The sequence below is a fragment of the Salipiger sp. PrR002 genome (genome assembly GCF_010500775.1).
Taxonomy (GTDB): domain Bacteria; phylum Pseudomonadota; class Alphaproteobacteria; order Rhodobacterales; family Rhodobacteraceae; genus Salipiger.
The window spans coordinates 389,440-446,099 of record NZ_JAAGOU010000001.1 but is presented as its reverse complement, the minus strand read 5'-3'; the positions used below and the strand labels follow the sequence as shown (position 1 = coordinate 446,099).

At 65.5% G+C, this 56,660-nt stretch carries 51 protein-coding genes (2 of these 51 only partly in view); 15 read left to right on the top strand and 36 right to left on the bottom strand.

Annotated features, from left to right (window positions below):
* The 7 genes from G0A00_RS02165 to G0A00_RS02135 all read right to left on the bottom strand — a co-directional run.
* Positions 1–1,171 carry the 5' portion of a sugar ABC transporter substrate-binding protein gene (locus tag G0A00_RS02165; protein WP_164181684.1) on the bottom strand. 146 nt of this gene lie to the left of the window's left edge, so 1,171 of the gene's 1,317 nt are visible here — the first part of the coding sequence; its start codon is at positions 1,169–1,171; its stop codon lies beyond the left edge, outside the window.
* 129 nt (positions 1,172–1,300) lie between these two features.
* The gene (locus tag G0A00_RS02160; RefSeq protein WP_164181682.1) at positions 1,301–2,263 is read right to left on the bottom strand and encodes a sugar-binding transcriptional regulator; all 963 of its coding nucleotides are present in this window, start codon (positions 2,261–2,263) and stop codon (positions 1,301–1,303) included.
* Between the two features lie 2 nt (positions 2,264–2,265).
* Positions 2,266–2,949: an HAD-IA family hydrolase gene (locus G0A00_RS02155; protein ID WP_164181680.1), complete on the bottom strand. Its 684-nt coding sequence runs from the start codon at positions 2,947–2,949 to the stop codon at positions 2,266–2,268.
* 183 nt (positions 2,950–3,132) lie between these two features.
* A complete protein-coding gene (locus G0A00_RS02150) occupies positions 3,133–3,930 on the bottom strand; it encodes an ATP-binding protein (protein WP_164181771.1) in 798 nt (265 codons plus the stop codon).
* A gap of 41 nt (positions 3,931–3,971) precedes the next feature.
* Positions 3,972–4,901, bottom strand: a complete 930-nt coding sequence (locus G0A00_RS02145; RefSeq protein ID WP_164181678.1) for a twin-arginine translocase subunit TatC — start codon at positions 4,899–4,901, stop codon at positions 3,972–3,974.
* Positions 4,898–5,380: a Sec-independent protein translocase protein TatB gene (tatB, locus tag G0A00_RS02140; protein WP_164181675.1), complete on the bottom strand. Its 483-nt coding sequence runs from the start codon at positions 5,378–5,380 to the stop codon at positions 4,898–4,900. The genes G0A00_RS02145 and tatB overlap by 4 nt, the downstream gene beginning before the upstream one ends.
* A gap of 3 nt (positions 5,381–5,383) precedes the next feature.
* Entirely contained in the window at positions 5,384–5,599 is a 216-nt protein-coding gene (locus tag G0A00_RS02135) for a twin-arginine translocase TatA/TatE family subunit (protein ID WP_066100275.1), read from the bottom strand.
* Between the two features lie 260 nt (positions 5,600–5,859).
* Between G0A00_RS02135 and G0A00_RS02130 the strand changes: the two genes are divergently transcribed.
* The 4 genes from G0A00_RS02130 to G0A00_RS02115 all read left to right on the top strand — a co-directional run bounded on the left by G0A00_RS02130 (position 5,860) and on the right by G0A00_RS02115 (position 9,937).
* Positions 5,860–6,522 carry a YafY family protein gene (locus G0A00_RS02130; RefSeq protein ID WP_164181673.1) on the top strand — a complete coding sequence of 221 codons (663 nt, stop codon included), beginning with the start codon at positions 5,860–5,862 and terminating at the stop codon, positions 6,520–6,522.
* Between the two features lie 48 nt (positions 6,523–6,570).
* Entirely contained in the window at positions 6,571–7,728 is a 1,158-nt protein-coding gene (locus tag G0A00_RS02125; protein ID WP_164181671.1) for a Xaa-Pro peptidase family protein, read from the top strand.
* Positions 7,725–8,507 (top strand): aspartate/glutamate racemase family protein, encoded by a 783-nt coding sequence (locus G0A00_RS02120; RefSeq protein ID WP_164181669.1) that lies wholly within the window; start codon positions 7,725–7,727, stop codon positions 8,505–8,507. Before G0A00_RS02125 ends, G0A00_RS02120 begins: the two co-directional genes overlap by 4 nt.
* A 143-nt stretch (positions 8,508–8,650) precedes the next feature.
* On the top strand, positions 8,651–9,937 hold the full coding sequence (locus G0A00_RS02115; protein WP_164181667.1) for an MFS transporter: 1,287 nt from the start codon (positions 8,651–8,653) through the stop codon (positions 9,935–9,937).
* Positions 9,938–10,026: 89 nt separating this feature from the next.
* On the opposite strand, the gene G0A00_RS02110 is transcribed toward G0A00_RS02115, so the two are convergent.
* Entirely contained in the window at positions 10,027–10,575 is a 549-nt protein-coding gene (locus G0A00_RS02110) for a peroxiredoxin (RefSeq protein ID WP_164181665.1), read from the bottom strand.
* 279 nt (positions 10,576–10,854) lie between these two features.
* Here G0A00_RS02110 and lipA point away from each other — a divergent pair, with 279 nt between their 5' ends.
* A complete protein-coding gene (lipA, locus tag G0A00_RS02105) occupies positions 10,855–11,805 on the top strand; it encodes a lipoyl synthase (RefSeq protein WP_066100294.1) in 951 nt (316 codons plus the stop codon).
* Positions 11,806–11,927: 122 nt separating this feature from the next.
* Here the strand turns inward: lipA and G0A00_RS02100 are convergent, their stop codons facing one another.
* Positions 11,928–12,149: a hypothetical protein gene (locus G0A00_RS02100; protein WP_066100297.1), complete on the bottom strand. Its 222-nt coding sequence runs from the start codon at positions 12,147–12,149 to the stop codon at positions 11,928–11,930.
* 318 nt (positions 12,150–12,467) lie between these two features.
* Between G0A00_RS02100 and rpsF the strand changes: the two genes are divergently transcribed.
* Genes rpsF through rplI form a run of 3 tightly spaced genes read left to right on the top strand, consistent with a single transcriptional unit; the run spans position 12,468 to position 13,710 of the window.
* A complete protein-coding gene (gene rpsF, locus G0A00_RS02095) occupies positions 12,468–12,830 on the top strand; it encodes a 30S ribosomal protein S6 (RefSeq protein WP_066100300.1) in 363 nt (120 codons plus the stop codon).
* 22 nt (positions 12,831–12,852) lie between these two features.
* Positions 12,853–13,080, top strand: a complete 228-nt coding sequence (gene rpsR, locus G0A00_RS02090) for a 30S ribosomal protein S18 (protein ID WP_005982441.1) — start codon at positions 12,853–12,855, stop codon at positions 13,078–13,080.
* Positions 13,081–13,092: 12 nt separating this feature from the next.
* A complete protein-coding gene (gene rplI, locus G0A00_RS02085; RefSeq protein WP_164181663.1) occupies positions 13,093–13,710 on the top strand; it encodes a 50S ribosomal protein L9 in 618 nt (205 codons plus the stop codon).
* Positions 13,711–13,790: 80 nt separating this feature from the next.
* Here the strand turns inward: rplI and G0A00_RS02080 are convergent, their stop codons facing one another.
* The 5 genes from G0A00_RS02080 to G0A00_RS02060 all read right to left on the bottom strand — a co-directional run bounded on the left by G0A00_RS02080 (position 13,791) and on the right by G0A00_RS02060 (position 19,963).
* A complete protein-coding gene (locus G0A00_RS02080; RefSeq protein WP_066100304.1) occupies positions 13,791–14,480 on the bottom strand; it encodes a DUF2270 domain-containing protein in 690 nt (229 codons plus the stop codon).
* Positions 14,481–14,623: 143 nt separating this feature from the next.
* Positions 14,624–15,955: a trigger factor gene (gene tig / locus G0A00_RS02075; protein WP_164181661.1), complete on the bottom strand. Its 1,332-nt coding sequence runs from the start codon at positions 15,953–15,955 to the stop codon at positions 14,624–14,626.
* Between the two features lie 395 nt (positions 15,956–16,350).
* Positions 16,351–17,784: an NAD(P)(+) transhydrogenase (Re/Si-specific) subunit beta gene (locus tag G0A00_RS02070; protein WP_164181659.1), complete on the bottom strand. Its 1,434-nt coding sequence runs from the start codon at positions 17,782–17,784 to the stop codon at positions 16,351–16,353.
* A gap of 15 nt (positions 17,785–17,799) precedes the next feature.
* On the bottom strand, positions 17,800–19,374 hold the full coding sequence (locus G0A00_RS02065; protein ID WP_164181657.1) for a Re/Si-specific NAD(P)(+) transhydrogenase subunit alpha: 1,575 nt from the start codon (positions 19,372–19,374) through the stop codon (positions 17,800–17,802).
* A 136-nt stretch (positions 19,375–19,510) separates the two neighbouring features.
* Positions 19,511–19,963, bottom strand: a complete 453-nt coding sequence (locus G0A00_RS02060) for an isoprenylcysteine carboxylmethyltransferase family protein (RefSeq protein WP_164181655.1) — start codon at positions 19,961–19,963, stop codon at positions 19,511–19,513.
* Between the two features lie 184 nt (positions 19,964–20,147).
* Here G0A00_RS02060 and G0A00_RS02055 point away from each other — a divergent pair, with 184 nt between their 5' ends.
* Positions 20,148–20,897 carry an SDR family NAD(P)-dependent oxidoreductase gene (locus tag G0A00_RS02055; RefSeq protein ID WP_164181653.1) on the top strand — a complete coding sequence of 250 codons (750 nt, stop codon included), beginning with the start codon at positions 20,148–20,150 and terminating at the stop codon, positions 20,895–20,897.
* The gene (gene kynU, locus G0A00_RS02050; protein WP_164181651.1) at positions 20,894–22,102 is read left to right on the top strand and encodes a kynureninase; all 1,209 of its coding nucleotides are present in this window, start codon (positions 20,894–20,896) and stop codon (positions 22,100–22,102) included. Before G0A00_RS02055 ends, kynU begins: the two co-directional genes overlap by 4 nt.
* On the opposite strand, the gene G0A00_RS02045 is transcribed toward kynU, so the two are convergent.
* The 5 genes from G0A00_RS02045 to G0A00_RS02025 form a co-directional block, all read right to left on the bottom strand.
* Entirely contained in the window at positions 22,103–22,888 is a 786-nt protein-coding gene (locus G0A00_RS02045) for a gamma-glutamyl-gamma-aminobutyrate hydrolase family protein (protein WP_164181649.1), read from the bottom strand.
* Between the two features lie 65 nt (positions 22,889–22,953).
* A complete protein-coding gene (locus G0A00_RS02040) occupies positions 22,954–23,382 on the bottom strand; it encodes a heme-binding protein (RefSeq protein ID WP_066100327.1) in 429 nt (142 codons plus the stop codon).
* Positions 23,383–23,525: 143 nt separating this feature from the next.
* A complete protein-coding gene (locus G0A00_RS02035; RefSeq protein WP_164181647.1) occupies positions 23,526–25,667 on the bottom strand; it encodes a malate synthase G in 2,142 nt (713 codons plus the stop codon).
* 323 nt (positions 25,668–25,990) lie between these two features.
* On the bottom strand, positions 25,991–27,802 hold the full coding sequence (locus G0A00_RS02030) for an ABC transporter ATP-binding protein/permease (RefSeq protein ID WP_164181645.1): 1,812 nt from the start codon (positions 27,800–27,802) through the stop codon (positions 25,991–25,993).
* Positions 27,803–27,967: 165 nt separating this feature from the next.
* Positions 27,968–29,284 carry a LysM peptidoglycan-binding domain-containing protein gene (locus G0A00_RS02025; RefSeq protein ID WP_164181644.1) on the bottom strand — a complete coding sequence of 439 codons (1,317 nt, stop codon included), beginning with the start codon at positions 29,282–29,284 and terminating at the stop codon, positions 27,968–27,970.
* Positions 29,285–29,397: 113 nt separating this feature from the next.
* On the opposite strand from G0A00_RS02025, the gene G0A00_RS02020 reads away from it, so the two are divergent.
* The gene (locus tag G0A00_RS02020; RefSeq protein WP_164181643.1) at positions 29,398–29,949 is read left to right on the top strand and encodes a TIGR00730 family Rossman fold protein; all 552 of its coding nucleotides are present in this window, start codon (positions 29,398–29,400) and stop codon (positions 29,947–29,949) included.
* Between the two features lie 95 nt (positions 29,950–30,044).
* On the opposite strand, the gene G0A00_RS02015 is transcribed toward G0A00_RS02020, so the two are convergent.
* From G0A00_RS02015 to G0A00_RS01985, 7 genes are all read right to left on the bottom strand, one after another.
* Positions 30,045–30,500, bottom strand: a complete 456-nt coding sequence (locus tag G0A00_RS02015; protein WP_066100345.1) for a host attachment protein — start codon at positions 30,498–30,500, stop codon at positions 30,045–30,047.
* Positions 30,501–30,512: 12 nt separating this feature from the next.
* Entirely contained in the window at positions 30,513–30,740 is a 228-nt protein-coding gene (locus G0A00_RS02010; RefSeq protein ID WP_066100347.1) for a hypothetical protein, read from the bottom strand.
* 177 nt (positions 30,741–30,917) lie between these two features.
* Positions 30,918–31,823: a fructose bisphosphate aldolase gene (locus G0A00_RS02005; RefSeq protein WP_164181642.1), complete on the bottom strand. Its 906-nt coding sequence runs from the start codon at positions 31,821–31,823 to the stop codon at positions 30,918–30,920.
* A 102-nt stretch (positions 31,824–31,925) separates the two neighbouring features.
* On the bottom strand, positions 31,926–33,290 hold the full coding sequence (locus tag G0A00_RS02000; RefSeq protein WP_164181641.1) for a cytochrome P450: 1,365 nt from the start codon (positions 33,288–33,290) through the stop codon (positions 31,926–31,928).
* The gene (locus tag G0A00_RS01995; protein ID WP_164181640.1) at positions 33,287–34,552 is read right to left on the bottom strand and encodes a hypothetical protein; all 1,266 of its coding nucleotides are present in this window, start codon (positions 34,550–34,552) and stop codon (positions 33,287–33,289) included. Before G0A00_RS01995 ends, G0A00_RS02000 begins: the two co-directional genes overlap by 4 nt.
* A 155-nt stretch (positions 34,553–34,707) precedes the next feature.
* The gene (locus G0A00_RS01990) at positions 34,708–35,460 is read right to left on the bottom strand and encodes a cytochrome c biogenesis CcdA family protein (RefSeq protein WP_164181639.1); all 753 of its coding nucleotides are present in this window, start codon (positions 35,458–35,460) and stop codon (positions 34,708–34,710) included.
* Between the two features lie 187 nt (positions 35,461–35,647).
* Positions 35,648–38,539: a ribonuclease E/G gene (locus G0A00_RS01985; RefSeq protein ID WP_164181638.1), complete on the bottom strand. Its 2,892-nt coding sequence runs from the start codon at positions 38,537–38,539 to the stop codon at positions 35,648–35,650.
* Positions 38,540–39,210: 671 nt separating this feature from the next.
* Between G0A00_RS01985 and G0A00_RS01980 the strand changes: the two genes are divergently transcribed.
* Positions 39,211–40,029, top strand: coding sequence for an HpcH/HpaI aldolase/citrate lyase family protein (locus G0A00_RS01980; RefSeq protein ID WP_164181636.1), 819 nt, complete (start codon positions 39,211–39,213; stop codon positions 40,027–40,029).
* Here G0A00_RS01980 and G0A00_RS01975 read toward each other — a convergent pair whose 3' ends face one another.
* Complete coding sequence (locus tag G0A00_RS01975) at positions 40,030–40,902, bottom strand: NAD(P)-dependent oxidoreductase (RefSeq protein ID WP_164181634.1); 873 nt, start codon at positions 40,900–40,902, stop codon at positions 40,030–40,032. It abuts the gene before it with no gap.
* A gap of 115 nt (positions 40,903–41,017) precedes the next feature.
* On the opposite strand from G0A00_RS01975, the gene G0A00_RS01970 reads away from it, so the two are divergent.
* Both G0A00_RS01970 and G0A00_RS01965 read left to right on the top strand, forming a co-directional pair.
* Positions 41,018–43,483: a penicillin acylase family protein gene (locus G0A00_RS01970; RefSeq protein ID WP_164181632.1), complete on the top strand. Its 2,466-nt coding sequence runs from the start codon at positions 41,018–41,020 to the stop codon at positions 43,481–43,483.
* Complete coding sequence (locus G0A00_RS01965) at positions 43,480–44,418, top strand: phosphotransferase family protein (RefSeq protein ID WP_164181630.1); 939 nt, start codon at positions 43,480–43,482, stop codon at positions 44,416–44,418. Before G0A00_RS01970 ends, G0A00_RS01965 begins: the two co-directional genes overlap by 4 nt.
* 51 nt (positions 44,419–44,469) lie before the next feature.
* Here G0A00_RS01965 and hflX read toward each other — a convergent pair whose 3' ends face one another.
* From hflX to dusB, 9 genes are all read right to left on the bottom strand, one after another.
* A complete protein-coding gene (gene hflX / locus G0A00_RS01960) occupies positions 44,470–45,723 on the bottom strand; it encodes a GTPase HflX (RefSeq protein ID WP_164181769.1) in 1,254 nt (417 codons plus the stop codon).
* A gap of 17 nt (positions 45,724–45,740) precedes the next feature.
* A complete protein-coding gene (gene hfq / locus G0A00_RS01955; RefSeq protein ID WP_066100377.1) occupies positions 45,741–45,980 on the bottom strand; it encodes an RNA chaperone Hfq in 240 nt (79 codons plus the stop codon).
* Positions 45,981–46,129: 149 nt separating this feature from the next.
* Complete coding sequence (locus tag G0A00_RS01950) at positions 46,130–47,644, bottom strand: TrkH family potassium uptake protein (RefSeq protein ID WP_066100379.1); 1,515 nt, start codon at positions 47,642–47,644, stop codon at positions 46,130–46,132.
* A 3-nt stretch (positions 47,645–47,647) separates the two neighbouring features.
* On the bottom strand, positions 47,648–49,024 hold the full coding sequence (gene trkA / locus G0A00_RS01945) for a Trk system potassium transporter TrkA (protein WP_164181627.1): 1,377 nt from the start codon (positions 49,022–49,024) through the stop codon (positions 47,648–47,650).
* A 143-nt stretch (positions 49,025–49,167) separates the two neighbouring features.
* Entirely contained in the window at positions 49,168–50,586 is a 1,419-nt protein-coding gene (locus G0A00_RS01940) for a sigma-54 dependent transcriptional regulator (protein WP_164181626.1), read from the bottom strand.
* Positions 50,583–52,751 carry a PAS domain-containing sensor histidine kinase gene (locus tag G0A00_RS01935; RefSeq protein WP_235953049.1) on the bottom strand — a complete coding sequence of 723 codons (2,169 nt, stop codon included), beginning with the start codon at positions 52,749–52,751 and terminating at the stop codon, positions 50,583–50,585. The genes G0A00_RS01940 and G0A00_RS01935 overlap by 4 nt, the downstream gene beginning before the upstream one ends.
* Positions 52,752–52,980: 229 nt before the next feature.
* Complete coding sequence (locus G0A00_RS01930) at positions 52,981–54,354, bottom strand: response regulator (RefSeq protein WP_066100390.1); 1,374 nt, start codon at positions 54,352–54,354, stop codon at positions 52,981–52,983.
* On the bottom strand, positions 54,355–55,446 hold the full coding sequence (locus G0A00_RS01925; RefSeq protein ID WP_203595232.1) for a nitrogen regulation protein NR(II): 1,092 nt from the start codon (positions 55,444–55,446) through the stop codon (positions 54,355–54,357). It abuts the gene before it with no gap.
* The gene (gene dusB, locus G0A00_RS01920; RefSeq protein WP_164181621.1) at positions 55,443–56,426 is read right to left on the bottom strand and encodes a tRNA dihydrouridine synthase DusB; all 984 of its coding nucleotides are present in this window, start codon (positions 56,424–56,426) and stop codon (positions 55,443–55,445) included. The genes G0A00_RS01925 and dusB overlap by 4 nt, the downstream gene beginning before the upstream one ends.
* 175 nt (positions 56,427–56,601) lie before the next feature.
* On the opposite strand from dusB, the gene G0A00_RS01915 reads away from it, so the two are divergent.
* Positions 56,602–56,660: the start of a bifunctional 2-C-methyl-D-erythritol 4-phosphate cytidylyltransferase/2-C-methyl-D-erythritol 2,4-cyclodiphosphate synthase gene (locus tag G0A00_RS01915; RefSeq protein ID WP_164181619.1), read on the top strand. 1,123 nt of this gene lie beyond the right edge of the window; 59 of the gene's 1,182 nt are visible here — the first part of the coding sequence; its start codon is at positions 56,602–56,604; the stop codon falls past the right edge of the window.

Below are 56,660 nucleotides of genomic sequence, written 5' to 3'. Positions count from 1 at the left end.
CGACGAATTGCACGCCCACATAGGGCACTTCGTCGACGGTCGGGTTCTGCGGATCGGCGGCGTTGATCGAGTCCAGCGTCATCTGTGCGAAGGGTGCCGCCTCGAGATACTCGGGGTTCTCATAGAGCGAGGTGCGGGTGCCCGGCGGTACGTTCGCCCAGCCCTCTTTCGAGGCCACGAGCTCGAGGTACTCTTTCGAGGTCGCCCATTCGACGAAGGTCTTGGCCGCGTCTTCCTTCTGGGTGCCTGCGGGGATGCCGAGGTTCCATGCCCAGAGCCAGTTGCCGCGCTTGCCAAGCCCGTTGTCCGGCGCCAGTGCAAAGCCGACCTGATCGGCGACCGAGGATTCCTCGGCATTGGTCACGAAGGACGCCGCCACGGTGGCGTCGATCCACATGCCGCATTTGCCCGACTGGAATAGCGCGAGGTTCTCGTTGAAGCCGTTCGACGACGCGCCCGGCGGGCCGTAGTTGTTCATCAGGTCGAGGTAGTCGGTCAGCGTCGCCTTCCATGCCTCGCTGTCGAACTGCGGCTTCCAGTCCATGTCGAACCAGCGCGCGCCGTAGGAGTTGGACATGGCGGTCAGGAAGGCCATGTTCTCGCCCCAGCCCGCCTTGCCGCGCAGGCAGATGCCGTAGACTTCACCCTCCTTATCGGTCATCGCCGCCGCGGCTTCCTTGATGAAGTCCCAGGTCGGCGCCTCGGGCATTTCCAGACCAGCGGCGTCCATCAGGTCCTTGCGGTACATGACCATCGAGCTTTCGCCGTAGAACGGTGCCGCGTAGAGCGAGCCATCGACGGTCAGACCACCGCGGATCGCCGGCAGCAGATCGTCGGCGTCATAGCTCTCGGGCATGTCGTCGAGGCTGACCAGCCAGCCGCGCTCGCCCCAGATCGGAACCTCATAGGTGCCGATGGTCATCACGTCGAACTGGCCGCCCTTGGTGGCGACGTCCTGCGTCACGCGCTGGCGCAGCACGTTCTCTTCCAGCGTCACCCACTCGACCTTGATGTCGGGGTGCTGCTCGTTGAAGGCGTCCATCAGACCCTGCATGCGGATCATGTCGCCGTTGTTCACCGTGGCAACGGTGATGGTGGTTTCGGCCATGGCCGCGGTGGAAAGCGCACCGAGCGCGCACGCGCCCATCAGCGCGCGGATGGTAACTGACATGAGAAATCCTCCCTGAATTCCGACACTGGCAGACCCGCCGCTCTCCTCGACTGAGCAACTGCCCGTGTGATGGGCAAAAGCTCACCCAGTGAGGCGAGTCGAGTCAAGCTCAATTTGGCGTCAGAAGCTTTAGGAAGTGCTGAGGATTTCGGCGGCAGTCAGTTCGTCGGTAACCAAGCCCTGCACGAGACGCCCTTTAAGAGCGGCACGCAAGGCTTTGATTTTGCTAACGCCTCCAGCGACGCAGATCACCGGGTTCTGGTTCTGCGGCACGCGCACGCCAACCATGAACTCATTTACCGGATGATCGAGGTAGCGGCCCTCGGAATCGAAGACATGGCCACCCAACTCGCCCGCAGCGCCAGCGGAACGCAGGCTACTCAACTCTTCGGCGGTGATGAACCCGTCCACAAACAGCGGCGCGTCATCCGCCATCTGCCCGATTCCGACCACGGTGACATCCGCATCCTTGGCCAAGGCGCGCGAGCTGACCACATGCGGCAGGCTGCGGTAGGTGGCGAACTCTTCGGCGTCGCGCGCCATAACCGGCACCGACATCGGGTAATGCGGCGCGCCTGTCTTGTCGGCGATGCGCATGATGACCTCGTAGAAGGACGCCGACCCGTCCGGCGCGACGTTGCCGATCAGCGAGACCATGCGGTGGTGCCCGGCGTTGATCGTCTGCATCTGCTCGATCATCGCGCGCAGCGTCCGCCCGGTGCCAAGCGCGATCAGCTGCGGCGTGGGATTGGCGAAGATGCGCTCCATCTCGGCGGCGGCAAAGGGCGCGATCGCCCGCAACGCATCCTGCCCGCCGTCGGCGCGAGGCGCCACCCGCGCCCGCACCAGCCCAAAGCGCTGGCGCAATTGCTGTTCAAGCTCGAGACATTCGGCGATCGGGTGGTCGATGCGCACCTTCACCAGTCCCTCGGCCATGGCGCGCGCCACCAGACGCTGCGCGCGCTGGCGCGAAATCCCAAGCTCGTCGGCGATCTGATCCTGCCGCAGCCCGCCCACGTAATAGAGCCATGCGGCCCGGGCCGACAGGTCCTGCGGCGAGGCTTCCCCCTCATCGATGCTGCGCAAGGCCATGATCACTCCCCCCTGATAAAAGCCTGTGGTGCAAGATGCGGAAGTTCCGCGAAACATGCAAATTGTCGGTGCGGCAGCGCGTCCGGATCCGCGGCAACCGCGCCCTCGGCCATATGGCTGCCGCCGGTGAACTGCCAGACCTGCATCCCCGCCGCGAGCCCCGCGGCGATGCCCGCCAGCGAGTCCTCGATCAGCAGGCAGCGCTCTGGCGCGATGCCAAACTTGCCAGCCGCGTGCAGCGGAAGATCCGGCGCGGGCTTGCCGCGTGCCACTTCCGATGCCGTCGTGATGCGGCCCGCAAACGCCTCGGTGAGGCCGGTCATCGCAAGGCTGGAGGCGACCCGCGCCGGGCTGGAACTGGTCGCCAGCCCGTAAGGCACGCGCAACCCGCCCAACACCTCGCGCAGATGCGGCATCACCCGCAGCCCCTCTGCCTCGAAGGCGGCCAAGAGCCGGGCGCGGTAATCGGCCTCGAAGCCCTCGGGCAGCAGAATGCCGAATTCCTTACGGATTTGCGCCAGAACCACCGGATAGCTGCGGCCCAGAAAATGCCGCGAGACATAGGGGATATCGACACTCACCCCATGCTGCGCCAGTTCGTCAACAAGCATCCGCAGCGAGATGATCTCGCTGTCCACCACCACGCCGTCGAAATCGAAAAGCACCAGCTCTATCGGCTGTGTCACGCCCGCCCCCTCGTTATGTCAACATAACGACAGAAGCCGCGCCCGGCGGCAACCCCCGGAAACTGCGTATTTGCGGGAACAATGAAAGGCAGGACGCGGCGCTTGCACGGGCCACCCAACGCGAAAAGGGCCGCGGCAATGCCCGGCCCCTTTCATTGTTCTTCAAATACGCATCGGACCGCCTCAGCCGAGCGCCACGCCCTCGCGCCCGGCCAGATCGAGGAAGAACTGCCAGGCGACCCGGCCTGAGCGCGCGCCGCGCGTGGCCTGCCATTCGATTGCCTCGGCGCGCAGGCGCGCTTCGTCGATGCTCACGCCATGGGCCGCGCAATAGCCGCGGATCATGTCGAGATATTCATCCTGCGAGCACGGATGGAAGCCCAGCCACAGACCGAAACGGTCCGACAGCGAGACCTTCTCTTCGACCGCCTCGGAGGGGTTGATCGAGCTTGACCGCTCGTTCTCGATCATATCGCGCGGCATCAGGTGGCGGCGGTTCGAGGTGGCGTAGAACAGCACATTGTCGGGCCGCCCTTCGATGCCACCATCCAGCACCGCCTTGAGGCTTTTGTAGTGCTGGTCGTCATGGCTGAACGACAGATCGTCGCAGAACAGCACGAACCGATGCGGCGCGCCGCGCAGCACGTTGAGCAGGCGGCTGACCGAGGGCAGATCCTCGCGCTGCAACTCGACCAGCTTCAGCCGCTCGCCCCGCTGCAGCGCCTCGGCGTGCACCGCCTTGACGATGCTCGACTTGCCCATGCCGCGCGCGCCCCAGAGCAGCGCGTTGTTGGCGGGCAGCCCGCGGGCGAATTGCAGCGTGTTCGACAGCAGCGTGTCGCGCGAGCGGTCGATGCCCACCAGAAGATCCAGCGCCACGCGGTTCACCTGCGCCACCGGCTCCAGCCGGTCGGGCTCGGTGTGCCACACGAAAGCGTCCGCCGCGTCCAGATCCGGAGCGGCAAGCGGCGCCGGAGCCATACGCTCCAGCGCCGCTGCGATGCGTTTCAACGCGTTACTCGTCACGGGGTCCGGTCCTCCTGACCTTCGTCTTCATCCTCGTCCTCGAACCACAGGCCCTGCGCCTTCAGCTCTTTCTCGCGCTTCTTCTCGACGATGCGCACGAGGAAGATCGACACCTCATAGAGCCCGTAGACCACCACGAAGAGGATCGCCTGCGTGGTCACATCCGGCGGGGTGACCAGCGCGGCCAGCACGAGGATCGCCACCACGGCGTATTTGCGCACCGAAGCCAGACCACCCGCGGACACCAGCCCGGCCTTGCCCATGAGGGTCAGCAGCACCGGCAGTTGGAAGCACAGGCCAAAGGCGACGATGAACTTGAGCGTGATGTCGAGGCTCTCGTTCACCTTGCCGAAGAAGGTGATCTTCATGCCCTCGGTCGTCTCGGGCACCACCGCGGTGTCGGCAGGCAGGTTCGACGGAATGCCGTCGGTGGCCTGCGCCAGAAGGTTGGCGAAGATCGAGCTGACGTCGGCGAAGCCGAGGAAGAACTGCATCGCCAGCGGCGTCACCACGAAATGGGCAAAGCTGGCGCCGAGCAGGAACATGATCGGCGAGGCGATCATGAACGGCAGGAAGGCGTTCTTTTCGGATTTGTAGAGCCCCGGCGCCACGAAGCGCCAGAGCTGGAACGAGATCACCGGGAAGGCGAGCCCGAAGCCGAACACCATCGAGATGCGGAACAGGGTGAAGAGATATTCCTGCGGCGAGGTGTACTGCATGGTCGGCGACGGATCGCCGAGCGCGCGCAGTGTCTGCTCGATCGGGCCGAGCAGGAACTGCAGGATCGGCTCAGCCACCGTGAAGGCAAGCACGATGCCGACGATGAAGGCCGCGACAGCGCGAATGAGCCGCGTGCGCAGCTCGGCCAGATGCTCGATCAGCGGGGCCGAGCTGTCCTCGATCTCGTCATTGTCGATCTGGCTCATGCCTCACCGTCTTTCTTCATCGCCGCTTCCAGCTCTTCGGCCTTCTTCGCGGCGTCCTCGGCGCGTTTCGCCGCGGCCTCTGCCTCACGCTTCTGGCGGTCGGCGGCGGCGCGGGCGGCACTGGCCTCGATCTTCTGCTTGTTCGCGGCCCGCTCTGCGTCGAGCGCGCCGGGATCTTCTTTCAGCCCTTCGGACTTCTTCGGCGGCGTCGGGTCGGTCATCGACTTGGCCGCGTCGCGCACCCCATCCATGGCCGAGTTCACCGGGTTGGTCGCCGTCTTCAGCGTCTTGGCCACGTCACGCACGCCTGCTTCATCCGCGGCGTCGTTCATCGCCCGGGTGAACTCGCGCGCCATACCGCGCGCCTTGCCCATGAAGCGCCCCATATTGCGGAACAGCACGGGCAGATCCTTCGGACCAACGACGATCAGCGCTACGATGCCGATCACCATCAGTTCCGACCAGCCAAGATCGAACATGGATCAGACCTTGTCTTTCTCGCTCTCGGGCGTGACGTCCTTGGCCTCTTCGGCTTTCTCGTCCTCGAGTTCCTTGCCGCCCTCGCTCACGCCCTTCTTGAACGCGGTGATGCCCTTGCCGACTTCGCCCATGAGGCTGGAAATCTTGCCGCGGCCGAACAGAACCAGCACCACGACCGCGATCAGAAGAAGGCCGGGAAGGCCGATATTGTTGAGCATGTCCTTAGTCTCCAATTCGCCGCCCACTGTCCCAGGCCATCGGCCCCCGGGCGGCACGTCGCACTTGTTCCCCGGTTTCTAGGCGTCTTCCACGCGACACGAAAGCGTCAAAGCCTGTCATCGCCCGCGCCGCTGGGGGTTTTCTTTCGGCTTTGTGACAGTATTCTGTCAGGTGCCAATATTCTGTCAGTTGGGCGGCACGCGGTGAGTCGCGAAGCGCCCGAATCGCCGCCCCATCGCCGTCCCAAGGAGCCCGCGTGATGAAAAAGACCGACCGCCTCTATGCGCTGATGCAGCGGCTGAAGGATGGCGCGTTGCACACCGCCGAGGCGCTGGCCGAAGAACTGGGCGTCTCGGTGCGGACCATCTATCGCGACATGGACACGCTGGCCGCCTCGGGCGTGCCGATCGAGGGCGAGCGCGGGCGCGGCTACACCGCGCGCGCTGCCTTCACCCTGCCGCCGCTGAACCTGAGCGAGCTCGAGCTCGAAGCGCTGCACCTCGGCCTTGCCGCCGTCGGTCAGGGCGGGATGCCGGATCTGGCGCAGGCCGCCGAGAGCCTTTCGGCCCGCATCGACGCGCTGCTGCCCGAGGATGGCGAGACGCAGGGAGCCTTTGGCTTTGCCACCTATCCGTTCCGCGATGCCGCCGAGGGATTTCGCTTCATGCCCGACTTCCGCGCCGCGATCCGCGCCCGGCAAAAGCTGCGCGTGACGCTGAAGGATCGCGCCGAGCCGCAGGAGTTGCGCCCGCTGCACATGGACTATTGGGGCCGGATCTGGACCTGCATCGCGTGGAACGAGACGGCGCGCGGGTTCGAGACCCTCCGCATCGATCAGGTCAGCGACGTGACGCCCCTGCCCGGCCTCTTCGTCGATGAACCGGGCAAGAGCCTCGCCGATTACCGCGCGCAGGCCCGCTGACCGCGCTTCGCGCTTGACCGGAGGGCCTTGCCGCGGCGACGCTGAGGCATGGATCAGAGCGTTGCCACACGGGGCTTTTTCCCCTCCGAATACCACAGCCGGCTGGAGCGGGCGCAGGCGCGTATGGCCATGTCGGGCATCTCTGCGCTGCTGCTGACGACCGAGCCCGAGGTGCGCTATTTCACCGGCTTCCTGACACGGTTCTGGGAAAGCCCGACGCGGCCATGGTTCCTTGTGGTGCCGGCCGAGGGCGATCCGGTGGCGGTGATCCCCTCGATCGGCGCACATCTGATGGCGCAAAGCTGGATCACCGACATCCGCTGCTGGAGTTCCCCCGATTACGAGGACGATGGCATCTCGCTGCTCGCCGAGGCGCTGGCCGAGGCGGTGCCGCCGGGCGAATGGGTCGGCGTGCCGAGCGGCGGCGAAACCCATCTGCGCATGCCGCTGACCGACTGGGAGGCGCTGAAGCACCGGCTGCCCGACCGGCTGTTTGGGCCCGATGCGGGGATCATGCGCAAGTTGCGCATGGTGAAATCCGAGGCCGAGATCGCCTGTATCCGCGCCGCCTGCGACGTCGGCACCCGCGCCTTCGCCCGCCTGCCCGAGATCCTGCGCCCCGGCGTGCCACTGTCGGAGGTGTTCCGACGCTTCCAGATCCTCGCGCTGGAGGAAGGTGCCGATTGGGTGCCCTATCTGGCCGGGGCTGCCGGACCGGACGGCTATGGCGACGTGATCTCTCCGGCCAGCCAGACGCCGCTCTGCGAGGGCGACGTGCTGATGCTCGACACCGGGCTGATGCGCGATGGCTATTTTTGCGATTTTGACCGCAACATCTCGCTCGGCACCGCCGCGCCCGGTGTTCTCGATGCCCACGCGCGACTGCTCGACGCCGTGCAGGCGGGGTTCGCCGCCGCCCGCCCCGGTGCCCGCGCCAACGATCTGTTCCGTGCGATGGCCGCGATCACCGGCGGGTCGGACGTCGGGCGGCTGGGCCATGGGCTGGGCATGCAACTGACCGAGCCGCCTTCGCTGATCGCCGCGGACGACACGCGGCTGGAGCCGGGCATGGTGCTGACGCTGGAGCCGGGGATCGCGCTCTCGCCCAGCCATATGCTGGTGCATGAGGAGGACATCGTGATCACCGAAACCGGCGCCGAATGGCTCACCACCCCCGCCACCAGCCTGCCGGAGGTGCCGGTATGAGCGACGCCCTGAAAGGACTGCACTTCCCGCATGAGCTGGACCCGGTCCGCGCCGCGCAGGTTGGTCTGATCGTGCTGCAGTCGGATGAGACCATCGAGACGGATTTCCGCCAGTTGATCCCGCCGGAACTGGAACTTCTGGTCAGCCGCATCCCCTCTGGCGCCGAGGTCACGCCCGACACGCTGGCGGCGATGGAAGGTTATATGACAGCCTCTGCCGCGCTTTTCCCGCAGGGCGCAGAACTGGCGGCGGTGGGCTATGGCTGCACCTCGGGCACCGCGCAGATCGGTGCCGCGCAGATCGCCGCGCGCATCCGCAAGGCCATCGACGTGCCGCAGGTGACTGAACCCGTCTCGGCCCTCATCGCCGCCTGCCGCAGCCTTGGTGTGCGGCGGCTGGCGATGCTGTCGCCCTATCTGCCCGAGGTCTCGGAGCGGCTGCGCGAGGTGCTGGCGGCTGCGGATATCCACACGCCGGTCTTCGGAAGCTTCGAGATCGAGGAAGAGGCCCGCGTGGTGCGCATCTCGGCAAGCTCGATCGTCGAGGCGGGCACGGCGCTGATCGCGCAGGCCCCCGAGCCGGTGGACGCGCTCTTTTTGTCGTGCACCAACCTGCGCGCCCTGCCCGCCATTGACGCGCTCGAGGCAGCGACGGGGCTGCCGGTACTGGCCAGCAACAGCGTTCTGGCGTGGCATCTGGCGCGGCTCGCCGGTCAGCAGGCGCGGGGGCCGGGGCGACTGCTGCGCGCCAGCCCACCGCCGCTGCGCGCCGCCGAGTAAAAGTCGACCCAAAAAATCGCCCGAAAAGGCCGCTCTGCGCGGCGGATCGGCGATTGACGCAAGGGGCCTCAACAGGCATCGAGCCACTAAGATTCGACCTCAGCGCGCCCCTCACTTCGCCCCATTTCTCCCCGGAGGCCCTCATGTTCCAGCTTGTCACCAGTGTCTGGTCGCTTCTTCTTGGCGTCTTCCTGATCATGATCGGCAACGGCATGCAGGCCACGCTGATGGGCGTGCGCGGCGATCTCGAGGGGTTCTCTACCTTCGAGCTGTCGCTGATCACCTCTGGCTATTTCCTTGGCTTCCTCGTGGGCTCGCGACTGACGCCGAAGATGATCCGCAAGGTCAGCCACGTGCGGGTCTTCGCGGCGCTCGGCTCGATGATGTCGGCGCTGCTGATCGCCTTCCCGCTGCTGTCGGACCCATGGAGCTGGACCGCGCTGCGGGTGCTGCTCGGGTTCTGCCTGTCGGGGCTCTATGTGACCTCGGAAAGCTGGCTCAACGACCGCGCCACCAACCAGACGCGCGGCACGCTGCTGTCGGCCTATATGGTGGCGCAGACGCTGGGCATGGTGGCGGCGCAGGGCCTGCTGAACTTCGGCGATGCGGCGGGGTTCTCGCTGTTTGTCGTCGCCTCGATCCTCGTGTCGGTGGCCTTCACACCGGTGCTGCTGTCGGCGGTGCCGATCCCGGCGGTGGAATCGATCAAGCCGATGAGCCTGCGCCAGCTTTACGACCGCTCGCCGCTGGGCACGATCGGCACGCTGCTGCTGGGCGGGGTGTTCTCGGCGCAGATGGGCATGGCGGCGGTCTATGGCGCCAAGGTCGGGCTGTCGGTGCAGGAGATCTCGGGCTTCGTGGCGGCGCTCTTCATGGGCTCGTTCCTGTTCCAGTTCCCGGTGGGCTGGCTGTCGGACCTGATGGATCGCCGGGTGATGATCCTGACGCTGGCGGCGGTGGGCGCGCTCACCTGCGGCATCGCGTTTTTCTACAGCCAGTCGCTCACCGCGCTGCTGGTGGCCGGTCTGATCATGGGCGGCATGGCAAGCCCGCTCTATTCGCTCTTCATCGCCTACACCAATGACTACCTCGAGCTTGAGGACATGCCCGCCGCGGCAAGCGGCATGGTGTTCATCTATGGCGTCGGCGCCATCGCGGGCCCGCTGGTCACCGGTCAGGCCATGGACATCGCCGGGCCGCAGAGCTTCTGGGCTGTGCTGACCGTGCTTTTCGCGATGATCGCAATCTATACCGCGTGGCGGATGACACGCCGTCAGGCGGCGGATGGCGATCGGTCGGCCTATCTCAACGTTCTGCCCAACTCGTCGACCGTCGCGGTCGGTGCCGCCTATGAGTGGTACGCCGAAGCCGCCGCCGAAGAGGAAGCGGCCGCCGAGGCCGAGGAGAATGCCGGGACGCAGGGCCACTGACGCGCTGCCGCGGATCTACAGACATAAGGCAGACATGAAAAAACGGGCCCGAGGGCCCGTTTTCTTTTGCCTCAAAGACCGCTGCGCGATCAGGCCGCGGCTTCGGCCTTGGCGCTGGCGAGATACTCCAGCAGGTTTTCCGGGCTGGAGACGCCATAGGGGTCTTCGCCGTGGTTGTCGCACAGGCCCGGCTCTTCGAACCATGCCTCGACCACACCGTCGTTGATGATCGCCGCATAGCGCCACGAGCGCATGCCGAAGCCGAGGTTGTCCTTGTTCACCAGCATACCGATGCGGCGGGTGAACTCGCCCGAGCCGTCGGGGATGACCGAGACGTTCTCGAGGTTCTGCGACTTCGCCCATTGGTTCATCACGAAGCTGTCGTTCACCGACATGCAGTAGATCGCGTCGATGCCCTGCTCGCGGAAGGTCTCGGCGTTCTTCTCGAAGCCCGGCAGCTGGTAGGTCGAGCAGGTCGGGGTGAAGGCGCCCGGCAGCGAGAACAGGATGACGCGCTTGCCTTTGAAATAATCGGCAGTGGTCATGTCCTGCCAGCGGAAGGGGTTCGGACCTTCGATGGACTCGTCACGCACGCGGGTGCGGAAGGTGACATTGGGGAGGGCGACACCGGCTTTCATGGCACTGGTCCTTTCGTGTATCTGGCACTTCGAATTCCTCCCTGCCGCTGGGATAATTTCGCTGCTCCAAAGACGCAACCGCCGATCTTGCCCCGGGTGCCGCAGCGATGCACAAGCGGGCCTGCCTGCTCAGCAATTGCGCTTTGTGCCGGATCGGCGTAGGGGAGCGTAACGTATCTGCCGTCCCGCAGCCGGACCGGGCCCGGGCGCAGGGGTGGAACCTGCGCGGACAACGGTCTATCTTGCGGGCAATCTGACCCACATCGCGGGGGAAACGCTTTGCGAGACCTGAAGATCCCGGCGCAGCGCCATCCGGAAAAGGCGCATCGGCCCGACAATGCCCAGCCCAAGAAACCGGACTGGATTCGCGTCAAGGCGCCCGGCGGCGCGGGCTATAACGAGACCCGCCGCATCATGCGCGAGCATGGTCTCGTCACCGTCTGCGAAGAGGCTGGCTGCCCGAACGTGGGCGAGTGCTGGAGCCAGGGCCACGCCACCATGATGATCATGGGCGACATCTGTACCCGTGGCTGCACCTTCTGCAACATCGCCACTGGCCGCCCCGACACGCTCGACGTCTTCGAGCCGGGCCGCGTCGCCGACTCGGTCGCCAAGCTGGGGCTGAATCACGTGGTGATCACCTCGGTGGACCGTGACGACCTCGACGATGGCGGGGCCGAGCATTTCGCCCAGACCATCCGGGCGATCCGTCACCGTGCGCCTGCCACCACCATCGAGATCCTGACGCCCGACTTCCTCAAGTCGAAGCCCGGCGCGCTGGAAACGGTGGTCGCGGCGCGCCCCGACGTGTTCAACCACAACCTCGAGACCGTGCCCGGCCTCTACCCCGAGGTGCGCCCCGGTGCCCGCTACTTCCATTCGCTGCGCCTGCTGCAGCGCGTGAAAGAGATGGACCCGCATATCTTCACCAAGTCGGGCATCATGGTCGGCCTCGGCGAAGAGCGTCAGCAGGTCGTGCAGGTGATGGACGACATGCGCGCCGCCGACATCGACTTCCTGACCATCGGCCAGTATCTGCAGCCGACGCCGAAGCACCACCGCGTCGACCGTTTCGTCACGCCCGACGAGTTCGCCTCGTATGAGAAGACCGCGTTCGGCAAAGGCTTCCTGATGGTCTCGGCCACGCCGCTGACCCGCTCGAGCTATCACGCGGGCGATGATTTCGCGCGGCTGCGCGAGGCCCGCGAGGCCAAGCTCGCCAAGGCCTGAGCGCGGCGCATCTTCGCAAAACGGAAACGCCCTCGCAGTCATCTGCGAGGGCGTTTGTCGTGTAAACCGTCCCTAGGTGGGCCGTCCCCTTGGACCGGTATCGGTCCCCGTCTTCTTGCGCCTTAATCCCTGCGCCCAAGTCCGAAGACCGAGCACAGCCCCACGATCAAAAGCAGCAGCGACGCTCCCAGCCGCCAGAGCGACAAACCTTCGCTTGCCTCAGGCATCAGCCACAGCGCGAAGGCCGAGAGCGCCAGAAGAAATCCCACCATCTGCGTCAGCACGCGCAGCCCCAGCATCACCGGATCATTGGTCTCCGTAAAGCGGGGGTCCCCCATCGACATCGTGCTTCCTCCAACTCGTCACGTTCTTAACGAGGATAGGTTCTGACGCCGAAACGCGTCAGGATTGGGGCACGACCGGGGAAGACACCCGGCGATTTCGCGCCCTGCCCCGAGGTCATGCGCCGCAAGTCCTAACGCAAGGTTTCGCCTCCGCAGAGGCGCGCTCATAAGCCGCCCATCAAGGGTTGAATCCCCCGCCCAAGGGTGTATAGAGCGCCATCCCTCCGCGAGATCACGTGAACCGCGCAGTCTCTCGTGGGCAGGTGCGGAGTGGACTGCCTGCCCTATGAAATGCGCCCGGACAGAAATGGAGCACACATGCCGCTTTATGAGCATGTTTTCATCACGCGTCAGGATCTTTCCAACGCGCAGGCTGAAGGCCTTGTCGAACACTTCGGCACCGTCCTTTCGGACAACGGCGGCAAAGTCGTCGAATCCGAATACTGGGGCGTGAAGACCATGGCCTACAAGATCAACAAGAACCGTAAAGGCCACTACGCCTTCCTGAAGACCGACGCTCCGGCGACCGCGGTTCAGGAAATGGAGCGTCTGATGCGCCTGCATGACGACGTCATGCGCGTTCTGACGATCAAGGTCGAAGAGCACGCCGAGGGCCCCTCGGTGCAGATGCAGAAGCGCGACGAGCGCGAAGGTCGCGGCGAACGCCGTGGTCGTAACTGATCTGAACGAGAGGAGCTAAACAATGGCTGCAAAACCGTTTTTCCGCCGTCGCAAAGTCTGCCCCTTCTCGGGCGACAACGCACCCAAAATCGACTACAAGGACACCCGTCTCCTGCAGCGCTACATCTCTGAGCGCGGCAAGATCGTTCCGTCCCGCATCACCGCAGTGTCGGCAAAGAAGCAGCGTGAACTGGCCCGTGCCATCAAGCGCGCCCGCTTCCTCGCCCTGCTGCCCTACGCCGTGAAATAAGGAGAGAGACCCATGCAAGTCATTCTTCTGGAACGCGTGGCCAAGCTCGGCCAAATGGGCGATGTCGTTGACGTGAAGCCCGGCTTCGCGCGCAACTACCTGCTTCTGCAGGGCAAGGCACTGACCGCGTCGAAAGAGAACATCGCGCAGTTCGAAGAGCAGAAAGCTCAGCTCGAAGCGCGTAACCTCGAGTCCAAAAAAGAAGCCGAAGCGCTCGGCGAAAAGCTCGGCGGCCAGCAGTTCGTCGTGATTCGTCAGGCGTCCGATGGCGGCAACCTCTACGGTTCGGTCACCACCCGTGACGCCGCAGACGTCGCCACCGAGGAAGGTTTCTCGGTCGACCGCAAGCAGGTCATCATCCGTCAGCCGATCAAAGAGCTCGGCCTGCACGAGGTGGAAGTCCACCTGCACCCCGAGGTGATGGTCACCATCAACCTCAACGTCGCACGTTCGCCCGAAGAGGCCGAACTGCAGGCGTCGGGCAAGTCGATCCAGGAACTCGCGGCTGAAGAAGAAGCACAGGCCGAGTTCGAAATCTCGGAACTGTTCGACGACATCGGCGGCGCCGCATCGGACGACGACGACGCTCCGGCAGCTGCCGAAGCCGAAGAGACCGAAGACAACGCCTGATCCTTTCGGATCACCGCGAAATGTCGAGACCGCGCCGGAGCTTTCCGGCGCGGTTTTTCTTTGTGCGCTGACCTGATTGCTCAGCCCATGCTGGTCCGGTCCCGGCGCATCTGCGCGCGCCGCTGGTCGTCGCGCCAGCTGATCAGCGCCGCAACGCTCCACGCCGCGCAATACCCCGCCCCGGCCGCCAGAACCAAGCCGCCGTGAATGGGCCCCACCCCCGCCCGCTCGATCAGCTGCACCGGCGCGGTCAGCGGCTCGGGGTGAACCAGCAGCTTGCCGATGTAGGCGACGCTCTGGATCAGCAGGATCCACACGTAGTTGCGCCGGATGCGCCGCCCGATCGCCACCCAGAGCGAGACGTGGTAGCGCGGCTTCCAGTAATCCTCGGCCAGCGTCTGCTGCCAGCCCTCCTCCATATGCAGATCGCCGTCGTGCAGCATGGGAGCAAAGAAATGCGTCTCCATCCAGCGGCAGCGCGCGCGCCAGACGTTGAAGTAGCGATAGCGCCGCGCCTCCTGCATCAGGAAGAACAGGATCAGGATGCCGACAAGGATCAGCGGCAGCGGCGAGGCGGCGGGCGAGCTGTAAGAGATCGACAGCGCGATCCCCAGCGTCACCACTGCCCAATTGGTGGTGGTGTCGAGCCGGGTGCGCCAGATGGTCGAGCGGTAGACCTCGCCGCGATAGAGATGCGACAGCGCGGTGATCTCCGAGCTGTCGAGCATCTTGCGCGGCTTCTGCGCGGCACGGGGCTCGGGTCCGTCCATGATCTCCTCCGGGGTCGCCTCCGGGCACCCAAGATCACATGCAGACCCCGGCTGCGGCAAGGAAATTCGCCGCCGCAGTGCCGCAAACGCAAAAGGGCCGCCCCTGCGGGCGGCCCTCAATCCTGCGCCAATGGCGCTGGAAATTACTCTTCGTCGAGCTCTTCGACGGCCTTCTGGAGGTCTTCTTTCGAGACTTCCTTTTCGCTCACATTCGCGCCTTCGGCGATGTGATCGATGACCTTGTCTTCAAAGATCGGCGCGCGCAGCTGCTGCTGCATCTGAGCGTTCTGACGCACGAAGTCGAAGAACGCGCGCTCCTGACCCGGGTACTGACGCGCCTGCATCATGATCGCCTGGGTCATCTCCTGATCGGTCACCTCGATCTCGGCTTTCTGGCCGATCTCGGCGAGCAGCAGGCCAAGGCGCACGCGGCGCTCTGCAAGCTTGTTGTGCTCGTCAGTGGGCTCGATCTCGCCGTGGTCGTGGCCGTGATCGTCCGGGTGCTCTTCGTGGTAGAGCTGGTGCGCGATCTGCTTGGCTTCGGCTTCAACGAGGCTCGGCGGCAGTTCGAAGGAGACCTGCTCGTCCAGCGCGTCGAGCATGGCGCGCTTCATCACCTGACGCGATGCGCCGGCGTATTCGGCTTCCAGACGCTCACGGATCTGGCCTTTCAGCGACTCGAGGTCCTCGGCACCGAATTTCTTCGCCAGTTCGTCGTCGATCTCGGCGGCAACGGGCTCTTTCACGGCCTTGACGGTCACGTCAAAGACAGCGGCTTTGCCTGCGAGGTTCTCTGCGCCGTACTCTTCGGGGAAGGTGACCTCAACGGCCTTCTCTTCCTCGACCTTCACGCCAACCAGCTGATCTTCGAAGCCGGGGATGAAGGAGTTGGAGCCGAGCACCAGCGGGTAGTCTTCCGCCGAGCCGCCTTCGAAGGCTTCACCGTCGACCTTGCCGACGAAGTCGATGACGACCTGATCGCCGTCTTTCGCCTTGGAGCCCTTGCGGCGGTCCTTGAAGTCCTGCGCGTTCTCGGCCAGCTGTGCCAGCGCCTCGTCGACGGCGGCGTCATCGGCCTTCACCACGAGCTTCTCGAGGGTGATTTTCGACGCGTCCACTTCCGGAACTTCCGGCAGCTTCTCGTAGCTCATCTCGACCGCGACGTCGTCGCCTTCTTTCCAGTCCTCGTTGGTCATCTTGACCTGCGGCTGGAGCGCCGGACGGTCGCCCGACTTCTCGAAGTGCTCGTTCATCGCACCGTCGATGGCTTCCTGCATGCTCTCGCCCAGCAGACGCTGGCCGAACTGCTTCTTGAGCAGCGGCATCGGGACCTTGCCCTTGCGGAAGCCCTTCATCTCAATCTCAGGCTGCGCCTCGGCGAGCTTCTCGTTCACCTTCGCGTCCAGCTCTTCGGCGGTGAGGATGAGCTCGTACGCGCGCTTCAGACCTTCGTTCAGCGTCTCGTTGACCTGCATGCCAATTCCCTTGTGGTCGTGATGCGAGGGCACGGAATCCGGCCCACCGCGAAATTCGAATTTGCGGTCTTCTATGCGTCCCCGAAGGCCCTTGCAAGGCGGAAACGCGCCTCTATGGCGGGCTCTGGCGGCTTTGCGGGCACAATCCGCCGATTTGCCGCGGCTGCGAGGGGCGCGCGGCGCGGCGCCCTGCCCCAGTGCCGCGCTGCGGCGCCGTCTCGCCATGCGTATTTGACAAAGAGAAGAAGACCCGCCTTGCCGCCCCGGTCGCTTCTTCTCTTCTTAAATACGCACTCCGACCTCGCCGCCCGAGGCGCGCCGGAACTGGGGCGCACCGGCCAAGCAAAAGGGCCCCGCCATCGCTGGCGGGGCCCCTGTCTTTTCGTCGTTCAGGCTCAGCTGATCTTGTTCAGCAGCTCGCCAATCGACTGTTTCGCGTCACCGTAGTACATCCGCGTGTTGTCCTTGTAGAACAGCGGGTTCTCGATGCCCGAGTAGCCGGTGCCCTGACCGCGCTTGGAGACAAAGACCTGCTTGGCCTTCCACACTTCCAGCACCGGCATGCCGGCGATGGGCGAGTTGGGGTCTTCCTGCGCGGCGGGGTTCACGATGTCATTCGAGCCGATGACGATGACCACGTCGGTCTCGGGGAAGTCCTCGTTGATCTCGTCCATTTCCAGAACGATATCGTAAGGCACTTTCGCCTCGGCCAGCAGCACGTTCATGTGGCCCGGCAGACGGCCCGCCACGGGGTGGATGGCGAAACGCACCTCCTTGCCCTTGGCGCGCAGCTTGCGGGTGAGTTCCGCGACGTTCTGCTGCGCCTGCGCCACGGCCATGCCGTAGCCCGGCACGATGATGACGCTGTCGGCTTCTTCGAGCGCCGAGGCCACGCCATCGACGTCGATCGCCACCTGCTCGCCTTCGACTTCCATCGCCGGACCGGAGGTGCCGCCGAAGCCGCCGAGGATCACCGAAACGAACGAGCGGTTCATCGCCTTACACATGATGTAGCTCAGGATCGCACCCGAGGAGCCCACCAGCGCACCGACGACGATCAGCAGATCGTTGCTGAGCGAGAAGCCGATGGCCGCCGCGGCCCAGCCCGAGTAGCTGTTCAGCATCGAGACCACCACGGGCATGTCGGCGCCGCCGATGCCCATGATCAGGTGGTAGCCGATGAAGAGCGCGCAGAGCGTCATGATCAGCACCGGGAAGAGCCCGCCGGTGTTCATGTACCAGATCAGGCAGATCACCGAGAGCGCCGCCGCGGAGGCGTTCAGGATGTGCCCGCCCGGCAGTTTCTCGGCCTTCGAGGTCACCTTGCCCGCCAGCTTGCCATAAGCGATCACCGAGCCGGTGAAAGTCACCGCACCGATGAAGATGCCCAGGAACAGCTCGACCTGAAGGATGCTCAGCTCGACCGGCGTCTTATGGGCCACCAGTTCGGCGAAAGTCCCGTGCACTGCCTCACCAGCGGCATGGGCCTTTTCGACCGTGCGCATGGTGAGATGCGCGTTGAAGCCGACGAAGACCGCCGCGAGGCCCACCAGCGAGTGCATCGCTGCGACCAGCTGCGGCATCTCGGTCATCTCGACCTTCTTGGCCACATACATGCCGATGATGCCGCCCGCCGCGATCAAGATGACCGACAGCAGCCACAGGCCCGAGCCCGGGCCGATCAGCGTAGCAAAGACCGCAAGGCCCATGCCGACGATGCCGTACCATACGGCACGCTTGGCGCTTTCCTGCCCCGAGAGGCCACCCAGCGACAGGATGAACAGAACGGCCGCGACCACATAGGCCGCCGTCGTGAATCCGAATTCCATAGTCCCCACCTCTCCTTACGATTTCTGGAACATGGCGAGCATGCGCCGTGTCACGAGGAAGCCGCCGAAGATGTTGATCCCGGCCATGAAGACCGAAAGCGCGGCAAGGATGATCACCAGCCAGTTGCCCGAGCCGATTTGCATCAGCGCGCCAAGGATGATGATCGAGGAGATGGCGTTGGTGACGGCCATCAGCGGGGTGTGCAGGGAATGCGAGACGTTCCAGATCACCTGGAAGCCGACGAAGACCGACAGCACGAAGACGATGAAGTGCTGCATGAAGCTGGCGGGCGCCACAAGGCCCACACCGAGCAGCAGCACGGCACCGACGGTGAGCAGGGTCACCTGCTGTTTCGTCTGCGCCTTGAAGGCGGCCACTTCCTGCGCGCGCTTCTCTTCCGGCGTCAGTTCGGGCGCCTTTTCCTTCGGCTTCTGCGCCGCGATCGCCTTGGTCTTCGGCGGCGGCGGCGGGAAGGTGACCTCTTTGGCGTGCGCGATGGTCGCGCCGCGGATCACGTCGTCGTCCATGTTGTGGTTGACCGTGCCGTCCTTCTCGGGCGTCAGGTCGGCCATCATGTGCCGGATGTTGGTGGCGTAGAGCGTCGAGCTCTGCGTCGCCATGCGGCTCGGGAAGTCGGTGTAGCCGATGATGGTCACGCCGTTGTCGGTGACGATCTTTTCGTCCATCACCGTCAGCTTGCAGTTGCCGCCGCGCTCTGCCGCCAGATCGACGATCACCGAGCCGGGCTTCATCGCCTGCACCATGTCCTCGGTCCACAGCTCGGGGGCTTCCCGGTTGGGGATGAGGGCGGTGGTGATGACGATGTCCATCTCGGGCGCAAGTTCACGGAACTTGGCAAGCTGGGCTTCGCGGAACTCGGGGCTGGAGACCGAGGCATAGCCGCCCGAGGAGGCGCCGTCGGCCTGCTCTTCCTCGAAATCGAGGTAGACGAACTCTGCGCCCATGCTCTCGACCTGCTCGGCCACTTCCGGGCGCACGTCAAAGGCATAGGTGATGGCGCCCAGCGAGGTCGAGGTGCCGATGGCCGCAAGGCCGGCCACACCGGCGCCGACGATCAGCACCTTGGCGGGCGGCACCTTGCCGGCGGCGGTCACCTGACCGGTGAAGAAGCGGCCGAAGTTGTTGCCCGCCTCGATCACCGCGCGGTAGCCGGCGATGTTGGCCATGGACGACAGCGCGTCCATCTTCTGCGCGCGGCTGATGCGCGGCACCATGTCCATCGCGATCACGCTGGCACCGAGATCGGCGGCCTGCTTCATCAGTGCCTCGTTCGAGGCCGGGTAGAAGAAGGAGATCAGCAGCTTCTCCGGCGTCAGCCGGGCCGCTTCCTCTTCACTCGGCGGGCGCACCTTGGCGATAACGTCGGCGCCGCTCCACAGCGCGTCGGCATCTGCCACCACGGTCACGCCAGCGGCCTCATAGGCCGCGTCGGCAAAGCCTGCCTTCGCGCCGGCGCCTGACTGTATCAGGCAATCGTAACCCAGCTTCTGCAGTTGCAGCGCCGAGTCCGGGGTCATGGCGACACGCGCCTCACCCTCGAAAATCTCTGTCGGCGTTCCGATCTTCACGTAGTTGGTCCCCCTTTTAGGCCGTTCCGAAGGCCCTTGGTTCTAGATTTGTCGTCCTCCGGTTGACGTATGGTCTACCTTTGCGGCGCCATGCTCACAACCGGGTCGAACGTGTTAACCACATAGTGCGGCGAATTCAAAGCCACCGGCGGGTTTGTTGCTCATATTTCCGAAACTCGGCAACAAACTTGCGACGCAGCCGCGCCTCCTCCGGCACGATGAAGCGTTTTTCCAGCACCCAGACGAAGACCGGCAACAGCACCAGAGACGGCACCGCATCCCAATAAAGAATGAGCCCGGTCAGAATCATCGCATCTCCCAGATAGATCGGGTTGCGGGAAAAGCGAAAAATCCCCGAGGTCACCAGCCGGTCCGCCTCGGCATGCGGCATGAAGGTGGTGCGCTGGCGCCGCATCTCGGTCAGCGCCACGGCGGCGATCAGCACACCGCCGCCCACCAGCAGCCCGCCCAAGAGATCGGCCCAGACCGGCCCAAAGCTCAGCCCCATGGGGAAATGTCGCGCCTGCGTCCAGGCCAAAGCCAGAAACGCCAGCAGCCAGACCGGCGGCAGATCAATGGTGCGCGGCATGGCAAAACTCCTTCATCTTTCCCAAAATACTCCGGGGTGAGGCGCGCAGCGCCGAGGGGCAGCGCCCCTTTCAACCACTCCTACCGCAAGGGTTTCCGCCTTGACCCTGCGCGATATGCCGCAGCCCCGTCTTGCCTCTGGCGGATTTCCCGGCCAGTTTCTCTGCGAACAACCGGAGGATGCCATGCTCAGCGGAACCCACGCCCTGGTGACAGGCGGCGGCACGGGCATCGGGCTTGCCATCGCGCAGGCGCTGGCCACTGCCGGGGCCGAGGTGACCATCGCCGGGCGCCGCGCCGAGGTTCTGCAGGCCGCCGCCGGGCCTCGCCTGCATCCGCTGGTCATGGATGTCTCGGAGGAGGCTTCGGTGCAGCAGGGCATCGCCGAGGCCACCGCCGCGCGCGGGCCCTTCGGCATCTGTGTCGCCAATGCGGGCCTCGCCGAGCCGTCGGAGCTTGCCAGCACCAGCCTCGAGACATGGCGGCGCACTATGGCCACCAATCTCGACGGTGCCTTTCTGACCATCCGCGAGGTGCTTCCTGCCATGCTCGAGGCGGGCTGGGGCCGCGTCATCGCGATCTCTTCGGTCGCGGGCCTGCGCGGCATGCGCCGCGCCGTGCCCTATGTGGCCTCGAAACACGGGCTGGTCGGGCTGATCCGCGCGTTGGCCGCCGATCACGCGGGCCTGCCGGTGACCTTCAACGCGCTCTGCCCCGGCTATGTCGAGACCGAGATCGCTCCGCGCAACATTGAACGCGTCATGGCCCGCGAAGGGCTGACGCAGGGCGAGGCTACGGCGCTCGTTCACTCCGCAAATCCCCATAATCGCCTGATCGCCCCGGACGAGATCGCAAGCGCCGTGCTCTGGCTCTGCGGTCCCGGCTCGGGCAGCGTGAACGGTCAGGCCATCGAAATATCAGGAGGCCAGTTTTGACCACATCCCCCGACGCGCTCTTTGCCTGGACGAAAGAGCAGTTCCACCTGCCGCTCGGGCTCATCTATCTCGACGGCAATTCGCTGGGTCCACTGCCCAAGGCCACGCCCGAGCGCGTGCAGAGGATGATGACCGACGAATGGGGCGAGCATCTGATCACCGGCTGGAACGCCTGCGGCTGGATGGGCATGCCCAGCGAGCTTGGCGACCGCGTCGGCCGCCTCATCGGTGCCGAGCGCGGCCACACGGTGATTGGCGACACGCTGTCGATCAAGGTCTTTCAGGCGCTGGCGGCGGCGGTCTCGATGAACCCGGGCCGCAAGGTGATCCTGTCGGACACCGGCAATTTCCCCTCTGATCTCTATATGGCCGAGGGGCTGATCGAGCTTCTGGGCGACGAATATGAGCTCCGCCTCGCCGAGCCGCACCGACTGGCCGAAGAGATCACCGAAGAGATTGCCGTGCTTTTGGTGACCGAGGTCGATTATCGCACCGGGCGACGCCACGATGTGGCGGCGCTCACCGAGCGGGCGCATGAGATGGGCGCGCTGGCGATCTGGGATCTGGCGCATTCGGCGGGCGCGCTGCCGGTGGATGTGGCGGGCGGCGGGGCCGATTTCGCCGTCGGTTGTACCTATAAATACCTCAACGCCGGTCCCGGCGCCCCGGCCTTCATCTATGTCGCGCCGCGCCATGCGGACCATGCTGAACCCGCGCTGTCGGGCTGGCTCGGCCATGACACGCCCTTCGCCTTCGAGCGCAGCTATCGCCCCGCCTCGGGGATCGAGCGGATGCGCGTCGGCACGCCGCCGGTGCTGCAGATGGCGGCGCTCGACGCGGCGCTGGACGTCTGGGACCGGATCGACATGAAGGCGCTGCGCCGACGCTCGCTGGAACTCACCGGCCTGATGATCGAAGAGGTCGAGACCCATTGCCCGGGCCTGAAGCTTGCCACCCCGCGCGAGAACGACAAGCGCGGCAGTCAGGTCAGCTTCCGCTTCGAGCATGGCTATGCGGCAATGCAGGCGCTGATCGATCAGGGGGTGATCGGTGATTTCCGCGCGCCCGACATCATGCGCTTTGGCATCACGCCGCTTTACATCGGCGAGGATGAGATCCGTGAGGCGGTGGAAATTCTTGCGCGCATCCTGCGCGGCGCGATCTGGGATCAGCCCAAATACCAGCGCCGCAAGCGTGTCACCTGATCAGGCCGAGACGACCCGGGGGGCATGCTGCCCCTCGGCCCCGCCAGCCCAGGCCCGCACCGCATCGCCGAAAGCCTCGAACAGCGGCCGCGAGACCGGATCGTTCGCCGCATCCCACTCGGGGTGCCATTGCACCGCCATGGTGAAGCCCGGCGCGCCTTTGACGTACAGCGCCTCGGGCGTGCCATCGGGCGCGTAGCCCTCGATCTCGATGCGCGCGCCAGCGGTCTTTACCCCCTGCCCGTGCAGCGTGTTGGTCATCACCTCCGGCGCTCCGAACAGCTTGTGGAAGCGCCCGCCGGGGGTCAGCGTCACCTTGTGGCGCAGCGCGAAACGCTCCTCGAGCGTGCCGTCGGGCGGCATCCGGTGGTTCATCCGCCCCGGCAGATCGCGGATCTCGGGATAGAGCGTGCCGCCCATGGCGACGTTCACTTCCTGAAAGCCGCGGCAGATGCCAAGGAACGGCTGGCCGCGCTCGACGCAGGCGCGCACCAGCGGCAGCACGATGGCGTCACGGGCGCGGTCAAAGGCGCCATGCGCCTCGGTCGCCTCTTCGCCGTATTCCTCGGGGTGCACGTTGGGGCGCCCGCCGGTGAGCAGGAAGCCGTCGCAGGTCTCCATCAACTCCTCGACCGAGACAAAGCGCGGATCGGCGGCGATGAGCAGAGGCAGGCAGCCCGAGACACAGGAAACCGCCTCGGTGTTCATGACCCCCCCGGCATGCGCCGGGTAGGTCTCGTTGAGCATATGCTGGTTGCCGATGATGCCGACGGTGGGACGGGTCATTTGCATGCCTCTCCTTGCCTGTTCGTTCAAAACATAAGGCACGGAGAGGCGCTGTAAAAGGCCGCTCAGATCACCGCGGTGAGGCCGACCGCCTCGATGCCCGCTTTTGCAGCAGCCGCATCATTGTCCGAACTGTCGCCGGTGACCCCCACCGCGCCCAGCGTCCGGCCCTTGGAATCCTTGACCAAAACGCCGCCCGGCACGGGGATCAGCTTGCCGCCGAACGCGCCGTTTGCGGCGGCGATGAAATAGGCCTGCGACTCTGCGCGCGCCATTTGTGCAGATCCGGGCATGCCCAGCATAACTGCGCCATAGGCCTTGCCAAAGGCGATCTCGAACCGGCCCGGCGCCGCGCCATCCTGACGCTCGAACGCCTGCACATGGCCGCCCTCGTCCAGCACCACCACCGAAAGCGGCGCCATGCCCGCGTCCTTGCCTGCTTCCAGCGCCTTGCGGATGATGGTCCGCGCGCGGCTCAGCGAAATCCCTGCCATGTCGTAAGTCCTTCTTTTGGTTTTGGCGTGCCCTGCGGCGCGCCCCTTTTCGTCTCGACGAAAATATCTTCTGGGGACACGAGGGGGCCGACAGCCCCCTCGCTCCGGCGCACCTGACGTGCGCCTGCCCCGAACAGGCGGCCTCAGCCCGCCTTCAGTTCCAGACGGCGCTTGTGCAGCACCGGCTCGGTGTAGCCCGAGGGCTGCACCCGGCCTTCGAAGACCAGATCGCAGGCGGCCTTATAGGCCACGGTGTCAAAGCCCGGCGCCATGGGAATATAAGCGGCATCCCCGGCGTTCTGACGGTCCACCACGGCGGCCATCTTCTCCATCACCCCGCGCACCTCTTCGGCCGAGACCACACCATGGTGCAGCCAGTTCGCCAGATGCTGCGAGGAGATGCGGCAGGTGGCGCGGTCTTCCATCAGGCCGACGTCGTGGATGTCCGGCACCTTCGAGCAGCCGACACCCTGATCGACCCAGCGCACTACGTAACCAAGGATGCCCTGCGCGTTGTTCTCGATCTCCTCGCGGATTTCCTCTTCGGACCAATTGGCGCCAGCGGCGACCGGGATGGTCAGCAGGTCTTCGAGCGTGCCGCGCGGGCCGCCTTTGGCGATCTCGGCCTGCCGCGCCAGCACATCCACCATGTGGTAATGCAGCGCGTGCAGCGTGGCGGCGGTGGGCGACGGCACCCATGCGCAGTTCGCGCCCGCCTTGGGATGACCGATCTTCGCCTCCAGCATGGCCTCCATCAGGTCGGGCATGGCCCACATGCCCTTGCCGATCTGCGCCTTGCCGCGCAGCCCGCAGGCCAGACCGATGTCGACGTTGCGGTCTTCATAAGAGGCGATCCACGGCGTGTTCTTGATCTCGCCCTTGCGCAGCATCGGGCCCGCTTCCATCGCCGTGTGCATCTCGTCGCCGGTGCGGTCGAGGAAGCCGGTGTTGATGAAGGCAACGCGGTTCTTGGCGGCGCGGATGCACTCCTTGAGGTTCACCGACGTGCGGCGCTCCTCATCCATGATGCCCAGCTTCACGGTGTATTGCGGCAGGCCAAGCGCCTCTTCGACAAAGCTGAAGATCTCATTGGCGAAAGCCACTTCTTCCGGCCCGTGCATCTTCGGCTTCACCACATAGACCGAGCCTTGGGTGGAGTTGCGCGGGCCGCTCACCTTCGCCAGATCGTGCTTGGCGATGAGCGTGGTGATCATCGCGTCCATCAGCCCCTCGAAGATCTCCGAGCCGTCTTTCAGCAAGATCGCCGGGTTGGTCATCAGGTGGCCGACATTGCGCACCAGCATCAGCGCGCGGCCCTTCAGCACCAACTCGCCGCCGTCCGGCGCGGTATAGCTGCGATCGCCGCTCAGCGTGCGGGTGACCTGCTTGCCGCCCTTTTCAAAGGTGTCCGACAGATCGCCCTTCATCAGGCCGAGCCAGTTGGTGTAGGCCAGCGTCTTCTCTTCGCCGTCGACGCAGGCCACCGAGTCCTCGCAGTCCATGATCGCCGAGATCGCCGATTCCATCAGCACATCGGCCAGCCCCGAAGCATCGTCCTTGCCGATGAAATGGCTGCGGTCGATGACCAGTTCCACATGCAGCGCGTTGTTGACCAGCAGCACCGCCTCCGGCGCGGACGCACCGCCACGGTAGCCCGCAAACTGCTCCGGCTTGGCCAGCGGCTTGCCGCCCACCAGCAGCGCGCCGCCTTCGATGGTGTAGCCCGCCGCCTCGGCGTGGCTGCCGCCCGCCACCGGGAAGTTCTCGTCGAGGAAGGCCTTGGCCTTGGCGACCACCTCTTTGCCGCGCGCCGCGTCAAAGCCGCCCTTCGCCGGGGTCGAGCCCATGGCGTCGGTGCCGTAGAACGCATCATAGAGCGAGCCCCAGCGTGCATTGGCCGCGTTCAGCGCGTAGCGCGCGTTGGTGATCGGCACCACCAGCTGCGGGCCGGGCACCGAGGCGAACTCGGGGTCGGTGTTCTCGGTCTCGATCTGGAAATCCGGGCCCTCGGGCAGCAGATAGCCGATCTCTTCGAGGAAGGCCTTGTAGGAGGCCATCTCGGGCTGACCCGGATTGGCCTTGTGCCATGCGTCGATCTTTTCCTGCAGCGCGTCACGCTTGGCCAGCAGCGCCGCATTGCGCGGGCCGAACTCATGCGCCAGATCCGACAGGGCCGCCCAGAACGCATCGGCCTCGACACCGCTGCCCGGCAGGGCCTGCTCTTCGACGAAATTGCACAGAACGGGGTCGATCTGCAGACCGTGGCGTTGAATACGCGCGCTCATGGGGAGCCTCCTTCGGAATCGTGGTTGCGACACGTTTAGGAAACAAGTTTCCGATAGGCAACACGCGTGGTCATATAAGCTAACCAAAATGGGCCTTCCCCCATAGGCTTTGCCAATACTCCCGCGCCGGGGCCCCGCCCCGCGCCCTCCGCAATATGCCTTTCATTGTTCCACAAATACGCAGCCCTGCCACCCGCGCGCCGCCCCGGCCCTGTCGTGACACCGCCGCCAGCGGCAGATTGCGTATTTTCAGAACAATGAAGGGCGCCCGCCGCAGCGCACGCCCCCATTTCATCTTTCCACAAATACTCAGTCCCGCCGGATCAGGCGGCGCGCTCCTCGGCCTGCTGCAGCGCCCAAAGCTGCGCGTAGCGCCCGGCGCGGGCCAGCAGCGCCTCATGGGTGCCTTCCTCGACCACCTCGCCCTTTTCCAGCACCACGATGCGGTCGGCGTCGGCGATGGTCGACAGCCGGTGGGCGATGGTCAGCACCGTGCGCCCCTCACCGGCGCGGCGCAGCGCGGTCTGGATCGAGGCCTCGGTTTCGGTGTCGAGCGCCGACGTCGCCTCGTCGAGCAGCAGGATCGGCGGGTTCTTCAGCAGGGTGCGGGCGATGCCGACGCGCTGCTTCTCGCCGCCCGACAGCTTCAGGCCGCGCTCGCCGACCATCGTGTCATAGCCCTCGGGGAGCGAGGTGATGAACTCGTGGATCTGCGCCGATTTCGCCGCCGCGATCACCTCCGCCTCGCTGGCACCGCCGCGACCGTAGGCGATATTGTAGCGGATGGTGTCGTTGAACAGCACCGTGTCCTGCGGCACCACGCCGATGGCACCATGCAGGCTGTCTTGGGTCACGTCGCGCAGATCCTGCCCGTCGATGCGGATCGCCCCACCCGAGACGTCGTAAAAGCGGAACAGCAGCCGCCCGATGGTCGATTTGCCCGATCCCGACGGCCCCACCAGCGCGACGCTTTCGCCCGCGCCCACGGTCAGCGAAATGCCCTTGAGGATCTCGCGCTCGGGGTCATAGCCAAAGCGCACGTGATCGAAGCTCACCTGCCCGCCTGAGACCGCCAGACCCGGTGCGCCGGGCTTGTCGGAGACCTCCGAGGGTTGATCCAGCAGGTCGAACATCTGCCCCATGTCGACGAGGCTCTGGCGGATCTCGCGGTAGACCGTGCCGAGGAAGTTCAGCGGCATGGTGATCTGGATCATATAGGCGTTGACCATGACAAAATCGCCGACGGTCAGATCACCGTTCTGCACGCCGATCGCCGCCATGACCATCACCGCCACCAGCCCGGTGTTGATGATCAGCGCCTGACCGAAGTTGAGCATGGCCAGCGAGGTCGCGGTCTTCACCGCAGCTTCCTCATAGCCCTGCATCGCCTGATCGTAGCGCGCGGCCTCGCGCGCCTCGGCGCCGAAGTATTTCACCGTCTCGAAGTTGAGCAGGCTGTCGATGGCCTTCTGGTTGGCATCGGTGTCCTGCGCGTTCATCTTGCGGCGCAGGCGCACGCGCCATTCGGTCACCGCAAAGGTGAACCAGACGTAGAGCGCGATGGTCACCGCCACCACCGCCAGATACCAGACGTCGAACAGCCAGAAGAGCACGATGCCGACGAGCAAAAGCTCGAGGATCAGTGGCCCGACCGAGAACAGCATGAAGCGCAGCAGAAACTCGACGCCCTTCACCCCGCGCTCGATGATCCGGCTCAGCCCGCCGGTCTTGCGGGTGATGTGATAGCGCAGCGAGAGCTTGTGGATGTGGGTGAAGGTCTCGAGCGCCAGCTTGCGCAGCGCGCGCTGGCCGACCTTGGCAAAGACCGCGTCCCGCGCCTGCTGGAACGCGGCGTTGAAGATACGCGCCATACCGTAGGCCAGCGTCAGCCCGACCGCGCCCAGAAGCAGCGTCGAGGCCTCGCCGCCCAGCTTGTCCACCGCCTGCTTGTAAAGCATCGGGGTGCCCACGGCGATCAGCTTGGCCGCGATCAGCATGAGCATCGCCAGCACCACGCGGCGTTTCACCCATGTCTGCCCCTCGGGCCAGAGATAGGGGGCGACGCGGCGGATGGTGCGCAGCCCCGAGCGACGCTCGGCGTCGGCGATGGTGGTTTGATGGGTCTCGGGAGGCATGGCTGGGCTCTCTTGGCTTGGCGGGTCCTGCCCTTATCGCGGCGGGCGCGCAAAGGCCAGTGCGGGGGCGTGCACAGTCGCCTGTGCGCTGCCGCCCGGTTCCTGGCCCATCAGCGCTTTGGATCAGTTGGGCCCAATCAGTCGGGCCGGATCAGTCGAGCCCGATCAGTCAGGGAAATCGAAAATCTGCCCGGGGTAGATCAGGTTGGGATCGCGGATCTGCGTCTTGTTGGCCTCGAAAAGACGCACATAGGCCAGACCGTCACCGTAGCGCTCGCGCGCGATGGCCCAGAGCGTATTGCCCGGCTGCACGGTGATCGCGGTCACCTCCTCGGCCTCGGTCAGCACTTCGCTGGCGGCGGCGAGTTTCTCGACCGGCTCGCGGCGGAACGGGCTTTCGGCGCGCGCGGTGACCTCGCCGCTGTCATCCACCTGATCGACGCGCAGCGTATAGGTGCCCGCCTCGACGCCCGGCAGCGCCACTTTCCAGCGGCCATCGCCCGCGACCTTGAGCGTGGTGATCGGGCTGTTGTCGAGATAGACCTGCAGCATGGCATCGCCCCGGCCCCGGCCCGACAGCGCCACGCCGCCGGTCTCGTCATAGGTGATCGCGTCGATGGCGACATTGCCCGGCTCCATGGGTGCCGAACTTTGCATCACCTCGACACCATCCGCATCCGACAGCAGCACGGTGGGCGCCGCCGTCACTGCGGGCTCGACGCTGGCCAGTTCGGTCTCTGCCGCGCCCTCTGCCGCGCCCTCTGGGGTTTCGCCCTCGGCCACCTGATTTGCTGCGGCGACCGGCGGCGTCAGGATGACTTCCTGCTCGGACTCCACCGCTTCGCCGTTCAGCATCATGCGCAGACGCAGCACCTGCGCCTCGCCCGAGGCAGGCAGGTCGAAGAACGCGGCGAAGCGCCCGTCGCTCCCGGCGCGGCTCGTGAGTTCTTCTTCACCGTCGAGCAGCAGGGTCACCTCGGTGCCGGGCTCGGCACGGCCCGCCACGGTGATCAGCCCGCCCGGCTCGGCACGGACGAGATCAAAGCTGGGCGCTGCGGTGACCGGCGCCGCCGCTGCGGTATCGGACGCGGGGTCGTCGCCCTGTGCGGTCCCGTGCGCAGCCTCATCGGGCGCGAGCAGAGCCACTTCGGTTTCTTCGGGGTCTGCGGTTGTGCCCTCAGCGGTGGTCTCTGCAACGGCTGCGTCGGAACTTGCCGTGTCGTCTGGCGTCACTGAGGTGGCATCTGCCGTGGTCTCTGGGGCGGCGTCCCCCGATGCTGCCGTGATTTCCGCCGGTTGCGCGGCTGTGTTGTCTGTATCTGCCGCGCTGACCTGCGGCTCGGGCGCGGCGCTTTCGGCCACGGGTGTCGCTTCGGTCAGGCCCTGCGGCGGCTGTTGCGGGCCGATCACGCCACTGACGTAGAGCGCGCCGATAACCGCGGCAGCACCCAGTCCGATCCAGACCCAATGTTTCTCGTTCATCTTTACATAATCCCAATCACGGCGCCCGTTTTCCTGTCCCTCACGAGCGCGGTTGAGAACCTATAACAATCCCGTTATCACCGGTCAAAACAGCATTTTTTTGGATTATCCACATGCCCGTCAAATCTGTCTGCATTTATTGCGGCTCGCGCCACGGTACCGCCCAAAGTTACACGGCAGCTGCCTCAATGCTTGGCACTTCCATTGCACAGCAAGGTTGGCGACTTGTCTACGGTGCAGGTGACGTTGGCCTGATGGGAGAGGTCGCGCGGGCCGCGCAGAGCGCTGGCGGCGAGACCTTCGGGGTGATCCCCACCCACCTTCTGGCGCATGAAGTGGGCAAGACCGACCTCACCCGCTTCGTGATCACCGAGACCATGCACGAGCGCAAAAAAGTCATGCTGATGAATGCCGATGCGGTGGTTCTGATGCCCGGCGGCGCGGGCAGCCTCGACGAGTTTTTCGAGGCGCTGACATGGCGCCAACTTGGGCTGCACGCCAAGCCGATCGTGCTGCTGGACACCGAAGGGTTCTGGGAGCCGCTGAAGGCACTGATGCAGCATGTGGTCGACAAAGGATTTGCCGAGGCCTCGCTGCTGGACTTCGTGCAGAGCGCCGACAGCCCCGAGGGGGTGATGGAGGTCCTGCGCCAAGAGTTCACGTAACACATCACGCGAGCTTTGACGCCTAGAATCATGTTTTAAATAGGAAACGCCGCCATAACTGGCGGCGTTTTTTCTTGCGGAATTCCCCGAACAGGTCAGGCCGGAGCGAATTCGTCGCGCAGCAGCTTCTCGATCTTGTCGAGCGGATGGTTGGTCAGGGTCTTGTCCAGTTCGGCCACGACCTTGTCCGAAACCTCCTTGTGCAGCTTGCTGCGCAGCTCGCCCAGCGTGGCGGGCGGCGCGACCAGAACGATGCGGTCGAACTTGCCCTTATGCGCCTGCTTATAGAGGATCTCGGCCAGATCATCGGCGAAGCGTTCCTTCGCCAACTCGTGCCAGTCGGTGTCCTCCACCGCGGATTTCTGGCCCGGCCCGCCATCGTGCATCCGCCCCGGGCGGTTCGCCGATTGCTCGCGGTCCGAAGGGTTCTCCTGCTCTTCGATGCGCACGACGTTCAGATCGGGATCCTGCTCGTCCACATCATTGCGCAGGAACAGCGCTTTTTCGCCGTCCGCGATCAAAACCCAAGTGCCATTGGTGAGAATCGCCATGGTCGTGCCTCCTTACACCTTTTCCTTGTCGCCGCTGCTGTCCTGATCCTGAGCCAGCGGCCGGGTCGCGCCCGCGGAGGTTTCATCGACGCGCTTCTCCTCATCGCGCGTCCCAACCTTGCGAGCCATTTCGCCGCCCTTGCGGCCTTCCTGTGCGGTGGCGCCCGGTGTGACCGGCTGACCGTCGAGGATTTCAGCGGTCTCGCTGCGCCCGTCCTGCGATCTCTTGCGTTCAGACATAGGGTCCTCCTTTTCTTCTGCTCCTACAACGCAAGGATGTGCGCCTGCGTTCCACCGGCCATCGCGCGCCGATCTCACGTTCGGTCACAGCCGCGCGGGACACAGCAAAACGCCCGGCCCCTCGTGAAGAGGCCGGGCGCATCAGGCCCATCCGGGCCGCGTGCAATCAGGTGTGGATCAGAGCGACGCCTGGTAGATCTTGTCGATGTTGCTGCCCAGAAGCGCGTTGAACTCATCGTCCGACTGCTTCTTCGACAGGCCCTCGGCGAGCGCACGGCTGAAGGAGGCGATCATCTTGGCGTTCTTCGACAGGCGCTCGCAGGCGTCATCGGTGGTGTAGCCGCCCGACAGGGCCACCACGCGAACAACGCGCGGGTGATCGGCCAGACCGTCGTAGAGGCCGGGCTTGCTGGGGATGGTCAGCTTGATCATCACGTCCTCGCCCTCGGCCAGCGTGTCGAGGTGCTTGGCCAGCGAGGCCTCGAGCAGCGCCTCGGCCTCTTCCTTGCTCTCGGAGTGGATGTTCACTTCCGGCTCGAGGATCGGCACCATGCCCGCCGCGATCACCATACGGCCCACTTCGAACTGCTGCGCCACCACGGCCTCGATCCCGTCGGCATTCGCCTCGTGGATCACCGAGCGTTCCTTGGTGCCGAAGATGCCGAAGTTCTGCGCCGCGTCGTTGAGCAGGTCCTCGAGGCCGGGCATCGGCTTCATCACCTGCACGCCGTTTTCCTGATCCGCCAGACCCTTGTCGATCTTCAGGAAGGGCACCACGCCGCGCTTTTCCCACAGGTATTGCGCGGTGGGGATGCCGTCGATCTCGCCGCGCATGGTGCGCTCGAACAGGATCGCGCCCAGCACTTTGTCAGAGGTGAACTCCGGCGCGGTGATGATGCGGGTGCGCATCTTGTGGATCTCGCCGAACATCTCCGCTTCGCCGTTGTATTCGCTTTCCTCGACGCCGTATTGCAGCAGTGCTTTCGGGGTCGAGCCGCCGGACTGGTCGAGCGCGGCGATGAAGCCCTTGCCCGTTGCCATCTGGTCTTTTTGCTTTGCAAAAACGGCCTTGTCCTGTGCCATGGAAGATCCTCTTTAAGATCGTTAAAATTGCTTTGCCAAAGGCTTAGCCCAATCTTCAGACATTGGGTAGATCGAAGCCGCTGTTTATCGCTACCTTTAGCGCTAGCGGGCAGAGATGCGCAGCCAGATGCCGCTGCGCGCCCGCACGGTCAGAAAGGCCACCGGCTCGGGCGTCTTCTCGGGGACGACCTCGAGCTTCAGATCGCGCAGGATCAGCGACAGCAAAAGCACGCCCTCGACCATGGCAAACCCCGCGCCTGTGCAGACCCGCGGCCCGGCGGAAAACGGCATATAGGCCTCTCGCGCGCAGGTTTTGCCGTTCTCGGTGCCCCAGCGCGCCGGGTCGAAACCGTCGGGGTTGTCCCACAGCCGCTCATGCCGGTGCTGGTGCCACGGGCTCAGCACCACCTGCGCGCCCTTGGGCAGGTCGCGGTCGCGGAACCGCTCGGGACAGCGCGTCTCGCGCACCATCATCGGCACCGGCGGATAAAGCCGCAGCGCCTCGCGGAACACGTCCCGCGACAGCCGCAGCTTGGCGATGTCGGAAAACTCCGGCGTATCGCCCAGAACCTGTGCCTCTGCCGCCAGCCGCACTTGCCACTCGGGATGTGCCGCCACCAGCCACAGCGCCCAGGCCAGCGCCGAGGCCGAGGTCTCATGCCCCGCTAGAAAGAAGATCGCCACCTGATCCACCATCTCCGAGGTCGAGAAGGTCTCGCCGGTCTGCGGATCGCGCGTGGTCATGATCTTGGTGGCCAGATCATCAGGCGCCCTGCCCGCCGCGATATCCGCCTGCCGCGCGGCGGTCAGCTCGGTGATCAGCCCGCGGATGCGCCGTGCCGACGCCTTCGTCGAGGCGCGGTGAAACCGCGGCATCCAGCGCGGCAGCGGCAGAAAGGCGGCGAGGTTGAGAATGGGCTGGGTGCGCTGGTAGGCGCGGAACTCGTTAAACACCGCCTGCGCCACCTCATGCTCGATCGGCAGCGAAAACAGCGTGCGAAAGATCACATCGGCAGCGGCATGGCTGGTGTGCGCCTCGATCTCGACCTCCGTGCCTGCATCCGCCTCTGCCTCTGCCTTGAGCCGCGCCAGCGCCGCCTGCGCCGCGTCCCACATGGCGGGATAGGTCTCCCGCAGCCGCCCGCCTTCAAAGGCCGGGTCGATGATCCGCCGCTGACGCTGCCATGTCTCGCCGTTGGTCAGAAAGACCGAATTTCCCAGCAGCGGACGCAGCCCCTCGGCGATCCGCCCCGACTTCGGAAAGTCCATCGGCCGGTCCTTCAGAACCGTTTTCACCAGATCCGGCTGGTTTACGAGATAAGACCGAAAGAACGGCGTGCGAAACTCGGCCATCCACGCCCGGTAGAGCCGCGCGGGCTGGGCCGACAGCAGGTCCGCCCGAAAGAGCCGCAGGTAGCGCAGCAGCGAGACCCTGTCGGGCCGCGATTTCGGCTTCGGCGGGATCATGCGGCGCGGGCTGATGAACGTGTGGGCGTGGTCGAGGTGAAGCGGTTCACCGGCGCCTCCAGCCGACTTGCCGAGGGCGGGCGCTGCGCATAGCGCGTGGCCAGCGTCAGCGGCCCGGCGGTGATGCGAAAATAGTCATAGTCGAGCGGCCTGTCGAAGGCGCAGAGATACTGGAAATGCAGCCGGAAGAAGCGCCAGCGCAGCTCTTTCCAGCGCGCGGGGCTGAGCGAGCGGGTGAATTGCGCCGAGAACACCAAGGGCCAGCGCTTGCCCTCGGGCGCGACCCCCGAGACCGCCACCGGATCGCAAAGCGCAAAGGCGCAGCCGTCGCCGGGCGCGGTCACATCGACCCAAGTCAGCTCGCCGCGCTGCGACAGATAGGCAAGATCGCAGCGCAGCCGCCATGCCTCGGGCAGGAAAGACACCATGGGCACCACCTGACCAAGGCTCAGAAACCCCAGCCGCGGCCCCTGCTCCGGCACTTTGCCCGACCGAATGAGATCGGCGAGGATCGACACCGCCAGATGCGCGCCGGAGCTGTGGCCGACCACCAGCACCTCATCCACTTCCTCGCGCAGCGCCGCGGCGATGATCTCGCCGAACTGCGACAGCCGCGCTTCCAGCTCGGGCGGGTTGGCACCGCGGTGACGGGCGGAATAGGCGTAATCATGCATGAGGTAATAGGCGAAGAACTTGCCGTCCTTGGCCTGAAACCAGCGCAGCAGCATCCAGCCGAGCGCCAGCCCCGCCGCAGCGCCGATGAGCCGCGCGACGAGCCCCAGCAGCGGTTCCGCCAGCGCCGCAACGGCATAGACACCCCATACCAAAAGCGCCGCGAGCAGCAGTTGCAGCAGCAGCATCCCCACCGGGTAGAGCGCCGCAATGACCGGCCCTTTGCGCAGACGCATCAGGCGAAAGAGCGCGCCGGTGGAGATATACACCCAAGCCGTCCGCAGCAGCTGGAGGTAAGTGGCGGGAATGGAGTTGGACATGCTGGAGCGCACAATGTCGGACCAGACCAGCACCTCGATCTCTGCCGCCACCTGCGCGCCGTCCATCTCGGCCGCGACCTGCCAGCCATAGGGACCGCCGGGCGCCGCGCCTTTGGGCTTGGGCTTCAGCGTCAGCGCATAGCCCGAGATCGCCGCCTGCGCCGCGCCCTCCTTGCGGTACAGCTCACGGTAGCGGCGCGGATGGATCGGATCATAGCCGGGGATGTAGAACACCCGCCTGCGCCGCACCTCTGGCTGCCCGTCACTCATACCCCTGCCCTCACTGCTCTTTGGACGATGCCTTTAGCAGCCCGCGAGGGCAAGAGTGAGGCAGTGGCAAGGCAGGCTTTCATCTTTCCCTAAATACCCATCCCGCCCGCGCCGAAAGCGCCTCCGGCGGGAGTATTTTCCGAAAGATGAAAGTGTCAGCCGAGCTGCCCCAGCGCCGGGAAGCTTTCCAGCAGCCAGAACGAGAACGCCGAGAAGGCCCCGGTCAGCAGCGCCAGACCAACGGCGATGAGCAGAATGCCCATGATCCGCTCGATGGTCTTCATATGGCGCTTCATGCGGTTCATCAGCCCCATGGCGCGGCTCAGGAACATCGCGGCCAGCAGGAACGGCAGGCCAAGGCCAAGCGCATAGACCCCCAAGAGCAGCGTGCCGCGCGCCACCGAGCTTTCGGTCGCCGCCAGCGACAGGATCGCGCCAAGCTGCGGGCCGATGCAGGGCGTCCAGCCAAAGGCGAAGGCGAGCCCCAGCAGATAGGCGCCGAAGGCCGAGCCCCCGGCCTCGCCAGCGTCGAGCCGCGCCTCGCGGTCAAGGAAGGGAATGCGGAAGACATGCAGGAAATGCAGCCCGAAGACGATCACCACGACGCCCGAGATACGCGCCAGAAGCAGTTGGTTCTGCAAAAAGAACGTGCCCAGCCAAGACGCGGTGAACCCCAGCAGGATGAACACCGTCGACAGCCCGAGCACAAAGAAGAGCGCCGCGATGAAGGCGCGCCAGCGGGCGCTGCCACCGGCCTGCATCTCCTGCAGGCTCACGCCCGACATGAAGGCCAGATAGGGCGGCACGATGGGCAGCACGCAGGGGCTGAGAAAAGAAATCACGCCCCCGAAAAGCGCCACGAGCATGGCGGGGAGCAGGCTTGCGTCGATGATCTCGATTCCGAACATGCCACCCGAATAGGCGATCGCGCCTGCCGCGTCATCAGACAGCTTGTCACGTCTGCGTTGCCGCAGGCCGCCTGATGTTACAGAGCCACGGCTGCACGCGCGGTGCGGATGAACGAAAAACGCCCCGGCGCGAGGACCGGGGCGTTCTTATCTGTCTTGCGGGTCTAGCTTGCGCTGCGGCGTCGCCTCAGCGGCTCCACCAGCCGCGGCGCTTGGGCTTCGGAGCCTCTTCCTGAACCGGCTCTGCCGAGACGGGCTCGGGTTCCGGTTGGGGTTCCGGCGCGGGCTCCGGTTGGGGCTCAGGCTCAGCGGGCGTTTCCGCAACCGGCGCCTCTTCGGCGGGTGCATCAGGCGCAGCCTCGGCCTGCGGCTCGACCGGAGCTTCGGCGGCGGGCGCCTCGCTTACCGGCTCGGGCGCGGCTTCGACCTCGGTCGCCACCGGCTCTTCGCTCACCGCAGGTGCCACCTCTTCGGCAGCGGCCTCGGGCGCAGGCGCCTCAACAGCGGGTTCGGCCGGAGCCTCAACAGCGGCTTCCGCCGGTGCCTCAGTCGGTGCCTCCGTCGCTTCGGGCTCGGCCTTCTTGCGGCTGCGTGAGCGGCGGGTGCGCTTGGGCTTCTCGGCGGGTGCCTCTTCGGCAGCAGGCGCCTCAGTGGTGGCCACGGTGGAGGCCTCGGTGGAGCCTGCCTCTGCCGGCGCCTCCTCGGTCACAGCTTCCGCCGCTTCGGTCACCGTTTCAGCAGCGGCAGCTTCGGAGACTTCAGCCGGAGTGGAGACATCGCCCTCGCCGTTGTCCTCACCATTTTCACCGGTCTCACCGTTCTGCGCGTCCTTGTTCTTCGAACGCGAGCGGCGGCGGCGGCGGCGGCGCTTCTTCGGCTTACCGTCACCGTCTTCGGATCCGTTGCCGTTCTCGCTGTTGCCGTCGCTGGAGGAATTGCCTTCAGCCTGATTTTCAGCCTGATCTTCGCTCTGAGTTTCGAGCTGATCCTCGTCCTCGTCTTCCTCGGCGGCCACGTCTTCGTCGACCTGATCCATCAGCGAGGCGGTGGCCGAAACCACCGGCGCGACCACTTCGGGCACGTTGCGCGTGGCGGTCTTGAACTTCTCCATGGTGAAGTCGGGGCTGACGAGGTGCAGATCACCCTCGATGCGCACGGCCATGCCGTAGCGCGCCTCGATCTGGGCCACATGCTCGCGCTTCTGGTTCATCAGGTAGTTGGCGATGCCCACCGGGCATTTCACCAGCACCTCGCGCGAGCGGCGGCGCACGCCCTCTTCCTCGACCTGACGCAGGATGTTCAGCGCCATATTGTCATCCGAGCGGATGAGGCCGGTGCCGTGGCAGGCCGCGCAGGGCTGCGTGGTGGCCTCGATCATGCCCGGGCGCAGACGCTGACGCGACATCTCCAGCAGGCCGAAGCCCGAGATGCGGCCAACCTGAATGCGGGCACGGTCGGTCTTGAGCTTGTCTTTCAGCTTCTTCTCGACGGCGGCGTTGTTCTTGCGCTCTTCCATGTCGATGAAGTCGATGACGATCAGACCCGCGAGGTCGCGCAGGCGCAGCTGACGCGCCACTTCTTCGGCGGCCTCGAGGTTGGTCTTGAGCGCCGTCTCCTCGATCGAGCCTTCCTTGGTGGCCCGGCCCGAGTTCACGTCGATCGCAACCAGCGCCTCGGTCACACCGATCACGATGTAGCCGCCGGATTTCAGCTGGACCGTCGGGTTGAACATGCCCGCGAGGTAGCTTTCGACCTGATAGCGCGCGAACAGCGGCATCGGGTCGAGGTAGTGTTTCACGTTCTTCGCGTGGGACGGCATGATCATCTTCATGAAGTCCTTGGCGATGCGGTAGCCGCGCTCGCCTTCCACGTGCACTTCGTCGATCTCGCGATTGTAGAGGTCGCGGATCGAGCGCTTGATGAGGTCGCCCTCTTCGTAAATCTTCGCCGGAGCGACCGACTTCAGCGTCAGCTCGCGGATCTGCTCCCAGAGGCGCTGCAGGTATTCATAGTCGCGCTTGATCTCGGTCTTGGTGCGCTTGGCGCCCGCGGTGCGGATGATCAGACCGGCGCCCTTGGGCACGTCGATGGTCTGCGCGATCTCCTTGAGCTTCGAGCGGTCGGCGGCATTGGTGATCTTGCGCGAGATGCCGCCGCCACGGGCGGTGTTCGGCATCAGCACGCAATAGCGGCCCGCAAGCGACAGATAGGTGGTGAGCGCCGCGCCCTTGTTGCCGCGCTCTTCCTTGACGACCTGCACCAGAAGGATCTGGCGGACCTTGATGACTTCCTGAATCTTGTACTTGCGCGGACGCGGCTTGCGCGCCGGGCGGATGTCTTCCTCGGTGTCGTCGTCGGCGACCGACTCGATGCTGTCGTCGGCTTTCGAAGAGCCAACGTGATCGTCGTCATGATCCTCGTCGTCGTCTTCGACCGGAGCCTTGGCTTCGGTCTCGGGCGCGCCTGCGTCCGTCTCCGGGGTGTCGACCACCTCGGCCTCTGCCGCGGCGGTGTCCGCTTCAGTGCTGTCGCTCGGCTCTTCCACCGGGGTCTCGGCCACGGTCTCCATCGGCGACAGGCCTTCGCCCTCGCCCGGCTCGACGGTGTCGTCGCCGAGGTCAATGGTCTCCATACCCGAAATGCCGGTCGACACTTCGGACACTTCGCCGGTCACCATTTTGTCGTCGGTGCTGGCCTTCTCGGCCTTGCTGCGCGAGCGCGAACGACGGGTGCGCGAGCGCGAGGATTTCGAGCGCGACTTTTCCTTGTCGTCGTCATCATCCTCGGCGGCGAGTGCTGCCTCTTCCTCCATCAGCGCCTGACGGTCAGCGACGGGGATCTGGTAATAATCGGGGTGAATCTCGGAAAACGCGAGGAACCCGTGGCGGTTGCCGCCGTAGTCCACGAAAGCGGCCTGAAGCGACGGCTCGACCCGCGTGACTTTCGCGAGATAGATATTGCCTGCTAGTTGGCGCTTGTTTTCCGATTCAAAGTCGAATTCCTCGACCTTGTTTCCGTCGACCACCACAACGCGGGTCTCTTCCGCGTGGGTGGCATCGATGAGCATTTTCTTTGCCATGTTTTCCGTATGCACGGCACATGCGCCAAGGGCCCGGGCGGAGCCGGGCTGCGTGGTGATGTGGCGTGGCTTGTCTGGGCGCTGAGCGGCGCGCAGGCACGGGAAGACAATCTGTCTTCGCCCGGGTGCCTCACTTGCGTCGCGCGCGTCATCGCGTTTCTTCTCCGACACCCTCGCCGCGGATCGCGTCGTGGTGCCTTGTTGCGGCCCGGAGCGTTGGATGTCCGGACGGTGTACTCGGCCTTGCAGCCTGATCGGTCTGCCCGGGGTCCCTGTACGGACGGCTCCGGAGCAGCGAAACTCTTTGGCTTTTCACGAAACTGCAGCGCGGCTATCGGCTGTGGATAACCATGTGCGAAACGCAATTGCCTAACCGGTAGCATAGGGGCATCGCAGCCCCAATGACAATATCCAATATGACGCGCGCATGAATTCCCCGTCCCCTTGCCCGATGGCTGCCCAAAGCCCGCCAGACGTCCCCTCTCCCGGCCTTCATTGTTCCCCAAATACGCAGCGACACGCCGCGCCCTCCGCTCGTGTCTCATCGCGCCCTTTGCCGCGCGCCCATCTGCATTTGGTATACCATTTATATTGACCTTGCGTCGCGCACGGTATTCAACTCGTCCGGGTGGCCCGGGCACGCAGGCTCGCGCCAAGACGAGGAGGACATGATGACAGGAAGAAACAGGCTCAAGGCGCGGCTCAAGGCCGGCGAGACGGTGACCGCCGCGTGGTTCGAGCTGGGCTCGCCAGAGGTGGCCGAACTGCTGGTCTACAGCGGCTGGGACGTGCTGGTGATCGACTGCGAACACGGCAGCGCCGGGCTTGAGGCGGGGCTGAACCTGCTGCGCGCGGTGGAAGGGGCTGGCGGCGAGGCGGTGATCCGCGTGCCCGACTCCTCGGAGGCGACGCTGAAACGGGCGCTCGACCGCGGCGCACGCTCGATCATGGTGCCGATGGTGCATACCGCCAAGATGGCGCGCGAGATTGCCTCCTTCTGCCTCTACGCGCCGCGCGGTCGCCGAGGCTATGCCGCGCCCATCGTGCGCGCCACCAATTGGGGCAACCTGCCCGGCTATGCCGCCACTGCGCACGAAGAACTGCTGATCATGGCGCAGGTCGAACATGTGGACACGGTGGCCGAGGTTGAAGAGATCGCCGGGATCGAGGGCATCGACATGGCCTTCGTCGGCCCCAATGATTTCGCCGCCTCGATGAACCACCTCGAGGACATGGATCACCCTGACGTGCGCGCCAAGATCGAGGAGGTCGAGCGCAGCGCGACCGCGAATGGCCTGATGCTGGGCACGATCACCGGCGTCGCCGGTCCGGGGCGCAGCTATGCGGAACTGCGCGACGCGGGCTATGGCTTCATCGTTGGACCCAATGACGTTGGCCTGCTGGCCGGGGCCGCCCGCGCCGCGAAGGCGCAGGCCGCCAAAGAGCTGGGCGAGGAGACCGGTGAGGCCGCCCCGCTGCCGTCTTACTGATCAGTCGAAGGCCTTCAGGCGCTTGATCAGGGCGGAGGTGTCCCAACGGCCGCCGCCCATCGCCTGAACGTCCTTGTAGAACTGGTCCACAAGCGCCGTCACCGGCAGCGAGGCGCCGATCTCGTCGCCGGTGGCAAGGCAGATGCCAAGGTCCTTGCGCATCCAGTCCACCGCAAAGCCATGGTCGAACTTGTCGTCCAGCATGGTCTCGAAGCGGTTCACCATCTGCCACGATCCGGCTGCGCCGCCGCCGATCACCTCGACCACCTCGCGCCCGTCGATGCCCGCCTTTTCGGCAAAGGCCAGACCTTCCGACAGGCCCTGCACCAGCCCGGCGATGCAGATCTGGTTGACCATCTTGCACAGCTGCCCCGCGCCGCTCTCGCCAAGGCGCTTGCAGAGCTTGGCATAGGCGTCGATCACCGGCGCTGCGGCGTCGTAATGCGCCTGCTCGCCGCCGCACATCACCACCAACTGGCCATTCTCGGCCCCCGCCTGCCCGCCAGAGACCGGCGCGTCGACAAAACCAAGGCCCTTTTCCGCGGCGATCGCCGACAGCTCGGTGGTCACCATCGAGGACACGGTGGTGTGATCCACAAAGATCGCCCCCGGTTTCATGCCCGCAAAGGCGCCCTCTTCGCCGGTGCAGACGGCGCGCAGATCATCGTCATTGCCGACGCAGGCCATGATGAAATCGGCGCCTTCTGCCGCCTCGCGCGGCGTCGCGGCGCTGGCGCCCCCGAACTCTGCCACCCATTTTTCGGCCTTTGCAGCGGTGCGATTGTAGACCGTCACCTCGTGACCGGCCTTGGTCATATGCCCGGCCATCGGATAGCCCATCACACCCAGACCCAGGAATGCGCATTTCGCCATGGATCAACCTCCTGTTACGATTGTCGTTGCGGGAGTTGTCGCGCCTCACCCAGCCCTTGGCAAGGGGGCGGGTCTTGGGTAAGCCCGTCGAAAGCCGAAAGACGCGGGACAGATCATGGCACTTATCTTCCGATGGCTCCTCAGGCTCGTCAGCACGGCGATCCTGTTGGCGGTGATTGCCGTGGCGCTGGTCTATTACCTCGCCTCGCGCTCGCTGCCCGAGTACGACAAGACCCTCGCCGTCTCCGGTACCACCGGGGATGTCGAGATCGTGCGCGACAACGCGGGCGTGCCGCATATCTTTGCCCCCGTGGATCGCGACGTCTACTTCGGCCTCGGCTATGCCCACGCGCAGGACCGGCTGTGGCAGATGATGATGCTGCGCCGCACCGCGCAGGGCCGCCTGTCCGAGCTTTTCGGCCGCCGCACCGTCGAGACCGATACGCTGATGCGCCGGCTCGACCTCTACACCCACGCCATGCGCTCGGTGGAGGCGCAGGACCCCGAGACCCGCGACGCGCTCGAAGCCTATGCCGCCGGGGTCAATGCGCGCGTGCAAGAGATCAACTCGGAAAGCCTCGGTCGCGGCGCGCCGGAGTTCTTCCTGTTCAACGCCCCGATCGCGCCGTGGCAACCGGCGGATTCGCTGGCGGTGATCAAGCTGATGGCGCTGCAACTCTCGGGCCAGTTCCGCGATGAGATCCTGCGCGCCCGCACCTCGCTGGCCCTGCCCGACCCCGAGATGATCCGCGATATCCTGCCCGACATCCCCGGCCCCGGCATCGCCGAACTGCCCGCCTATGCCGCGCTCTTTCCCGGCAAGGGCCTGCCGCAATATGCCAGCGCCTCGCGCCCGCGCCCGGCGATGATGCCGGTGGCCGAGCCCGGCCTTGCCGGTGCCTCAAACGCGTGGGCCGCCGCGCCGGACCGTTCTGCCGGTGGCGGCACGCTGCTGGCCAATGATCCGCATCTTGGCTTCACCGCGCCCTCGACTTGGTATCTCGCGCGGATGCAACTGTCGTCCGGCGACGTCATCGGCGCCACCATCCCCGGCGTTCCGGCGATCATGCTGGGCCGGTCCGAGCATGTGGCTTGGGGGCTCACCTCGTCCTATCTCGACGATCAGGACCTGCATATCGAAGAGCTCGACCCCGAGAACCCCGAGCGCTACCGCACGCCCAAAGGCTTCAAGACCTTCAGCACCCGCCGCTCGATCGTCAATATCAAGGACGAGGCGCCGGTCACTCTCACCCTGCGCTGGACCGACAACGGCCCGGTGCTGCCGCGCACCGCCTTCGATCTTGACCAGATCACCCCGCGCGGCGATGTGGTCTCGCTCAGCTGGACCGCGCTCAGCGACGACGACAGCTCGATGAGCGCCGCGATGGGCCTAATGCGCGCGCAGAATGTGGATGAGGCGCTGACCGCCAGCGAAGATTTCGTCGCCCCCTCGCAGATGCTGACGCTGATCGATGACGAGCACATCGCTATGAAGCTGATCGGCGCCATGCCCAAGCGCGATAGGGCCCATCAGACCGAGGGCCGCATGCCCAGCCCCGGCTGGATCGAGGCGAACCGCTGGCAGGGGATGTTCCCGCCCTCCGAGAACCCCGTTTTCAAGGACCCCAAGGGCGGCATCCTCGGCAATACCAACAACAAGATCATCGACCGGCCCTTCCCCGAGCATGTCACCTTCGATTGGGGCGACAGCCAACGGGTGATGCGCTGGCAGGCGCTGATGCAGGGCCGCGAGGTGCACACCCGCGACAGCTTCATCGAGGCGCAGCTCGACACCGTGTCGCCCGCCGCGCGCACCCTGCTGCCGCTGATCGGGCGCGATCTGTGGTTCACCGGCGAGGCCGCGCCCGAGGGCACCCCGCTGCGCCAGCGCGAGCGCGCGCTCGACCTGCTGGCCAATTGGAACGGCGAGATGAACGAGCATCTGCCCGAGCCGCTGATCTACGCCGCATGGCTGCGCTCCCTGCAGGACCGGCTGATCCGCGACGAGATCGGCCCGTTGGCGGATGAGTACACCCACGTCGACCCGCTGTTCATCGAGCGCGTCTTCCGCGACATCGACGGCGCGGGAAAATGGTGCGACGTGCTGCGCTCGGCCCCGGTCGAGACCTGCACGGACATCGCCCGCATGGCGCTCGACGACGCGCTGGTGTGGATCGGTGAGCGCTATGGCACGCAGCTCGAAAGCCTGCGCTGGGGCGATGCCCACCAAGCCACGCATAAGCACAGCGTGCTGGGTGACGTGCCGCTGCTGAATTACTTCGTGAACATCCGCCAGACCACCTCGGGCGGCGATTTCACCCTGCAGCGCGGCGTCACCGCGGGCGACGGCCCCGATCCTTTCGCCAACGTGCATGGCGCCACCTATCGCGGCGTCTATGATTTCGCCGATCCCGACAGTTCGGTCTTCATCATCGCGACCGGCGAGTCGGGGCACCTGCTGTCGCGCCACTACGACGACATGGGCACGCTCTGGCGGCGCGGTGAATATATCCCGATGTCGCTCGACGAGGATCTGGCCCGCGCCGCTTCGGTCGGGATCACGCATCTGGTCAAACCATGACGGCTGGCAGCCGCCTGAGCCGCGCCGAGGCGCAGGCGCTCGCGCGCGGCGCGCTGGCCGAGCAGAATCCGGGGCGCGCCTTTGGGCTGGGCTGCCTGAAGAACATCGACCGCCCGATGCGCGCGCAGGTGTTCTGCGCCGCCCATCCGGACGCGCATCTGGTGGTGAAGATCTACGCGCCCGCAGAGGCCGACAAGGCCCGCGCGCAGGCCGAACGGCAACGCGCGGTCGCGGCGCAGCTGCAGGCCGGACCGTGGCGCGCGCCGCAGGTGCTGTTCTTTGACGAGGCGCGGCTGGTGCTGGGCATGACCTATGCCCCCGGCCCCAACCTCGCCGAGCTCTGGCCGCGCATCCCGCCCGCCAAACGCGACGTGCCGCTGGTTGCGGCAGGCTGCTGGCTGGCCGCGCTGCACCGGCCCACGCTGGAGCCGCGCAAGCTGCGCCCGCGTGGCCAGCTGTCTTGGCTCGAAGCGCAGCTTGAGGCGGCCCGCGCCTCTGACGACGGCTTTGCCGAATGCGAGAATTTCGCCTTTGCGCTGGCGGCCCTGCAGGATCTGTTTCCGCAGGCACGCGGGCGCATGGCGACCCGCGCCGTCACCCACCGCGATCTGCATCTGTCCAATCTGGTGAGCGCGACAGGCGCCCTCTGGGGGCTGGATGTGGAGAACGCCAAACCCGATGCGCCCTACCGCGATCTTGTGGGGCTGCTGGTCGATGCGCTGGCGCGCAGCCTGGCCCCCGACCCCCGGCGGTTCGGCGCTGCGCTGGCGCGCGGCTATGGCGACACCACCACCGATCCCGTCGCGCGGCTGTTCCTGCAGCGCGCCTATGCGCTTGGCGTCTGGTGCCGCACGCCTTCCGAGCCATCGCAGCACCAGCGCGCACGGCTCGAGGCGGCGAAGATGATCCTCGCCGCCGAAAGCACGCTTTTCTAGGGAAACAACGTCCTTGCAAGGACGTTGCAACTTTCTTCGAAGAAAGTTGCCTTACACCGTCTCGAACTGAGCACGATCCTTGGCCGACCAGCGCAGGTGCAGAAGATAGCCCTCCTCGTCCTGCTCCTCGCCCAGCACAAGACCCTTGCCAAAGAGCCACGCCCGCCGCTTGCCTTCATCGAAGCCAAGCCGCACGTCCTCTTCGACCGCGGCGCCCTGCAACCTTTCCGTCACCGCCTCGAGAAGCTCGTGCAGCCCCTCGCCGGTCAGCGCCGAGACGGCAAAGATGCCCTCATCGCGCGCGGCACGCGCCAGCGCGGCGTCATGCTCTTCGGGCTCCAGCCGGTCGATCTTGTTCCAGACCTCGATCTGCGCCACGTCCTCGGCCACGCCCAGCGAGCGCAGGATGCCATAGACATCCTCGGCCTGCTCCATGGTGCCCGGATGCGAGATGTCGCGCACATGCAGCACGATGTCCGCCGCCAGCACCTCTTCGAGCGTGGCGCGGAAGGCGGCGACCAGTTCGGTCGGCAGGTCCGAGATGAAGCCCACCGTATCCGACAGGATCACGTCCATGCCGGTCGGCAGCTTCACCGCCCGCATGGTCGGGTCGAGCGTGGCAAAGAGCATGTCCTTGGCCATCACATCGGCGCCGGTGAGGCGGTTAAAGATCGTCGACTTGCCGGCGTTGGTGTAGCCCACCAGCGCGACGATCGGATAAGGCACCTTGGCGCGCGCCTTGCGGTGCAGGGCGCGGGTCTTCACCACCTTGTCGAGTTGTCGGCGCAGGCGCACGAGTTGCTCGTCGATGGCGCGGCGGTCGGCCTCGATCTGCGTCTCGCCGGGGCCGCCGACGAAGCCGAGCCCGCCCCGCTGACGTTCGAGGTGGGTCCAGGCCCGCACGAGGCGGGTGCGCTGGTAGCTCAGCGCCGCCATCTCGACTTGCAGCACACCCTCGCGGGTGGCGGCGCGGTCCGAGAAGATCTCGAGGATCAGCCCGGTCCGGTCGAGCAGCTTTACCTTCCACTCTTTTTCAAGGTTGCGCTGCTGCACCGGCGTCACCGGGCCGTCGACGAGCACAAGCTCGACCTCGGCCTCGCTGATACGCTCTTTCAGCTCGGCAATCTTGCCGGAACCGAAAAGCGTGCCGGGGTGCGGATCACGCAGCGGCACGACTTCGCTCCCCACGACCTCGAGGTCGGGGAGAGCGGCGGCCAGGGCCACACCTTCATCGAGCGCCATCTCCGCATCGCGGCGATCACGGTCGGACTTGATGTCGGGGTGCAGGACCCAGGCGCGGGTCACATGCGGGTCATGTTCGTTCAAGCGTTATCGTCGCCGTCATAAAGGTTGATCGGCTGCGACGGCATGATGGTCGAGATCGCGTGCTTGTAAACGAGCTGCGATTGGCCATCCCGGCGCAGAAGGACGCAGAAATTGTCAAACCAAGTGATGACACCCTGCAATTTCACACCGTTGATCAGGAAAACCGTGACCGGAACCTTGGTCTTCCGAACATGATTAAGAAATGCGTCCTGTAGATTTTGTCTGTCCGAAGCCATTAAATTAGCCTTTTTTCTTGCCTTCGCCGTTCTGGGGCGCTCCCTCGTTCTGGGGGAGTATGTATTGCAAGTGCCGGAACTTCCAGAGCAAAAATATCCCCTTTTTGGCATCCGCCGCGAGCGGCGCACATTCGCCTGCAAAGAGCGTGTCAATCGCGCCAGATATCCGGCGTGAGCAGCACGATGATGCCCAGCACTTCAAGGCGCCCCAGCACCATGGCAGCGACGAAGAGCCCTTTGGCCGCCTCGCCCATCTCGCTCAGCGGCACCGGCTGCTCGGCGGCGGCACGAATGAGCGGGCCACAATTGGTCAATGCGGCCACGGTGGTGACCATGGCGTTCTCGAAATCCAGCCCCGAGAGCGCGAAGAGCAGCGAGAAGGCGGCGATGGTCATGGCAAAGAGCATGAAGAACACCCATGCCACAAAGGCCCCCTGCCGCCGGATGCGCCGCGCCATGACGCCCGAGCGGCCCAGCGAATGCGGGTGCACCAGACGTTCCATCTCACGCACGCCCGCAAGGTAGAGCGCGTAGATTCGCAGCAGCTTCACCCCGCCCGCCGTGGTCGCCACGCCGCCGCCCATGATCGCCAGCCCCATCAGGATGACGCCCGGTGTCTGCAGCCCCGACCAGCCGCGCACGGCGGCCCAATCGGCGCTTTGAAAGCCGGTGGTCGACAAGAACGAGAGCGCGGTGAATAGCCCGCCCCAGAGCGCCCGGACCCCGGCGGTGAGGTCGGTCTCGGTGCCGATGTCGAACGCGGCGATCCAGTGCCGGAAGAACAGCGCCACCGGCAACATCACCACGATCAGAAGCCCAAGACGGAACTCGGGATCATTCTGCAGCCGCGAGCCCGCAAGCCCCTTTGTGTCGCCCGAAAAGGTCAGCCGTGACAGGGCGAAGAAGAGGAACAAAAAGATGATCATCTCGCCCGCCATGCCACTGCGCGCCTGCTCTGGCCCGCCCACCGGCGAGATGCCCGAGGTCGACAGCGTCGACATGGCGTGGCTCAGCGCCACCAGCGGCTGGTCCCCGGCCATCATCAGCATGATCCACAGCGCCAGCGTCAGCCCGCTGTAGATCGGCACCAAGACCCGCGCCGAGGCCGCCAGCCGCAGCGCCGGATCCGACGCATCGCGGCGCGCGGCACCGGCATCGACGCTCTGCCCCGGCTCGCCCGAGGCGGTCACTTCGAATCCCCCAAGCGTCAGCGGGGCCAGCAGCGCCGCCGAACTGACCCAGATCAGCAGCCCGCCAAGCCAGCCCACCTGCGCCCGCCACAGATGCTCGGCGATCGACAGCCGCTCGGGCGCAAAGAGCGTGGCGCCGGTGGTGGTGAAGCTCGAGACCATCTCGACATAGGCGTTGAGAAAGGTGGTGGTGCGCACCGCCTCGTGGAACGGCACCGCCAGCATCGCGGGCAGCAGCAGGAAGGCCCCCAGCAGCGCCAGAAGCTGCCGCGAGGCGCTGCGGTAATGCGTGCGCGTGGCCTGCGCGATGGTGATCAGCGTCGTCAGCACCATGCCGACGATCCCGGCATAGAAGAAGCTGCGCGCGTCGTGGAATTCCTCTGCCGCCAGAGCCACCGCCGCGGGAATGATCATCGAGGCGCTGGCGATCCCCGCCAGAAGCAGCAAAAGAGGCGTGCGGGCGAGCGAGATCATGGCTCAGAAGAAATCGATCGAGACCTGCAGAAGCCGTTCGACCTCCGGCACGTCCTTGGCCAGCGCGAACATGACAATGCGGTCGCCCTCTTCCACGCGCAGATTGCCGGTGATTTTCACCACCTCGCCATCCTTCATCACCGCGCCCACTAGAACGCCTTCGGGGAAGTCGATCTCGCGGATCGCGCGGCCGGCGATCGACGAGGTCGACAGCACCTCGGCCTCGATCACCTCGGCCTCGGCATCGCCGATCGAATAGACCGAGCGCACGCGGCCATGACGGATGTGGCGCAGGATCGAACTGACGGTGGTGGCGCGCGGGTTGATGTGCGCGTCAACGCCCATCGGCTCCATCAGCGGCACCAGCGTGGGATCGTTAATGAGCGCGATGGCCATCGGGCAGCCCTCGGCCTTGGCGCGCACGGCGGCCAGCATGTTGGTCTTTTCGTCGTCGGTCACGCAAAGCACCGCGTCGGCGCGGCCAATCCCCGCCTCGCGCAATAGCGCCGTGTCGAGCGCGTCGCCATGCAGCACGATGGTCCGCTCCAGCGCGTCCGCCGCACGCTCTGCCGCGCGGCGGTCCTTTTCGATCACCTTGGCGCGGATGCGGTCAGGGCGGCTCTCCAGCGCCCGCGCCACCGCAAGGCCGACGTTGCCGCCACCAAGCACCACGATGCGCTCCTGCTTGCGCTGTGCCTTGCCGAAGATCTCCAGCGTGCGCTGGATGTCGTCGGCATGGACCAGCACGTAACAGGCATCGCCCGCGAAGATCTGATCGCGCGGCTCGGGCGCGAACAGCGTGCCCTCGCGGCGGATGCCCACCACCACCGAGCGCAGCGTCGAAAACAGGTCCGACAGCTGCCGCAGCGGCGTGTTGATGATCGGGCAATGCTCGTCGATGGTCAGACCAAGGAGTTGCGCCCCACCCTCGAGAAAGCGTTCGGTGTCAAAGGCCGCAGGTGCCGAAAGACGCTGCAGCGCGGCCTCGGCCACCTCTTTCTCGGGCGAGATCACCACGTCGATGGGCAGGTGATCGCGGCGATAGAGATCGGAGTAGATCGCGGTCAGATAGCTCTGCGAGCGCAGGCGGGCGATCTTGCGCGGAATGGCAAAGATCGAATGGGCCACCTGACAGGTGACCATATTGACCTCGTCCGAATAGGTGGCCGCGATGATCATGTCGGCGTCGCGCGCACCGGCCTTGTCGAGCACATCGGGATAAGAGGCGAAGCCCGCGATCCCCTGCACGTCGAGCGAATCCGTCGCGCGGCGTACGAGGTCGGGATTGTTGTCCACCACGGTGACGTCGTTGCGCTCGCCCGAGAGGTGGCGGGCGATTTGCCAGCCGACCTGGCCGGCGCCGCAAATGATGACCTTCATGTCGTCTGCCTAATCTGCTGGCCCAAGGCCGGGATTGCGTCCGGCATGACATGCCGGGCGCTAACGGTCAATCCGCAGGCGGGGTTACGCGCGCCGGACACCCGGCGCGCGTTGCCATCCTGTCTTGCCCGCAGGCGGGATGCTCAGGAAACCTGCGACACCTGTTCGTCTTCGACATAGGCGATGCGGCCACCGGATTTGGCCCCGGTGACCACGCCCAGCGACTTCAGCTTGCGGTGCAGCGCCGAGCGCTCCATGCCGACGAAGGCCGCGGTGCGGGAGATATTGCCGCCAAAGCGGTTGATCTGGGTGAGCAGATATTCCCGTTCGAACGCCTCGCGCGCCTCGCGCAGCGGCAGGGTCGCCAGCGTGCCCGACAGCACCACGCGCCCCTCTTCCGCCTCGCCCGCCGGTCCGTCCTGCGGCAGTTCGCGCGCCTCGATCGGGCCGGTGCCATCGCCGAGGATCAGCACCCGCTCGATCAGGTTCTTCAGCTGCCGCACGTTGCCCGGCCAAACCATGGTCTGCAGCAGCGCCACCGCGTCTTCCGAAAGCTCGCGCAGCGGCAGGCCCTGCCCGCGGTTGAAGCCTTCGATAAAATGCCGCGCCAGCATCGGGATGTCCTCGCGCCGGTCCTCGAGCGAGGGCACGGCGATCGGCACCACGTTGAGGCGGTGGTACAGCTCCTGCCGGAAGGTGCCCGCGGCGATCTCGGCGTCGAGATCGCGGTTGGTCGAGGAGATCACCCGCAGATCGACGCGCACCTTGTCGGTGCCGCCCACCCGCGTGAAGCTTTGATCGACCAGCACGCGCAGGATTTTCGACTGCGTGCCGAGCGGCATGTCGGCGACCTCGTCAAAATAGATCACCCCGCCGTGCGCCTGCTCCAGAAGACCGGCCTCGATGCCGCGCTCGGCGCTCTCGCGGCCAAACAGCATCTGCTCCATGTTCTCGGGGGCGACACCGGCGCAGTTGACGGTGACGAAGGGGGCCGAGGCGCGACCGGAATTGGCGTGGATGAACCGCGCCGCCACTTCCTTGCCCGAACCCGCAGGGCCGGTCAGCATCACCCGGCCATTGGATTTGGTCACCTTGTCGAGCTGGCTGACGAGGCCGCGGAACATGGCACTGTCGCCAATCATCTGCGCCACTTCGGTCTCGCGACGGCGCAGCTGATTGTTCTCGCGGCGCAGGCGCGAGGTTTCCATCGCGCGGCGGATCACCACCAAAAGCTGGTCGATGTTGAAGGGCTTCTCGATGAAGTCGTAAGCGCCCTGTTTGATCGCGGCCACGGCGATCTCGATGTTGCCGTGTCCCGAAATGATGATGATCGGAATATCGGGATTGTCGCGCTTGACGGTCTTGAGGATGTCGATCCCGTCCATCTTGCTGTCTTTCAGCCAGATATCGAGGATCATCAGCGCCGGAGGTTCGGAGTTCACCTCGTTCATCGCCTCGGTGGAGTTGCCTGCCAACCGCGTGGTGTAGCCCTCATCCTCGAGAATGTCCCCGATCAGCTCGCGGATGTCGCGCTCGTCGTCGACGATCAGGATGTCGCTCATATCTGCCTCTCCAGTTCCGAAATATTCTTATCCGAATTCTCCGGCTGTGTGCCGGTTGTGCCGAGCGGCAGGCGGATCACCGCCATGGCCCCGGCATGGGTAGCGCCGCCAAACAGCGGCGCATCCTCGAGAGACAGCGTGCCGCCGTGCTCCTCGATGATCTTCTTGACGATGGGCAGGCCAAGGCCAGTGCCCTTGTCGCGGGTCGTTACATAGGGTTCGAACAGCCGCGCCCGGTCCTCGGGCAGGCCGATGCCATTGTCCATGATGTGGATGAGCGCGCGCCCGTCCTCTTCGGCAAGGCTCACCCGGATTTCAGGGTTGTGACCCTCGGGCGCGCCCTTTTCCTGCAGGCTCTCGATCGCCTCGCCCGCGTTCTTGATGAGGTTGGTCAGCGCCTGCCCGACCATCGTGGCATCAAGCTCGGCGGGCATCTCATGCGCTGGCAGATCGCTGACGAAACGGATGCCCGGCTGGCCGGTTTCCTGCAGCAGCACAGCCCCGCGCAGCAGCGACACCACATCCTCGGGCTTGCGCTCGGGCTCGGGCATGCGGGCGAACTTGCTGAACTCGTCGACGATGCGGCGCAGGTCTTCGGTCTGGCGCACGATGACCTCGGTCATCTGGTCGAGCTTCTGCGCGTCCTCCTCGGCCAGTTCGCGCGAGAATTTGCGCTTGATGCGCTCTGCCGACAGACGGATGGGCGTCAGCGGGTTCTTGATCTCATGCGCGATGCGCCGCGCCACGTCGCCCCAAGCCGCCATACGCTGCGCGCTGACAAGATCGGTGACGTCGTCGAACGCGATCACATAGCCTTCGAGCGTGCCATCCTCGCGCCGCCGAGGGGCGAGCCGGACCAGCAGATGTTCAAGCCTGCCATCGCGGCTGACCTTCACCTCTTCCTGCGCCGTCTCCAGCCCGTTGTCACGCAGCCGGTCATAGAGCGGGCCAAACTCGGGCACCGCCACGGTGAGCGGCACATCGGCGCGCGGGGTCTCCCAGCCAAGCAGCCGCTCGGCGGGGCGGTTGACGAAGGTCACGCGGCCCTCGGCATCGAGGCCGACAACGCCCGAGGTGATCGACGAAAGCACGGAATCAAACAGCCGCTGGCGGCGCTCGATCTGTCGGGTGTTTTCAAGCAGCGTCTCGCGCTGGCCCTTCAGTTGGCGGGTCATCTGGTTGAAGTAGCGCCCGAGCATGGCGATCTCGTCATCGCCCTCGCCCTCGATCACCTGCACGTCGAGATCGCCCGCGCCGACCCGCTGCGCCGCGCCGGTGAGCCGCCCCACCGGGCGCGCCAAACGTTCGGCGAACCACAGGCCCAGCCAGATCGCCGCGAGGATGAGCAGCAGCGCAAAGCCGAGGTACAGCAGCGCGAAGTCAAACAGCCGCCGCCCGCGTTCGCTTTCCTGCTGCTGGTAGAAGCGCGCGGTTTCCTGCGTCTCGTCGAGCAGGTTCAGAAGGTTCCCGTCCACCGCGCGGCTGACATAGAGAAAACGGTCGGCAAAGGCTGAAAGCGGCACCAGCGCCCGCAGTTCGTGATTGTCCCAATCGGGGATCAGCACCAGCCCTTCGGCGCGGGCGCGGAGGAACTGATCGCGGGTCGGCTCTTCGTAGTAGAACAGATACGAGCGATCGCCGCGGGCACGGATCTCGCCGCCGCCGTCGATCACATAGGCCTCGCGCAGGCCGCGCTGGATCTGGCCCTGTCCCTGCCCCAGCACCTGCCGCACATCGCCGTCATCCAACGCGAAATTGGCCCGCCGCGCGCCGTCGATAAAGCGCGCCAGCGCCTGAACGTCCTCGGTCAGACCCTCGCGCTGTTCCTTTTCATAAGCTTCGGCTGCGGCAAGCGAGGCACCCACCACGTTCTGCACGCGGCTGGAAAACCAAGTCTCAAGTCCGATGTTGATGGTGAGAACGGCAAAGACCGCGACGGTCACCGTGGGCAGCAGCGCCATCAGCGCAAACACCCCGGTCAGACGCAGGTGCAGCCGCGAGCCCGCCGATTGCGCCCGCCGGTCGGCGATCATCCGCACCAGCCGCGCCAGCACCAGCGTCGCGATGAGCAGCACATAGACCATATCGGCCAGCAGCACGAGCCGCAGGCTCAGCTGCGTCGCGCGGTCGCCGCCGCCAAGCGGCCCGAGGACGAAAAAGGTCATAACCGCCAGAACCGGACCCAGCAGCACAAGCCCAAGGGTCGCCACGTTCTGAACGCGCCTTTGTCGGCGCAGCCTGCTCAGCCGCGCCCACGTCGAACTCCGTGCCCGGGTGGCCACAGATTCACCTCACACTGATACGCTGCTCGTGGCAGCTCCGCCAAAGGCTGTGGCTTCTAGTGAAAGCGCCGCCCCGAGGGCGGCGCAATGCGGCCACATGCCTGTGACGCTTTTACATCAGTTTGCGGCGCCGTGTCACGCGAATATCCAGATCCGTGATCTTCTTACGCAAGGTATTGCGGTTGATGCCAAGCAGATCAGCACATTTCGCCTGATTCCCGCCGGTTGCCTCAAGGGCAATCTCGATCAAAGGCGCCTCGACCTCTTTCAGGATGCGGGCATAGAGCCCCGGTGCCGGCAACATATTGCCGTGCAGATCGAAGTAACGACGCAGGTGACGGGCCACCGATGTGCTCAGTTTCTCGCTGTCGCCGCCGCGCAGGATCGGCCCGGTGTCGGGCTGATTGCCCAGCACTGCCTCAACTTCGGCGCGGCTGATCTCTTCGGCGCGGCTGGTCAGCGACAGGCGGCGCACCGAGTTCTCGAGTTGCCGCACGTTGCCCGGCCAGCTGTAGGCGCGGAAGAGCTCGGCGGCATCCTTCGACAGCCAGCGTTTCGAAGCGCCCTCGCGCTCGGCCCGCTGCAGGAAGTGATCGGTGAGCAGCGCGATATCCTCGACCCGCTCGCGCAGGCTCGGCACGTTGATCGTCGCGCCCGACAAACGGTAGTAGAGGTCCTGCCGCACGGCACCCTCTTCCATCGCCTGCGCCAGATCGCCTTGGCTGGTGGCCATGAAGCGCGGCACATGCTCGCCCGGAATGTCCATCATGCGCACCACGCGCGCTTGGATTTCATCGGGGATGTCGGTGATCTCGTCGATCAGCAGCGTGCCACCCTTGACCCGCGCCAGCACCCGCGCCGGACCTTCGAGGTCCGACAGATCCGCGCCGGTCACAGTGATGAACGGCAGCGTGCGGCGGTCCGAGAAATCGTGGATCGCGCGGGCGATCAGCGATTTACCCGTGCCGCTCTCACCCGAGATCAGCACCGGCAGATCGGTGTTCATCACCTTGGCGACAAGGCGATAGAGCGCCTGCATCGCTGGGGTCTTGCCAACCAGCGGCAGCTCGTCCGGGCCATCGGCGCCGATCGTCGCGACCTCTTCACGCTTGGGCGTGCGGTTGCGGTTGTCGAGAGCCTTGGCGGTGCGTTTCATCAGATCGGGCAGATCGAAAGGCTTGGGCAGATAGTCGTAGGCCTCTGCCTCTGCCGCCTGAATGGCCGTCATGATGGTGTTCTGCGCCGAGATCACGATGACCGGCAGATCGGGCCGGTCCTGATGGATTTTCGGCAGCATTTCCAGCCCGTTGCCATCAGGCATGACGACGTCGGAGATCACCACGTCACCCTTGCCTTCGCCGACCCAGCGCATCAGCGTGGTGAGCGAAGAGGTCGCATGCACCTTACAGCCAGCGCGGGTCAACGCCTGGGTCAGCACCGTGCGGATTGTGCGGTCGTCGTCAGCGACAAGTACGGTCCCGTCCATTTACCTGTTCTCCTCAATCTCGCGCGGGGCGCGCGGCAGTGAAATGCGAAAGACCGTGCGGCCGGGGACCGAGTCCACCGAGATCCAGCCGTCGTGGTCGGAAATGATCTTGGACACCAGCGCGAGGCCAAGCCCGGTGCCGTTTTCCTTGCCGGATACAAAGGGATCGAACACGTCGCCCTTGATATCCTCGGGCAGGCCGGGGCCGTCGTCGATCACTTCGATCTGCAGCGGCAGCTTCTGGGTCGAGCCGTCGGGGCGGCGCATCCGGAAGCTGTGCTCATAGAAGGTGTGCAGGCGGATCGTGCCGCCCTCTTTCGGGTCAGCGGCCTCGGAGGCGTTCTTCAGAAGGTTCAGCACCACCTGCAACAGCTGGTCCGGGTCGCCATGGGCGAGCGGCAGCGAGGGGTCGTAATCCTCGATGAATTTCATATGCGCGCCGACGCCCAGTTGCGTCGAGCGGCGGGCGCGGTCCAGCACGTCGTGCAGGTTGACCGGCTTCTTTTCCGGCGCCGAAAGATTGCCGAATTGTTCCACCTGCTCCAGCAGCTTCACGATGCGGCGGGTCTCGGCGACGATCAGATCGGTCAGCTCCAGATCTTCCTTGCTGAGGTTCATCGACAGCAGCTGCGCCGCGCCGGTGATCCCCGCCAGCGGGTTCTTGATCTCATGCGCTAGCATCTCGGCCATGCCGATCGCCGATTTGGCGGCGGATTTCACCGAATGGCTCTGGGTCATGCGCCCGGCCAGTTCGCGCGGGCTGATCAGCATGATGAACCAGCCCGGATAGTTCTGCACCGGCGCAAGCTGCAGGTTGCACACCAGCGGCGGGCGGCTGCCGGTGCCCACATCCACATCATTGACGAAAAGCGGCGTGCCGTTCTCGCGGGCGCGGCCAAGGCTCTCTTCGAGCGGGGCATCCACGGCAAGCCGGTCCCAGATCGGCTGGCCCACCAGCCATTTCGCCGAGTTGTTCATGAAGCCTTCGGCAGCCGGGTTCATGTCGGCGATGCGCTCTTCGGCGTCCAGCAGGATCGCGGGCACCGGAAGCGACGACCAAAGCTGCATCAGCAATTCATTGTTCGTGCTCATGCCGCGACCTTCAGATCGGCGTCCAGCGCCTCGTTCAGCAGGCGCAGAGTGACCGCCGGATCGCGTTCGGTCAGGATGCGTTTGCGCAGGCCCGGCTCGGGCGCCGCGTGATCCATGTACCAGCCCAAATGCTTGCGCGCGACACGGCCGCCCAAGTCCTTGCCGTAAAATCTCAGCATCGCCTCGTAATGCTCTGCAACCATTTGGTAAAATGCCTTTCCTTCCGGCACCTCAGGTGCCGCTGTCCCATAGAGCTCGGACGCGATCTGCGCGAGCCGCCAAGGCGCGCCCTGCGCCCCGCGCCCGACCATGACGCCAGCAGCGCCAGAGGCCTTCAGCGCGGCCCGCGCCGTGGCCGCCTCGACAATGTCGCCATTGGCGATCACCGGGATCGACACCGCCTCGACCACCTCGCGGATCGCCGCCCAATCGGCAGAGCCTTTGTAGAACTGGCAGCGCGTGCGCCCGTGGATGACGATCATCTTCACGCCCGCCGCCTCGGCCCGCTTGGCGATCTCGGCGGCGTTCAGGCAATCGCCGTCCCAGCCAAGCCGCGTCTTCAGCGTCACCGGCAGGTCGACCGCGCCGACAACCGCCTCGATCAGCCGCAGGGCGTGATCCGGCTCGCGCATCAGCGCCGATCCCGACCAGCCGCCCGTCACCTTCTTGGCCGGACAGCCCATGTTGATGTCGATGACCTTGGCCCCCATGCCCGCCACATGGCGCGCGGTTTCGGCCATCGGCTCGGGCGCGCGTCCGGCAAGCTGGACCGAAGTATTCTCGATGCCAGCGCCCAGTTCGGCCTTCTCGCGGGTTCCCGGGCGCGCGGTGAGAAACTCGCCGCTGGCGATCATTTCCGACACCACAAGCCCCGCGCCAAAGCGCGACACCAGCGTGCGGAAGGGCAGATCGGTGATTCCCGCCAGCGGAGCCAGCAGGACCGGGGGTTCGATGAGTCTGTCACCCAGCGAGAAGTTCAAGCGCCTATTCCTTGTGCAGTTGCTTGGGAGTTAACGTGCCTCCGCCGCGTGTTCAATCATTTGGGGACATTAGCTGCGCACGCAAGGCGGTAGTGCCCAAAAAATAATCACACTACCGCCGGAGATTGCACCGCCCTGCGCCAGCGCCTAGAGAAGGACGCCGGAGGTCAACACCATGGAAACAGCCGCGGAAACAGCCGCAATCATCGTCGCCGCAGGGCGCGGCACCCGCGC

Bases quoted from the DNA above. Each gene is read 5' to 3' on its own strand.
- rpsR (WP_005982441.1), top strand. From the start codon at position 12,853: ATGGCTGCAAAACCGTTTTTCCGCCGTCGCAAAGTCTGCCCCTTCTCG.
- G0A00_RS02110 (WP_164181665.1), bottom strand. From the start codon at position 10,575: ATGAAAGCCGGTGTCGCCCTCCCCAATGTCACCTTCCGCACCCGCGTG.
- G0A00_RS02130 (WP_164181673.1), top strand. From the start codon at position 5,860: ATGAAAAAGACCGACCGCCTCTATGCGCTGATGCAGCGGCTGAAGGAT.
- G0A00_RS02125 (WP_164181671.1), top strand. From the start codon at position 6,571: ATGGATCAGAGCGTTGCCACACGGGGCTTTTTCCCCTCCGAATACCAC.
- G0A00_RS02120 (WP_164181669.1), top strand. From the start codon at position 7,725: ATGAGCGACGCCCTGAAAGGACTGCACTTCCCGCATGAGCTGGACCCG.
- G0A00_RS01980 (WP_164181636.1), top strand. From the start codon at position 39,211: ATGACAGGAAGAAACAGGCTCAAGGCGCGGCTCAAGGCCGGCGAGACG.
- G0A00_RS02005 (WP_164181642.1), bottom strand. From the start codon at position 31,823: ATGGCACAGGACAAGGCCGTTTTTGCAAAGCAAAAAGACCAGATGGCA.
- G0A00_RS02070 (WP_164181659.1), bottom strand. From the start codon at position 17,784: ATGGAATTCGGATTCACGACGGCGGCCTATGTGGTCGCGGCCGTTCTG.
- G0A00_RS02115 (WP_164181667.1), top strand. From the start codon at position 8,651: ATGTTCCAGCTTGTCACCAGTGTCTGGTCGCTTCTTCTTGGCGTCTTC.
- G0A00_RS02035 (WP_164181647.1), bottom strand. From the start codon at position 25,667: ATGAGCGCGCGTATTCAACGCCACGGTCTGCAGATCGACCCCGTTCTG.
- G0A00_RS02040 (WP_066100327.1), bottom strand. From the start codon at position 23,382: ATGGCAGGGATTTCGCTGAGCCGCGCGCGGACCATCATCCGCAAGGCG.
- rplI (WP_164181663.1), top strand. From the start codon at position 13,093: ATGCAAGTCATTCTTCTGGAACGCGTGGCCAAGCTCGGCCAAATGGGC.
- G0A00_RS02020 (WP_164181643.1), top strand. From the start codon at position 29,398: ATGCCCGTCAAATCTGTCTGCATTTATTGCGGCTCGCGCCACGGTACC.
- G0A00_RS02060 (WP_164181655.1), bottom strand. From the start codon at position 19,963: ATGCCGCGCACCATTGATCTGCCGCCGGTCTGGCTGCTGGCGTTTCTG.
- G0A00_RS02015 (WP_066100345.1), bottom strand. From the start codon at position 30,500: ATGGCGATTCTCACCAATGGCACTTGGGTTTTGATCGCGGACGGCGAA.
- G0A00_RS01990 (WP_164181639.1), bottom strand. From the start codon at position 35,460: ATGTTCGGAATCGAGATCATCGACGCAAGCCTGCTCCCCGCCATGCTC.
- G0A00_RS02160 (WP_164181682.1), bottom strand. From the start codon at position 2,263: ATGGCCTTGCGCAGCATCGATGAGGGGGAAGCCTCGCCGCAGGACCTG.
- G0A00_RS01985 (WP_164181638.1), bottom strand. From the start codon at position 38,539: ATGGCAAAGAAAATGCTCATCGATGCCACCCACGCGGAAGAGACCCGC.
- G0A00_RS02135 (WP_066100275.1), bottom strand. From the start codon at position 5,599: ATGCTCAACAATATCGGCCTTCCCGGCCTTCTTCTGATCGCGGTCGTG.
- G0A00_RS02150 (WP_164181771.1), bottom strand. From the start codon at position 3,930: ATGGCTCCGGCGCCGCTTGCCGCTCCGGATCTGGACGCGGCGGACGCT.
- G0A00_RS01950 (WP_066100379.1), bottom strand. From the start codon at position 47,644: ATGATCTCGCTCGCCCGCACGCCTCTTTTGCTGCTTCTGGCGGGGATC.
- G0A00_RS01975 (WP_164181634.1), bottom strand. From the start codon at position 40,902: ATGGCGAAATGCGCATTCCTGGGTCTGGGTGTGATGGGCTATCCGATG.
- G0A00_RS01935 (WP_235953049.1), bottom strand. From the start codon at position 52,751: ATGACCTTTTTCGTCCTCGGGCCGCTTGGCGGCGGCGACCGCGCGACG.
- G0A00_RS01995 (WP_164181640.1), bottom strand. From the start codon at position 34,552: ATGAGTGACGGGCAGCCAGAGGTGCGGCGCAGGCGGGTGTTCTACATC.
- tig (WP_164181661.1), bottom strand. From the start codon at position 15,955: ATGCAGGTCAACGAGACGCTGAACGAAGGTCTGAAGCGCGCGTACGAG.
- G0A00_RS01970 (WP_164181632.1), top strand. From the start codon at position 41,018: ATGGCACTTATCTTCCGATGGCTCCTCAGGCTCGTCAGCACGGCGATC.
- G0A00_RS02045 (WP_164181649.1), bottom strand. From the start codon at position 22,888: ATGACCCGTCCCACCGTCGGCATCATCGGCAACCAGCATATGCTCAAC.
- G0A00_RS01965 (WP_164181630.1), top strand. From the start codon at position 43,480: ATGACGGCTGGCAGCCGCCTGAGCCGCGCCGAGGCGCAGGCGCTCGCG.
- G0A00_RS02055 (WP_164181653.1), top strand. From the start codon at position 20,148: ATGCTCAGCGGAACCCACGCCCTGGTGACAGGCGGCGGCACGGGCATC.
- tatB (WP_164181675.1), bottom strand. From the start codon at position 5,380: ATGTTCGATCTTGGCTGGTCGGAACTGATGGTGATCGGCATCGTAGCG.
- rpsF (WP_066100300.1), top strand. From the start codon at position 12,468: ATGCCGCTTTATGAGCATGTTTTCATCACGCGTCAGGATCTTTCCAAC.
- hfq (WP_066100377.1), bottom strand. From the start codon at position 45,980: ATGGCTTCGGACAGACAAAATCTACAGGACGCATTTCTTAATCATGTT.
- G0A00_RS01930 (WP_066100390.1), bottom strand. From the start codon at position 54,354: ATGGACGGGACCGTACTTGTCGCTGACGACGACCGCACAATCCGCACG.
- G0A00_RS02100 (WP_066100297.1), bottom strand. From the start codon at position 12,149: ATGTCGATGGGGGACCCCCGCTTTACGGAGACCAATGATCCGGTGATG.
- G0A00_RS02025 (WP_164181644.1), bottom strand. From the start codon at position 29,284: ATGAACGAGAAACATTGGGTCTGGATCGGACTGGGTGCTGCCGCGGTT.
- G0A00_RS02010 (WP_066100347.1), bottom strand. From the start codon at position 30,740: ATGTCTGAACGCAAGAGATCGCAGGACGGGCGCAGCGAGACCGCTGAA.
- G0A00_RS02030 (WP_164181645.1), bottom strand. From the start codon at position 27,802: ATGCCTCCCGAGACCCATCAAACCACCATCGCCGACGCCGAGCGTCGC.
- G0A00_RS01925 (WP_203595232.1), bottom strand. From the start codon at position 55,446: ATGAGCACGAACAATGAATTGCTGATGCAGCTTTGGTCGTCGCTTCCG.
- G0A00_RS02145 (WP_164181678.1), bottom strand. From the start codon at position 4,901: ATGAGCCAGATCGACAATGACGAGATCGAGGACAGCTCGGCCCCGCTG.
- trkA (WP_164181627.1), bottom strand. From the start codon at position 49,024: ATGAAGGTCATCATTTGCGGCGCCGGCCAGGTCGGCTGGCAAATCGCC.
- G0A00_RS02080 (WP_066100304.1), bottom strand. From the start codon at position 14,480: ATGGACGGACCCGAGCCCCGTGCCGCGCAGAAGCCGCGCAAGATGCTC.
- G0A00_RS01940 (WP_164181626.1), bottom strand. From the start codon at position 50,586: ATGAGCGACATCCTGATCGTCGACGACGAGCGCGACATCCGCGAGCTG.
- G0A00_RS02000 (WP_164181641.1), bottom strand. From the start codon at position 33,290: ATGATCCCGCCGAAGCCGAAATCGCGGCCCGACAGGGTCTCGCTGCTG.